Raw genomic sequence first — 56,335 nt, 5'->3', positions numbered from 1 at the left:
TTGATGATCCGCCCCGCCGCGAACGCGCCGACGAGTCGACTGACGCGGATCTGCCCGAGTTCAGGATCGACCTTCACTTCCGCAAACACAGCGCCGTGCGAGTGCGTTGCATAGTTGCCTTGTGCAACAGCGTCGGGTGCGGCATTGCCCTTTCCCTCGATATTTGTGCGTCCAGCACGCGCAAGAATGACCGAATAAGTCTCTCCCCGGCCTTCGTCGTCGGATCGCGAAAGACGCCCGTTGCGCGCGATTACACCCGCATTGCCCGCTCTGAACAGCGGCGACCGTTCGTCATTCGTCGCCATATCGATCAACTGTGCGACAACGTCTTTCCCTGCATGGTGAATTGCCGTGCCAGCGGTCGCCGTTCCCGCCGATCCGCCGGCCATTCCGCCGTCCGGCAGGTCGGATCTGCCGATCTGAAGTTCGACTTGCTCGAGATCTAGGCCGAGGCTGTCGGCGGCGATCTGAGCCAGGACTGTCCAGGCACCTTGACCCATGTCGTGCGCGCCGCACGCAACTGTCGCGTTGCCATCCTCGCGAAGTACCACTCGAGCCTCGGCCAGAAACATTTTGGCCGGAAAAGTCGCAGTACCCATGCCCCAGCCGACCAGCAGCCCGGATGCATCGATCATCTGCCGCGGCGCGCGTGGTCGGCCAGTCCAGCCGAACCGTTGCGCACCTTGTGCATAACATTCACGCAATGCTTTCGATGAGAATGGTTTGCCTGACATCGGTTCGATTTCAGCGTAATTCTTCAGGCGGAAATCCAGCGGGTCCATGTCGCACGCACGTGCCATTTCGTCGATCGCACACTCCAGTGCGAAGCTGCCTGGAGCTTTACCCGGTGCTCGCATGAACAGGGGTGTGCCGATGTCGAGACGGACGGCGTCGTGGGTTGTTGAGATCGTTTCAGTTGCATAAAGCGAGTGGGACAAGGTCCCGCTCGGCTCAAAAAAATCATCGAAGGTGCTCGATGCGGTCCGGGAATGGTGCGCAATTGCCGTCAGTGTGCCGTCTGCCTGCGCCCCGAGGCGCAATGTCTGACTTGTCGGCGCTCGATGCCCAACCGGCCCGAACGTCTGCTCGCGGCGAAGCACGAGCTTGACGGGACGACCGGTAAAGCGCGCCGCCATGATCCCCAGTATCTGGGGGCCGGAAATCAACGCCTTGTTGCCAAAGCCTCCGCCGAGATAGGGACTGCGGATCAGGACCGATTTTACATCGAGCCCGAACAGCCCGGCGATGCGCGCCCGGCCCAAACCCAGCGCCTGGCTCGGCGTGTCGATCGTGAGCTCGTCGCCATTCCATTGCGCGACGATGGCGTGCGGTTCCATCGCGTTGTGATATTGCGCAGGCGTTCGATAAGTCGCATTGATCCGAACAGCTGCCGACGAGAGCGCTGTCTCGACATCGCCCTTCGATTCGTTGGGAGGATACAATCCCCCTATCACATTGGGCGTGAAGGGCTCGCCGGCGTCGAATTGCACGCGAGCGACGTCGGATTCATACCGGGGTGCAAGCAGATATGCGCCTTCAGTCGCGGCCTCAAGCGTTTCTCCGATCACCACCGCGACAGGTTGATTCGCATACCTGACATTCTCGTCCTGCAGCACGTCGAGCCTAAAGGTGAACGGATTGCTGTCCTTCAGGTCAGGATGCCGGGCAAACTTCGGTGCATTCTCCGGTGTCATCACGCCGATAACACCGGGATGAGCGGACGCGTTGGCCACATCCAGACGCGTCACGCGTCCCCTCGCTATGCTGCTCGCGGCAATGACGGCGTAGAGCATGCCTTCGGGGTGGTGATCGGCAGCATAGCGCGCCTCACCGGTCACTTTGAGGACGGCCTCCCGGCGAGCGACAGGCTGGCCGACACTCGAGGGGCCAGCGTCATCCAGGAAAAGCGGCTTAAGCATGAGAAGGACTCCCCTGAGTCATGTCGAACACGGACCCTGGCAATGCAGGCGCCTGTGCGGGCGTACCCGCCACGGCGACTTGCAGGATGCGCTTCACGACGCGACGCGCCAGCTCGATTTTGAAAGCAGTACCGCCGATCGGCCTCGCTTCAGCGAGCGCGGTGTCGGCAACCCGCTGGAAAACATCGTCACTCGGTTCCTGGTCGTTCAGCATCTCTTCAGCCGCACGTGCACGCCAGGGTTTCGAGGCAACCCCGCCCAAAGCCAGCCGTCCTTCAACAATCCTGTTCCCTTCGATGCGAAGGCTCGCGGCAGCCGAGACCACTGCGAAAGCGTAAGACGTGCGATCACGTACCTTCAGGTAGCGCGAATGGCTTGCGAAACCTGCAGCGGCGGGCGGCAGGCGCACTGCAAGGATAAGTTCACCAGGTTCGAGCACCGTCTCGCGTTCCGGGGTGTCGCCGAGCGCACGATAGAAGGTTTCCAGCGGCACATCCCGCCGGCCAGAACGACCTTGGATTTCCACGACCGCATCTAGAGCCACCAGGGCAACACAGAAATCCGAAGGGTGAGTCGCTATGCAGTGCTCGCTCCATCCGAGCACCGCATGAGTCCGTGTCTCTGCCCCCTTGGCGTCGCATCCGGTACCGGGATCGCGCTTGTTGCAGGCGCTCGCAGTATCGTAGAAGTAGGGACATCGAGTGCGCTGCAATAAGTTACCGGCAGTCGTTGCGGCATTGCGCAGTTGGGCCGATGCCCCGGAAAGCAGTGCTTCCGACACCGCGGGGTATTTTTTTGCAAAGGAAGTGTCGTGCGCGAGGTCGCTGTTTCGAACCAGTGCGCCAATCCGCGTTCCGCCGTCCGGGAGCGGCTCGATTCGGCCGAGGTCCGGCACGCGCGTCAGGTCGACCACACGGGCGGGCCGCGTGACACCGCCCTTCATCAGGTCCAGAAGATTGGTTCCTCCCGCGAGGAACACTGCTCCGGGGTTGCTCGCTGCCGCTATCGCATCGAGGATCGTGTTGGGACGGACATATTCGAACCGGTTCACGCCGCCTCCCCGGTGCGCACTCTTTCGTGCATCCGAGCTAGCGAGTCAAGCACCGCGTCGGTGATTCCCGAGTACGCGCCACAGCGACAGAGGTTGCCGCTCATCGCTTCACGGACTCGTTCCGGATCGCAGCCGGTGCGCCCTTCATGGATCAGCCCTACAGCGCTCATGATCTGTCCCGGCGTGCAGAAGCCGCACTGAAATCCGTCATGTTCGATGAAAGCGGCTTGAACCGGATGAAGTTCTTCGCCACGCGAAATCCCTTCGATCGTCACGACATCGGCGCCGTCCGCGGAGATCGCGAGCGCTAGACAGGAATTTATTCGACGTTCGTCGACGAGCACTGTGCAGGCACCACATTGACCGCGGTCGCAGCCTTTCTTGGTTCCCGTGAGATGGAGGTGCTCACGCAAGAGGTCAACCAAGGTCACGCGTTCGTCTTCCAGTGCGATTTCGAGCCGCTTGCCATTGACACTCAGTGTGATCGGAAAGCTCATTCAATTGCCCTGTAAAGAGAATTGCCTTCTATAGAGCCACGGAATCGCGGGCACACGATAACCATATCAAGCAACCGGATGTCGTATAAGGCGGCAGCTCAGGTCAGTCTCTGCACATAGTTTGCCCACGGTTCTTGGACTTCTCGACCGGCAAGTTCGCAAATTTTCGCGCAACTGCCCGTAAACCGCACCCGTGTATCAGCATGCCGAACCGTCAGATCGCCTAACGCTACAGCCACCTCACAATGGCGATTACAATCGAACCATTTAATCATGAAGATTCCACTCGTCGATGTCAATGGCATTCGTCATCGTTTTAAGGAAAAACGGTTCATAGGTGTTTCAAGGCAGCAAGCCATTGAAAATCGGTGGTCGATCGTTGCCGCTGCAGAAAAACTCTTCCGCGAGCGCGGCGTAGATGCAGTGGGAGTGACCAGGCCTACTTAGACCGCAGGTTCCACCAGGGCGGCTTCTGCAATCATTTCGAGTCGTAGGATGCATTAGTGGCAGCAGTGATGTGCAATGCCGTGGAAACTGGCAAAAATTGACTTGTCGTAGCGATCGAAAAGTCCAAGGCGTTGGGCGCTCGCCTTTGGCATGGCCGTGCCGGAGAAGAAAGGCAGCCTGACAGTGACTGTCCTCACAAAGCAATTTACGTGTATCGGCGACAGCGGCAATGAGGTTAGAGGTGTGTTCTGTCCCGAGTCCCCCGTGCGCATCTATCGTGCCCTCAAGTCTGTGCCGGACATCCTTTCGATAAAATCAGACACACTCGACGACACAAGTGGGCTTCGACCAGTCCAGTTCATCTGGATGAAGAGCGCACGGGGTTGAGTTCCTGTTCTAGACGGCGTCAAAAAGTGCTTAAGGTACGGGCGCCAGACGCGTCCGAGGCTCGTCATTCGGCCCGAAATGCATGAAAGCTGATCTTACGGCCGTAGCCTGAATCTATTGCCAGACGCACCGCGAATATGCCCATCATCTCAGCATAAAGCGCCATCGCAAGTTTGCCGCCATTGACCGGTTCGAATCCCAGCTCATTCGCAAGACCCGATACCACGTCTTTCGCGTTATCTTCGTCCGAGCATACGAAAACGCTGGTCTTGCCCGATCTCCCCGGCTCTCGGATGACGTTAGACCAAATCGATGTAAATGCGCTGACGAGCGTTGCATCGGGAAGTAGCGCTGCCATGCGGGCCGCAGCGCTAGGCAGGCCATCCTGTCCGACACTGCCCGATACGGATACCGCCACTACGATGCCCCGGTAATTGTTCAATATTGCGGCTGCCTGCTCTATGGCCGCCGCCGGCACGACGACGAAGACGATATCGCTCGCAAGAAAATCCTGATCTGTCGCTTCCGCCACTCCAAGCTCATCAATCAACCTGCGCGCCGACGCGCTGCCCGGCTGCGAGCCGCGCACCCGCAGCAAGTGGCGCGTCCTTCGGCTGATGGCCGTAGCAATGGCGCCCCCCATGTCACCGGTTCCGAGTATGGATATATTCAGTGCTTTCATGACGTTTCCTCCGGCAGCCGGTCTCAGCTGCGCTCTTTCAATAACGAATACTTTCAGGTAAATAAAAACGTCTTATTCCCGAAAAGGCATCTGGATCAACCAGCGTACACTTCCATCATTTGTGCGTTGAAGGCGTTGACCAGGCCTCGTTCTTCCGGTCCCGGGTTGCCGCGGAACAGCTTTGCACCATCAACCAGGACCTCATCCGCCTCAGTTCCCAGGACAGCGATTGTTTCGTCAATAAACGCCTCGAACGGAATCGCCTGTTCGGCTTCACGGCTGTTCATGAGGTCCGTACGCACCCAGGGCGGTGCGATCTCGAGTACCCGAACCTGGGTAGCGCGCAGCATGAAGCGCTGTGAAAGGATGTACGAATGCAGCGCCGCCTTGGTCGAGGAGTACACGGCCGTCACGGCAATTGGCACGAAAGCCAGCACCGAGGTGGTGTAGGCGATCACAGCGTTTTTTTCGTCTTGAGATGCTCGATCAGCGCCGACGTCATGCGGATTGGGCCCATCAGGTTGGTCGTAATGGTAGACACCATCAATGCGTCGTCGATCTGGCCACCCGCACGATCCGGCTGCATGATGCCGGCGTTGTTGATCAGCATGTCGAGATGGCTGCGCCGACCACCACCGATGATGACCTTGTTGCCTCGCTGGTGCAGCGCCTCGGCCAGTCCGCGGCCAATGCCCGAACCGCCGCCCGTGATGAAGATTGTGTTCCCGGACAGTTTCACGATTATTTCCTTGTTAGTGTTTCGGGTGTGGATCTGCTCATCCCAGTCTCGATGAAGATTCAGTGAGTCGAATCACCTCGACGGGTGGACAACGTGCAGCTTAGATTTTGGCCATGCGGATAGCGGGATAGTCGGAATAGCCTTGCGGACCCGACGCATAAACGGTGGACCAGTCAATCACCGCGAGCGGCGCACCTGTAGCGAGTCGTTCAACCAGATCGGGGTTGGCAATGTAAGGCCGCCCGAACGCCACCATATCGGCGAACCCTTGTTCGACCAGGCTGTTACCGCGTTCGGCGTCCATCTCGACGTTGGCAATCAGCGTGCCGCGGAAGATTGGACGAAAATGGCGGAACATGGCGTCGCCCATCAGGTGTTCGATAGGCGTGCCAGTGAAGTCGGTTGTGTTGCCCATCAAAAGCAGGTGCGACAGGCCGTAGCCATTAAGCTCCCGTATCGCGTATTCCGCCATCGGCAGCGTATCTTCATTCGCGGCAAACGGGCCGCCCTCGTGCATCGGGCTGATTTTCACGCCCACCTTTGATGGCTCGACCACGTCGAGCACCGCCTCGATCACCTCGAACAGAATGCGTGCCCGATTTTCGATTCCACCTCCGTACCCGTCGGTGCGGCAATTGGTTGTGCGATTGAGGAACTGCGCGAGCAGGTAAAGATAGTTTGCGAGGATCTGCACTCCGTCGAAGCCCGCCTCCATGGCATTGCGAGCCGCGCGAGCGTAGTCGGCGACAGTCTGGCGAATCTCACCCTCGGTCATCGCCCGGGGTACGACGGTCGGCTTACGGCCACCAGGCGTCACCGAATCGTGAAGCACGTTGACGTTCGACGCCGACAGCGGTTGCGCGCCCCCGCGCAGGTCTGGGTGCGAGATTGCACCGGTATGCTAGAGTTGCGCGATGATGCGCCCGCCCCTGGCATGCACGGCATCCGTGACGCGGCGCCAGCCACGTATCTGCTGCGGGCTCCAAAGCCCTGGCGTATCAGCCCAGCCGAAGCCTTCGGGACTGATCGCGGTCGCTTCCGCAACGATCAACCCGGCAGAGGCACGCTGCGCGTAGTACTCCGCCTGGAGATCGGACGGCACGTAATCGCTCGATCCTGCGCGCATGCGGGTCAGCGGCGCCATCACGATGCGGTTGGGCAGATCGAGGTCGCCCATACGAACTGGCGTGAAAAGTGGTCGGGTGGACATGCTCTGGGTCTCGAATTGGTTGATCAAACCGTCACGACGACCTTACCGACTTGCTCGCCCGCTTCGATGAAACGGTGGGCGGCGGCGATCTCGTCGAAAACGAAAGTGCGGGCGATTGTGGGACGCAGCGTGCCGTCGGCGATGCCCTCGCCGACAAAACGTTTAAGTGCCGTCAGCTGCGCGTCGTCGCGCGTTCGGGCTGGAAGAGCGAGCCCACGGATAGTCAGGTCGCGCGCCAGGATGTCGAACGGCGGCACAACGGTGGGATCGGTGGCGAGCGCGCCGTAGAGAATCAGCGTGCCGCCGTTGGCGGTCGCCCGCGCGAGGTGAGCGAAGCCGGGGCCGCCCACCGGATCGAAGACGAGATCGGCACCTCGGCCGTCAGTCAGGCGCTTGACTTCGGCGACCACGTCCTGCTCGTCGGTAGATATGGCGGCTGCGGCGCCATGTCCTAGCAATTCGTCGATCTTGGCCCGCGACCGGGTCAATGCGACCGGACGCGCGCCGACGCGATTGGCGATTTGAATAGCAGCAAGGCCTACACTGCTCGATGCAGCTGAGATCAGCACCGTCTGTCCGGCAGCAAGATTGCCAATCGCAATCAATCCGGCCCAGGCGGTTCCAAAGGCCGCCCATGTTGCAGCCGCTTCGACGAAACTAACGCCATCCTGAACCGCGACCAGCGAGCGTGACGGTGCCAGCGACACCTCGCCGTAGAGCGCGTATTCCGCAGCGCCATACGCGGGCACCAGCGCCACGCGATCGCCAACGGCGAATCCGGAGACATCCGGCCCAAGCTCTTCGATCACACCCGCCGCTTCGAAGCCGAGACCGCTCGGCAGCGTCGGCTTGACAGGGCTGCGGCCCGAGCGCAGCGTCAGCTCGGTTCGATTCAGGCCAATGGCGTGAATGCGCAAACGCACCTCGCCTGCCCCGGGTTGAGCCGTCGCAACGCTTTCAATCTGCAGTACGTCGGCATTGCCAAACTCATGGATACGCACAGAACGGATCATCGTCTTTTCCCTTCACTTCGCGGGTTGCGTGGTGAAGCAAAAGATAACGATGATCCAGCGCGAGGGGTAGCCACGCGGTTCTGCTATCTCTTATGTATGGGATGCATAGGCAACGAGACGCTCGTGCCTGGAGCCTTGGCCACCAATGAAACGGCGCGACCCGAGTACTCGGTCAGACAGAAAAGCGCTCGTCGCGCTGAAAACCGGCGGTGAGGTGTTCTACGACCGCTCGGCCTGCGGCCCGCGTTGCAAGGCCCATGGGGAAGTAGGCGTGAACCGGGATGTCAACCGTTTTCCAGTCCACCAGCAGCCTGACGAGCGATCCATCTTTCAGTTCGCGGCGACACGCCCACTCGCTCGTCGTGGTAATGCCAAGGCCCGCTGCTGCTGCCGCCACGGAACCTTCGTTTTCGTCGGTCAGAAAGTGCGGTTCGAGATCAATGACGATCTCGTCGACCCCGCGCTTGAACTTCCACGCGGTGGGGACCACCGACGCGGGGCCGCCGACGATACGATGGTGCGTCAGTTCCTCGGGCGTGGCGGGCGCACCGTTGCGTTCGATGTAGGTGCGTGAGGCAACGATTACGCGCGCTATTTTGGTAATCATCGACGCCGTTGCACTCGAGTCGACCAGTCGTCCAAGCCGGATAGCCACGTCGACCGCGTCCTTGACGAGATCCTGTGGGCGATCGCCCAGCAAAACCTGCACTCGGAGCTCCGGGTGCAGGTCAACGAATGGGGCCAAGCGCGGGATGACTTCACGGATCGCCACGCTACTCGGCATGCTCATCCTCAGTATGCCGCGCAGCTCACCGCCTCCACGCGCGCTGTGTTCGGCCTCATCGAGCGAGATGAGGATAGGGTCGAGCCGGGAGAGAAATTCGACGCCGGCGTCCGTCATCACGACCGCGCGAGTTGAGCGCGTGAGCAGACGGGCCCCCAAATCGCTTTCGAGATCGGCGATGATCCGGGAAACCTGAGATTGCGAGAGCCCGTACTCCCGCGCCGCAGCCGAGAAGCTGCCAAGCCGCGCGACACGCGTGTACAGTTTCAGGGAGAGAATGTCCTTCACGAGGCCAACCTTTTGTCAGGGCGAACGAACCTAAGCAAGGCTATCGGATTGATGCGGATTCTGCAACGTGAGCAAGACTCAGCAAACGCATCTCCGAGAATCATCGTCCGAGCTTGTTTGGTCAGCGGGCGATGGCCGCTAGCGTGCAGAACAGGTCGATGACCGCGCTGACTTCCAGCGTATGGGCACGCTTGCGATCATTATGGAAGCGATGAAGAGTACGCCGACCACCAGAACGAAGCCTGACGAGAACGAATGCGTGAGGTCCTTTAACCGTCCAATAGTGATAGGCATCAACGCACCGCCAATGGAGCCCATCATACCGATCAGGCCCATCGCGCCTGGTGCGATATTCCGATGCAGGAACGACTGCGGGATTGTCCAGAAAATTGCCTGAGTGGCGTAAATGCCGATGTTAGCAATGCTGAATCCAATGATGATCCCAGCCAATGATGTGGACAGCGCCGTGACAAGGAACCCCGCCCCGGCGATTGCGAACGTTACCGATGCGTGAACGAACCGACTGCCACGACGATCGGACCATCTGCTGAGCAGCAGCATGCCGATGAGGCCTACCAGCGGTGGAATCGATGTGAGGATACCGATCTGCGTTGGCACCAGCCTGAATCCGTGGACAATCTGCGGGAGCCAATACGGCGGTGAGGTCAATCCGCAATAGAGGGCAGTGTTGCAAAGACCTAAAGCGAGTACTACCGGATTTCTCAATGTACGCAACAGACCTGAAGACTTGATTGCTATACCATCTCTTGAATCGCGCTCCAGTGCCTGCTCGAGTACCTCGCGCTCATCAATCGTCAGCCAGCCTGCCTCGGAAGGCCGATCCGTCAAATAGAAAAAACCAAATATGCCAAGCGCGATGGGCGGGAGGCCCTCCAGGATAAACAACCATTTCCAGCCCGCCAGACCGGCTACGCCGTCCATCATCAGGATCGCACCTGAGATAAGCGCCGACGCTATATATGAGATGGGAATGGCCAGGTTAAATGTCGCGTTATATCTCGCCCGATATTTCCTTGGGAACCAGTAACTAAGATAAAGCATGACACCAGGAAGAAAACCGGCTTCGGCTACTCCAAGTAGTGCACGAAGGGCATAGAAGCTCAATGGACCGGTCGCGCACGCCATTAGCATGGTTGCCAGTCCCCACAGGATCGCGATGCGCGTCAGCGTGGCACGTGCTCCGATTCGGGCAAGTAACAGGTTACTCGGCACTTCGAAGAGCGCGTAGGCGGCAAACATGATGCCCACCCCGAACCCGAACATCTGTGACGAGAGCCCAATGTCGCGATTCATCGATAGGGCCGCAAATGAGATGTTGCCGCGATCCATGATTGCACAGAAATATAGTGCTACGAGAAACCACATCAGTCGTCGTCCCACCTTGCGGGTAACGTTGGCTTCCTGCACAGCTTCAACATCAATATCAACTGCACTGTTCATCGGAAAATCCTGGGTTGACGACGTCATGGCATCGTTACTGGTCTGCATATCGTCTGCTTCTTGTATAAATTTCGATTACTTGCCGAAAAATGCTTTCGCCCCCGGCGACTAGTCTCCAACTCGCAACGTCGATCTGCGTATCGTGAATATCCAGACAATTTTGATCGACCCGACGATCAGCGGTGGCTACGCGAGCGCGTCGGGAATCCAGTTGGCCAGGTACTGTCAGGGGTCTGTAGCCCCATCGAGGCAAAGAATCTTCTGAAAGGTGGCACGCAGCCAATCTTCCGGGTCCGTGGTCGCTGCACGGCCGGTTGCCGGTAACTGGAGTCGGCGGGCCACGAAGCCGTCGGGACGGACGAGGATCGCGGTGCCGCGGTCGAGCGAATAGAGCCGGCTGAATTTTGGTTCGTCGACGGCGGTGTACTCGCCCTCAGGACCGATCGCGACCATTTTCACTGCTACCGAAAATGTCCCGGCAATGTCAGCGACGGCCTCGTTCCAATGCTGGACGTTGTGTTGCACCAGAAGCAGGAACGCCGCCCCCGCCAGGTCGACGGTCGACAGGACGTGACCTGCACGATCGCGCAACCACACGTGCGGTGCACGCACACCAGGCACTGTACTTTCCTCGTAGTGCGCGAGGGTGGCGCCTGGCGGGACTGCGCCGTCGCGAATGATGGCGCTGGACTCGTAGGTGGTGCCGAACTGGAAGCCGGTGTGGAGGACGCTATTGGCGCCGTGCCGTGCGGCGCCATCACGCAGAAACGCGAGGGCCTGTTCGCTTAGCTTGCCGGACCAACTCGCCTCCGGCTCTCCGATTAGCGTCGCAGCGACGAGTGCCTGAAAATTAAGCGAGTTGTAGGTGGCAGCCTTGACGGCAAGTTGTGCCTTCGGTTTCCGCTCGGCCTCGTAGGTATCCAGCAGTCTTGATGATGCACGCTCCCGTATAACGAGAGCGAGTTTCCAGGCAAGATTATTGGCGTCCTGGACGCCGATGTTTGCCCCGTACCCTCCCCAAGGCGAATGCCAGTGCGCTGCGTCGCCGGCAAAGAACACCCGGTTTTGCCTCCAGGTGCGCAGCAGTCCGGTGGTGTAGTCGAACCGATAGGTATTGACGACCCTGACTGCAAGATCCGGCATACCAAGCGCACCGCGGATTCGAGCAAGTACGTCGGCAGGATCCGGCAGAGTTTCTTCGTCGTGCCGAAAGCTGTAGCGCCAAAGTCCCGTAGAGGGATGCTGGCTGCCAAACCAGCCCGCGTAACGCTGATCGAGAACGAAGGAGTGGAAGAACCCGTCACGTCCTAGTGAGTCGTCCAGTTCAGCCTGGAACTCGGTCAAAATCTGGTTCCCGAAGGTTGGCCCATGGTCTTCCCCACGCCCGAGCCGACTGCGCACGAAGCTACGCGCGCCGTCGCAGGCAACCAGATACCGGGCCCCGATCGTATATTCCCGGCCTGACTCTTCGCGCACGGACAGACGGACGATGTCGTTGACCTCGCTGGCGTCCACGACTTCAGTGCCGAATCGAAGCGAAACGCAGGGCCAAGTCGCCGCCCTGCGGTATAGAGCGGCTTCGTAGTCGGATGCGGGAATCTTTCGCGGGTACGCGGGCGACAGCTCACTCCACTTCTCGGCGTACTCGTCCTCTGTGCCATGAGATTGACGTACCTCGGCGACCGGACCGAGCGCCACGCGCACGTAGAATCCCTGGCCGTTAGATTCGGCGACTGGCCAGCCTGTTCCTTCGAGCTGTTCCCAGACACCCCATTGACGGTACAGTTCGGCGGTCGACGCGTGGACGAACTGCCCTTTCGGCAAGTGCGTGGTATGCGAACGCTTCTCAAGCAGTACGACGCGAATACCTTCGCGGCCCAAGAGGTAGGCCAGAGCCAGTCCGACCGGACCGCCTCCGCAGATGGCGACCTCGTACGAAGTGTAGTCGCTGGAGGCACGGTACCGCAGGTCAGTGTTCATCCTGGCCCCGGTCTGCCGGCAGCAAACGAAGCTCCCGATGCTTGTTCCATTCGGACCATGAGCCAACGTACAAGCGAGGCGAAATACCCGCTTCGACAAGCGTTACGTATGACAGAGCAGACAGCACGCCGCCGCCGCAGTAGACAACGACTGTGCTGCCCTTAACTATTCCGGCCTCGGCATACTGGCTGGCGATGACCTGCTTCTGACGGAGCATGCCAGTCGGTGTCCACTGTGAGACAGCTGGCAGGTTACGCGCGCCGGGAATATGACCAGCCTGGTAGGCGGCTTCGTCGCGCGCGTCTAACAGGATCGTCCCTGACTCCAGCCGACTTACGGCAGCGATGTTGATGTCGGCGAGATTGCCGGGAGTAAGCGTTGGCGCTGGACCGCCAGATGCACGGGGCGGTGGCGCATCTCCGCGCGCTACGGCGCCGCCTGCGGCGACCCACGCCCTGAGGCCACCGTCGAGTAGCGAGACGCATTCGAAGCCGGCCCAACGCAACACCCACCAACCCCGTGCTGCCAGCGCCGGAGTAGAGCCATACAGCACGATCTCAGTTTCCGCGTCGACTCCCCAGGCGGCCAGCCTGCTCCGAAGCGAGTCGATGTCGGGCAACGGCAGGTTTCCACTTTGGGCTGTAGCCGGCGCGGCAAACACGTCGCGAATCTGCGCGTGAACGGCGCCAAGAATATGGCTGTCCCGGAAGCGCTCGAGCTCCACGTCGGGATCGCCCAGGCGGACGTCCACGAAGAGCCGGTTGGCCTTGGGCTGCGCAATCAGTGTATCCGCCCTTACGAACGGGCTTAGCTGCTGTGTGTTGGCAAATGGCATCGCGTTGACAAATCCAGGAGGTCCAGCCATTCTCCGACGCAGGCACGCCGGCCGGCTTACCCACGACTGCACGATGAGAATTAAATGCAGGCAATGAAGGCCATATTCGATTACCCGATATGGTTATCTTCCTCCTGCATATTGATGGCGCGACGTCGACAGGCGCAGAGCGCAGTCATATCGAAAGACGAAATCGGTCTAAGCGTTTTAGCTAGCCGCAATTCTCAGGTGAACGGGATTCATAGAAAATATCCCGCATCCCGGTGCGCAAATCCGGCGGCCTTCTTGAAAGTACCCTGTCATGCACAACAGCCCATCTCATTACGATTCTCCGCACCTGCGATATTACGGCGGTATCTTTGGCCGGATTTCACTGCTCGCACCCGATGCGGAGTTTGTCAATCATGCGAGGGACTGCGAGCAGGTGCTACTTAATGTCGATGTACGGCCGCTCGACGTCCACGTCGACGACCAGCCGTACCGGCTGCAGACCTTTGATGCAATCCTCATTCGTCCCAGACAGCTCTATGCCCTCCCCGCCCATGGCCGCTCGACAGTGAGTACAGATACCTCACCCGGTTCCATACTGATAAAAGCTTCTTGTGCGCTGCGCGCTGCGTCCGGTTTGGCAACGCTGCCTGGCAGATCTGATGCATCGCAAAATGCGATAATAGCGCTCGATTCGCACGCTCGCGATGGAGCCAAGTACCTGCTATCGGAGTTAATGGCAGCGGATCCTGGTGCAATCAATGTGAGAGAGGGTGTCCAGGCCGTGTTCGGGGCAATCGGTAATGCTGCGTTGAACTCCGCACCCGTGCGGGCCGTCGTTCCTGCATCTCACTCGAGAGAGGCGTTGGAGGCACGAATCCGTGAAGACGCCGACAACGTGGTCTTCGGCGACATGAATGTATTCCGTGCGGTCAGCGATATCGCGCATCGGTATGATATCTCTGAACGTCACTTTTTCACCTTCTTTCGCAAAGCTACGGGATTGACACCCCGCGCTTTCTACAACATGCGGCGCCTCGAAATGGCCTTCGCAATGCTTCTCGATGCGAATCGACAGATCGCCGATATCGCTTACGAACTGGGGTTCAGCGCGCCACCACATTTCACTCGCTTCATGCGCGCCAACACAGGGTGGACGCCAACGCGATACCGACAGGCGATCGATAGAACTCCAGCGCAGCTACGTCCAGGCATTGAGCATACGATGCCTTTCGAGCACTTCGCCGTCACGGAAATGCGTCGACTGCAATGAGTCCCAGTAGAGCTCTAATTCAAATGGTGGAAATAGTCGAGGAAGCAGGTTTTGACAGGATGGCTCATTGAGCCGAGAGGATCGCATTCCAAAGTGCAAGCGTAGTGTTATCTTCGAAGTGCAGTCCGGTATGGTCGAATTACCCCTTGCGAATGCGATCCATCAACTCAATGCCTGCTAAAGTGATCGCTGCGTTCCTGAAGCGCTCGAAGCCGAGCAAGATGTTTGTTCCAGACTTGACGTTGCGATCGTCCCGCTCGATGAGATTATTCAAATACTTCGAGGTTCTCTACGGAGGTCGCGCGATTTTCTGACTGGATATGTCTTTGGCCGTCCGCCAAACTCTGCTCGGTTCTGCGTTGCGATAAATCTTGCAGTGAGCTAAGCATCGCCGATCGACAGCAATTATCCCGCAGGAGGCGAGTTCGATTCATTGCGAAGAGATCGCGAAGGCCACACGAAATCTTTAAACGAAGCGCATCTTCGAAAGACCGAACTGGCCAAACTCAGTCGCGGTGGATGACGTGATGTCGTTCGCCCGCACCGATGCGAGGCGTCTAGCCTAAACTTTCACAAGTGATATTGTCGGGCCGATGGGTTGGACCAGGCCAAGTATATATAGTCTTGGTCGATGGTCGGGACCATGCGGCGCAGCAGTAGTTGAACTTGAGCAGTAGTGGCGATACTTCGAAAAGAATCTACAACTAATAATCATTCCGCAAACGGCCTCATGGCGCGTTTAAACTCATCTAGTTCGAGGCAAGTGGAATAGATACGATTGATGCGTGGAAATCCCACCATATCAAGCCCCATCTTGCGCGCGTTATATACCTGCGGGATCAGGAAACAATCGGCGATGGTCGGAAGGTGACCGTGGCAAAACGGCCCAGCTTGCCGGCTCCTGGCCAAAACTGCTTCAAATTGGCCGAAGCCCTGCTCGAGGTAGTGAAGCGCCCATTGCCGGGTCTGAATGTCGTCGAGTGAAAACTCATCGCTCAGTCGCGCCAGCGTCTTCCTACTGGATAACGGATGTACCTCGCATGCAATGTGCAGCACTAGACTGCGAACATGCGCCCGCTCATGCGATGAATCGGGTAGAAGCGAAGGCGATGGATACCGCTCCTCCAGAAATTCCAGTATCGCGAGCGACTGCGCGATGTGACGTCCGTCGGATTCGATAACCGGCACCAGGGCCTGGGGATTAATCGACAAAAACGCTGGTTGCCGATGTTCACCCCCCTCTTTCGTAAGGTCCACGAAGATCGACTCGTAAGAAATTCCCTTTAAGTTAAGCGCAATGCGCACGCGAAGCGACGACGAACTTGTCGGGTATTCGAAAAGCTTCATGTCTTCCCTCAGAGGCTGTTGAAAAATTAGTTGGCTGGGATTTTAAACGCCTGCAACAAATCAATGCGCAAGCTAAAGATAGGAATGCCTCATGGACATAAGCATAGCGTTCGTAGCGAATCTTCAAGCGTCGAAATGAGTGAAGGCAGGCAATAGATTACTCAACTGACCAACGCATTTTACCCAGTCCACTTCCGTGTGGCGAGCCGATTCTCGCAAGTACGGGTTTGATGCCGCGTTCGCGCAAGCGTTTTCTTACCTGTTGTGGCGCGCCGTCGATCAGTACGGTGCCGAGCTCGATATACTGCTACAGAAGCACCGCGACAAGGCTGTAGCGAAGCGATTTTTCAAGCGCGTGCTTGCCTCGTGTGCTGAGACACCGCGCAAGATCGTGACTGACCAACTGCGCAACTATCCGGCGGCGAAAGCCGAGATTTCCGAGCTCGCCCACGTCAAGCACGTCTTCGTCAAAGCCAGCGCGCGGCTCAACAACAGGGCCGAGAACAGTCATCAACCTACGCGCGAGCGTGAGCGACGCATGCGTGGTTTCCGCGATCCTGAACGCGCGCAGGCTTTCCTATCGACCTTCGGTCCGATCCAGCAACACTTCGCGCTCAAGCGACATCTACTGCGCGCCTCGCTCTTTCGCAAACAACTCGCTGCACGCTTTGACGCCTGGCATCGCTTCAATGAGATCACCCGAGATCCATTTGCTTTCTGAGCATATGCGCATCCTCTCCGCCAATGCGTCGCAAACGCTTTAACGTGACAGTGTCCAACTAAGGCATCCGGTTCGCCATCATGCAGATTCGCCCACGATTTAGAGTAACGATGGGCAATGCGACGCTGCGGTAACGGAAATGGGCTGAGTACTTCGTGACGGCAACCCATGGCATGGAGCGTTCTACTTTTGCGACAACCATTTACTCCAAATGCGTGCGACCTGATATGGCAGGGGCGCTCATAGTTCCCACTGATGCCAAAGTGGACATAGTGGCCTTTCAGCACCGACATTGAAACTTGTTCAGATTCATCAATGCAACTTTGCTCCAACCGCGTTTCAGGTAGTAGCGGGTGCCAATATTCAGCGGGCGCCGTCTGGCCAATTTCATAGGTCGAGCACCAGCTTCTCGCCCAAGCACCTTGAGACACATATCATTATCTTTTTATTTGCCAATTTTTCCTGAGCGGTCAGCACGTTATCGCGGTGATCAGGATTTCCTGCAATGACCTGTGTTTCACAGGATCCGCATACACCCGCTCGTCTTATCCTGACTGCTGCACCGGCTTACCTCGGAGGAAGACCCGCTATAGAACAGCCGGAACAGTTCACGCGCTTCGATACGATCGGTGCGCTGCGAGGTGGTCCTGAGCAGGTATGGACGCTGACCCGTGTGGACGCGCGACCTGCACGGATGTCCACGCGTCCTCGCCTGCTGTGCTCAGACGTAACGACTCAGTACCAGGCCGCCCTGGGAGGTGCAGGCGTAGCGCTATTGCCCCTCCGCGTCGCTCTGCTGAGTCTGCAAGAAGGGGCGCTAGTGCACGTCGCCAAGGATTGGAGCATGCCAGGATTGAACATCCATTTGACCTACGCCACGCGGCGAGGCATGTTGCCCTCGGTCCGAACGCTGATCGATCATCTTGCTCAGCATATTCCCGCCACCCTCGCACAATGGCCACCCGGTGGCTGAGGGCTGACGTTGCCAGAATCAATCGAAGCTCGGGAGAATTTTAGACTAGACGATCCGATGCTAAGGCGACAATTCAGCGGGAGATTGGACCGCCGGGTGAATGCGGCGCGCCGCAACACGGGTAGCACGCGGCATGCTGATCAGTTGGCGCGCGAAGCGAGCTGAAAGATACCCACCGTTGACGCAAACAATGCCGACTGCTCGCTGAGCGACTGCCCGGCGGCGGCGGCCTGTTCGACCAGTGCAGCGTTCTGTTGCAAATCAACATCCATCGCTGCAACTGCAGCGCTTATGCGCTGTAAGCTTTGACTCTGACTCGCCGATGCTGCAGACATTTCCGCCATCAATTGGTCAACACGTCGCGCCGAATCCGAAATCGACCGTGTGCTCTCTCCGGCCTCTTCGACGCGCCTCTCGCCCTGTTCCACTTGCTCGACCGAAAGAGCGACAAGCGCCGCTATATCCCCGGCTGCCGACGCTGCCCTCTGAGATAACACGCGGACCTCGGCTGCGACCACAGCGAAACCCCGACCCTGCTGTCCTGCACGCGCTGCTTCTATCGCCGCGTTGATCGCAAGAATATTGGTCTGGGCAGCTATGCCATCAATCATGCCCGTTATCTCCGCGATCTTCCTTGAGCTCTCAGCGGCCGTTCTGATCGCATCAACGGCGTATGTCATGCGTTGACCCCCTTCACGTGCCAGTTCCGCCGTGCTGGTAGCAATCCGCGCAACTTCGCCGGCATGCTCGGCGTTTTGATTAACCGCCTGCGTCAACTCCTGCATTTCGATCGCCGCCGCCTGCAACGCAACTGCAGCACGCTCGGTCCGACGTGACAAGTCGGCATTTCCGGACGCAACCTGGTCAGTTGCAGCAGCTAGCTCACCCGCTCCGCGTCCGATGGTATCGACGATCAGGCTCAAGCTCGCACGCGTAAGGTTTAACGCCCGTGCGAGCTGCACATACACGCCACGGCCGCTGAGTGCAACGTCGCTGGATAGGTCACCCGAGGCGAACTGATGCAGGTAATCAACAGTACGTCCCAGCGGAGCGATCACGTCCCGTACCGTTGCCCGTGAGAACCATATTGTTAAAAACACGGCGCCTGCGAACGATCCCCATGCGAGCGCAACCGCGTACGACAATGCCATGCGACGAGGTGCATCATCGCCGGCATTAGACAAGACAATTAATGCTAGAGCGAAAAGAAGTAGCACGCCAATCGGTGCCGCAAATTCCCTCAATGTCCCGACCCCGGAAGCGACCTTTCCGAGCCATCGAGCTACAAGACCGACACGAATCAACTGCCCCTGTTTCACTGTATAACGAACGCGGTCGGGACCGCTCAGCACCTGATAGATTCTCTCGGTCTCTGCGATCATCTGTGCATCTGCGTATGTGCGCAGCGAGGTGAACCCCGTCAGGCGTCCCTCGTGCCAACAAGGGGTAACGCTGGTCACGGTCCACAACCGGCTTCCGTCGCCACACAGATTTACGGTCACACCCTCCCAGCGTCGACCTGCTTCGATCGTTTCTCTGACGTCGACAAAAGCGGCCTTCGGCATATCTGGGGGCACCAGCCGCGCGTATGGCTGACCAACGATTTGTTCGATCTTGTAGCCAAGCGCCCGTGCGTACGCCTCGTTTGCATAGGTTAAGTTCCCCTCCAGGTCAGTCCGCAAGATGAACAGGTCGTTCCGGTCGATTGCCTGCTCTGCCGAGATGTGTCTCATATACCGCCTTCCCGTGTTCGATTTGTACTCAACCAGGTTGGTAACGAACGCCGACCATCCACGACGGCGTGATGTCCCGCAGGTTGCCGAGTTTATGCACGGAAATCGACAGCAGACGTGCTGCGATCGCGCAGGCGCCCATCAGACTCTTTTCAATGAATCGCTGCCGTGACGCACTCAGTTGGCTACCTTACGCGCTGAAGGGGCATCGCCTCCGGCACTCCCGGTCGTCATCCTTGGAGCCTTGTCAGGAATCGCGAGGATGCAGATGGACGCGAGCAGTGCCGCGCTCGCAAAAATCATGAAGGTCCAGAACACGCCGATATCAAGACTTGCCACCAAGCCTCCGACTAGCGGCCCCGCCATCGCGCCTAAGCGGCCGAATCCGACGGCCCACCCAGTCGCCGTTGTACTGGCGTGCAGCGGATAGAGGGACGGAATGAAGCCCAAGAAGATCAAGCCCGCGGAGACGGTACCGAACCCGGCTAGCGCTACCAGTACATAGTTCACCACAAGGGAGTTCTTCATCGACAAACCTGCAATTGCAAGCGCACCGACAAGAAACCACACACCTATCGTTTTTTGTGCACCAAAGCGGTCCGATATCCTGCCTAAGAAAAGGCCGCCGATCGCCGAAGCTAGACTGAACACGATCAGAAACAACAAACTTGAGCCCAGGTCATAGCCCGATTTCCGCATGATCTGCGGAAGCCATATCCCCAAGCCGTAGATCACGAGGATCGCCATGAATTCGGTGATCCACACAAGCACGGTGGTGCTAGCCATCTTGCGATTGAATAGTGCGATGACTACATCCCGTGCACCCACTTTGTGATCAACCATACGCCGATTGTTCACCGCCCATTCCAACGACACGCCAAGACGGTTCGCCAACGCACCTGCTTCCTCCATACGCCTTTTCGCCACCAGAAAATCCAGGGATTCTGGAAGCCAGAGCATCATGAACGGAACAAATACGATCGGCAAAAAGCCAACCGCAACGATTGTCCGCCAGCCGTATGCCTGCATGAATGCAATCCCGACCAGCGCGGAAACGAGCGCGCCAAGCGAATAACCCGAATACATCAACGCGAAGTTGATGTTCTTGCTCTTTGCGGGTGAATATTCCACCGTCAACGTCGCCGCCGCAGAAATCACGCCGCCCAATCCTAGCCCACCGATCAAACGAATGACCGAGAAGATCGACGGTGTGGGCGCCCCCGCTGCGGCAAGCATAGAAAGGGAGAAAACGATGACGCAAGCAATCATCACGCGTTTGCGTCCCATCAAGTCACTTAGCATGCCAAAAAAATAAGCGCCGAACAGTGTCCCGAGCAATGCTGCGCTGCCCATCGTTCCAATTGCAAGTGGCGAAAGATGCCATACCGGGTCTTTCAGTAGCGCGGGAATGATCGTTCCCATGACGCCAAGGTCATAACCTTCGGATAATATCGCCAGCCAGCAAAGGAATAGGACAAGATAGGTCGTTCTGGCGGGCACGTGCGCTTCTTGCGGTATGAGGGTAGTCACGTTACACCTTCAAAGTGTCGATGATCGATTGCCGGGGATTTGCCGGGCTCGCTGCGAGCCGGAGAGATTCGACGGACGCGATTAAAATTCATGGACAAGCGCGAGCCTCGCGAGCGCCTGGGTATTACTGCGCGACGGCGTGAAACTCGCGCCAATCACCGGGTCCACGTTCGCAGAGGCGCGAAGGTAATCGCCCGTTAGGTAGACAAAGGTGCGCTTGGACAAGGTGTAATCGATTGCAACCGCAACCTCGTTCCAGGCGTTTGATTCAAGTTTGCTATGTTGATAGCTTGCGCCCACCATCCATGATGGCGTGATTTGCCATAGGCTGCCTAGTTCATAAACGAGCAGCGAAGCCGAAGCCCCCTCGGTTGCCCCGATGCCCTTGAGCCGTGTATCGGTGAAATTGCCGATCACCGAAACCGGACCAAACTTGTACTGCGCTCCAACCCCCAGTGTTCCGAGCGATGTCAGGCCGAAAGAATCGTCACCATACGGATCCGTGGCCTGCCCGTTCGCGATCGTGACGGTGCTCTGTCCCATGAGCGTATGCACGCCAAGGAGCGCGTAGGGGTCTATGGTCGTCTTGGCAAGATACGTGTACGTCACCGCGGCACTGAATGGCCCATTTCCGTACTTGCCGCCGACGCTCCAGCCGCTACCGTCGTGGAAGTCACCCGCTGTATTGCTGAACGAATACATCCCGCCGAACTTGAAGCCCTTCAGGTCTGGGCTTTCGTACTTCACCGAGTTGCTGAACCGGCCGAAAACTTCGCGGTCGAGATCGCCCTGATGGACGCCATAGCCGGACAACCACCATCCGTCGGTGCCGTACGGCGACATGTAGTCACGCGAAAAGTCATACTGACGCCCCATGGTCAGTTTGCCCCAGTGGCTATCAAGACCGACGTACGCCTGGCGGCCAAACTGCGTACCGTAGGTTGCCCCGTTATTGACGGAAAAGCCGTTTTCCAACTGGAAGATCGCCGCCAGACCACCGCCAAGATCTTCCTTTCCCTTCAGTCCCCAGCGGTCGCCGAGTAAAGTGCTGTCGTCCATTTTGATCTGCGACTTGCCTCCTGCATTGGATATATATGTGATGCCGTTGTCTATCGCGCCATAAAGCGTCACGCTCGACTGGGCCAAAGCAAACATGGGCGCCGTCGCGGCCGCAAGCGCGACACCAAATACCGTGGATTTGATTTGAGTCATGTCTCGGTTTCCTAGAGGAATTTAAATAATTCGGATACCTAATTACTTGTTACATTTTTATCGATCGCTAACGCTCAGGCGTCCCTGAGCTTGTGCGGTTGACGAACATCTGCGAATCGTCGAATAATGAATGACATTCTTGTTTCGACAAATTTTCGTGTCAAGCGCTAAACGGAAAATTTGTCGAAAGTGTGCGAATCAAGGAGCTCCACTCGGAAATATTTTCGGATCGTAGCGAAGCAACCGGACGAGTTCCGGCCTCGGCATCGCGCCGATGATCCACACTTCACGCTCGCTTATCCGCGTCTTGGTAACCTAGACGACGCCCATTGCGCGAAGTATTTTTTCGGGCGTGATCGGGTGCGAAGTCACGCTCTTTCCCAGGGGCGACAACGCGTCGTTGATTGCATTCATGATAGCCGCCGGCGCCCCGGCGGTCCCGGCTTCGCCGGTGCCCTTGGCTCCAAGTGTCGAGGTCTGCGTAGGTGTCTCCACATGCGCGATAACAATGTCCGGCAACTCGGCCGCCATCGGTACGAGATAATCCGCCATGCTGCCGTTTCTTAGTAAGCCGCTGTCGTCGTACAGGCACTCTTCGAACAATGCGCCGCCAATACCCTGGACAATGCCGCCGCGCATCTGTTCGTCGACGAGCATGGGGTTGAGAACCCGGCCGCAGTCTCCCACCGCCCAGTGTTTGAGCAGCGTTACCGTACCCGTCTCCACATCAACTTCCACGTACGACGCCTGCACGCCGTTTGTAAACAGAAACGGCTGGCCGTTTTGCGAATACTGGCGGGTGACCATGAGGTCTGGCAGCGCGCCAAGCGGCAAGGTGTCGGGTCTGAAATAAGCAATGTGCGCAAGTGCCGCCAGAGTGCTAAGCACTTCGTGACTCTCTTTGTCGATGATCGAGCCATCACTGATGTCGAGCGATGCGACCTCGCGATCAAGTATCTGCGCCGCGAACCTCCGGATGTTGCCGCGCAGCGCTAGTCCCGCCTGCAATACGGCTTCCCCGCCAATACCCGCGCCCCGCGACGCCCACGTCCCGGCGCCATATGGTGTGACCGCGGTATCTCCAGTGATAATGCGCACGCTGTCCATCGGGGCGCCCACCGCATCCGCCAGGATCTGGGCGAAGATCGTTTCTGTGCCCTGCCCTTGCTCCCCGACACCGACCATACAGGTGAGCGATCCGCTCGAATCAAGCCTTACAGTCGCGCCGTCCTGACCTGAAATACGCGCGCCGCCCGTGCCGTAGAAAATCGCGCCCGGATTGGTCATTTCGATCAATACGGCAAGCCCGATGCCGCGACAAATTCCCTGGCTGCGCAACGCCGTCTGCTCTTCGCGCAGTCCCGCGTAGTCCATCAGCTTTTCGAGTTTCGCAATGCATTGTTGATGCGACAGACCTTCCATGCGAATACCCGCCGCGCCGACGAACGGATAAGCGTCGTCGGGCACGACATTGCGCCGGCGAATCTCGAGTGGGTCTATTCCGAGGCGCCGCGCGCCCTCGTCTATCAAACCTTCGGTCACCGCACAGGCCACGGGCAAACCAACGCCACGGTACTGACTCGTGGGCACCTTGTTCTGGAACACAACCCGCAAACGCGCGCGATACGATTCGTGCGTGTACGGTCCGCCAATCACGGTAATGACTTGATTCCCTTCGGTCACACTCGTACGCGGGTAGACAGAGAACGGCCCAATACCGGTCAGGTCGTCGATATCGAACGCAAGAATCTTTCCCGCCTCGGACATGGCAATGCGACCCTTGACAACATGCTCGCGTGCATGAATGTCGCTCACGAACGACTCAAGTCGATCCGCGACGTACTTCACTGGCCGCTTGAGCAAAATAGAGAGCGCGACCGTGGCGAAGTCGTCGGGATAGGTATGCAGCTTGATGCCGAATGATCCGCCTACATCCTTGCAGATGACTCTCACGGCGTTTTCTGCGAAGCCGAAATGGTGGGCGTAAAGATCCTGTAGATTGTGCGGCGCCTGGTGAGACTGATAAACCGTCAGCCGATGATCCGCCGGGTCATAGTCAGCGAGGATGGCTCGCGTTTCCAGCGGCACGCCAGTGTGCCGACCGAAACGGAACGTTTGTTCGACAGTAACGACCGCTTGCGCGAAAGCATCGTCCACCGCGCCGTTATCGATCGTGCGCGTAAAGCAGAGATTGTCGCCCAGCTCGGAGTGGATGACGGGGGTTTCGGGATCGAGCGCCGTTTCCATGTTCGTGACGGGCCGAAGCTCTTGCCAGTCGACCACGATCGCCTGCAGCGCATCTTCCGCTTCCTGACGGCTCTCAGCCACTACCGCGAGCACTGGCTCCCCTTGCCAGCGCACGACATCGAGGGCGAGGGGATATTGCGGAGATGACTTCATGCCGACCAGCGTCTTCAACGTTCCCACCCAGGGAGTACACAGTTCGGCGACCTGCCGGCCGTCGATAATCGCCAGCACGCCCGGCATGCGACGGGCAGCCTCCGCGTCGATAGCGCCGATCCTGGCGTGGGCCATCGGACTACGCAGATACACTGCGTGCGCGAGGCGCGGCACCACGACGTCGTCGAGGTACGTACCGCGTCCCTGCAACAGACGCCGTGCAGTAGGTCGCGTGACCGGGGCGCCGATATAGCGCTGCTCGGTGCCATCGACGTGACCGCCAGCGGGCTTGAGCGCAATGTCAGGTCGGTCCATTGACAGTCTCCTCGATAGGGGTCGCCAACGAAGACGCAGCCGCGCGCCGTGCCTCCAGCACCTCGCAGATCGCATCGACAATCGCGTGATAACCCGTACAGCGGCAATAGTTGCCGGACATGTACTCGCGGACCTGCGCACGGGTCGCGTCGGGCTGTTCTTCCAGAAGAGCAGATGCGGTAAATAACATGCCCGAGGTGCAGAAGCCGCATTGCAGCGCGTTGTGAGCGTGAAACGCCTGCTGCAATTCGCTCAGGTCACCCCGGTCGCTCGCAGCGTCGATGGTTTCCACCTCGCTCCCATCGGCCTGGACCGCCAGAACGAGACAGCCACGCACGATATCGCCATCGAGCCGCACCGTGCAGGCGCCACAGACACCGTGTTCGCAACCGACTCGCGCGGTGCGCATCCCGAGGCCATCGCGCAGAAAATCGATCAGATGCGTGCGCGGCACGACCTGCTTGCGTTGTTCAGTGCCATTGACCGTGATCGTCACCCATCGCGTGTCCGTGCTTGTGTCCGTGCTTGGGGCAGTTTGATTCATGGCAGTTTCATTCATGACAGACTCCTTCGGCGGACCGGCACAGATCGGTGACGGCGCGACGCAACAGGACGCACGCAAGATGCTGTTTGGTTGGCGCTGTGTTGTAAAGGTCGGCTATCGGCTGCAGTTCCTCACGGAGTCGCTGCGTCGCCTGCCCAAGCGCTTCATTCAAATCATTCAGCGACGCCCCCTCCAGCGATGCCGCCGTTGCTGTCGCAAGCATGGGTACGGTACCGGTCCCCATGAACGCCAGTCTTGGGTGCCGGATGACGCCTTCCGCAATGTCGACGCGAGCGGCTACACCAACGATTGCGTAATCGCCATGGCGTCGAACCAGTTCGTTGAAATGCACGCGGACCGTGGACGAAGACAGCGGAAATTCGCACGCAGTCAGGACCTCTCCAGGACGCAGGGCGGTCGTGTATAGATCAAGAAAGAAGTCGGAAGCCTTCACGCGACGTTCGCCACCAGCACCCTTAAGAAGGATCGTGGCATCGAGTGCAAGTGCGCACGCTGGCCATTCCGCAGCGGGGTCCGCGTAGGCTAGCGAACCGCCCAGCGTGCCGCGATTGCGGATGGCGCGGTGCGCGACATGGGGAGCCGCACGCGCGAGAAGCGGGACATGGCGCGCGACAAGCGCGGAATCTTCGATCTCGCTATGGCGCGTCAACGCTCCAATCCGCACATGGCCGCGCTGTAACGAGATGCCGCGCAACCCGCGAATATCCTTCAGATCGACCAAAACCCGGGGTTCCGATAGCCGCATGTTGAGCGTGGCAAGCAGCGTCTGGCCACCTGCGATGATGCGGGCATCGTCACCGTGACGCGCAAGCAGCGCGAATGCCTCGTCGAATGTTGTGGGGCGAGCGTAGTCGAAAGCAGGTGCCTTCATGGCGGCCCTTAACGGGAAAGGTGCGTGACAAGCAACGTGACCGCGACGCCGAGGCAAAACCAGAACGCACGGGACATCTCCCCGGCAATGCCATTCGAGAAGCTCGCGCCCTGACCAACCGGCGGCGAGGCAGAGGTGCGCGGCACGAACAAGGGTGCTTGCGCGGCGTCTTCTCTATCCGGGTGGAGCGGCGCGACTCTTGCACCCTCGGCCGCAACCTCGCGATCGTCGAGTGCGCTGTCAAGCGCGGTGAAGAATTCATCGGCGACTTTTCTGGCCGATGCATCGATCAATCGACCGCCGATCTGGCCCAGCTTTCCACCCACTGACGCCGACACCGTGTAGCGCAAACGCGTTCGCGGCCCCTCGTCGATCAACGTGACTTCAGACTGCCCCTTGGCGAAACCAGCCGCGCCTCCCGCGCCCTCGAAGCTGATGCGACATTCCGACGGCGCGACGATATCCGACATCAGAATGCGTCCGCTGAAACGCGCCCTGACCGGTCCGACCTTCAGCATCACGCGGGCGTTGCTTTCCGTGGGCGACACCTGCGAGACTTCCTCGCAGCCGGGAATACATCGCGAGAGGATCTCCGGGTCATTGATCGCCGCCCAAACGCGCGGCCGCGCTGCATTGATGATTTGCTCGCCGACAAGTTCCATGCTGTTCCTTGATTCGATGTTTGCTCACGCCGCACGCCGCACGCCGCACGCATCATTCTGAATCGCCAATATCCATTGCGAATGACGGTGCGTCAGGTGTCGAGAATGATGCGTTGCAATTGTTCCGGCCCCGGGGTTGTGGTCATCGCAAGCATCAGCAAAATGCGCAATTTCTGCGGACTCAGGGTGCCGCCAGCCAAGATGCCATCGCGCGTGAGAAATTCCTGCACGGGCACGCAGCCGCGCGCAGCCCGCGTCGCCTGCGCGATCACGACGCCGCTCGCTCGTGCCGCCGCAAACGCGGCAATCTCACCGGCCGCCGGTCGTCCGGGAGCAAGCCCCGCGCTCACAATCGCCTTGGCTCCGGCGGCGACGAACGCGCCTATCGCCGCGCCATCCGCGCCGGCATACGACAAGACAATATCGACTCGTGGTAATGCCGCTACGTCGCCAATGGGAAAACGAGCGCCTCTGGGCTTGTCAGCCTGTCCGGTATTTTTTCCGCAAGGGCGCGCTGGCCAATCGACACGGGCGTCGGCCTCGACCCGGGCTAGCGGACCTGCTCCGGGCGCTTCAAACGCGCCCAATTCGAAGCTGGCCGCCTTGGTCACGTCGCGGGCGCTGAAGACGAGGCTGTCCATCACAACGAGCGTGCCGAGCCCGCGGGCCCCTTCCGATACCGACACCGCGAGCGCGGCGCGCAGATTCGCCGCGGCGTCGCTACCCTCCGTGTTAAACGGTCTCTGCGCGCCCGTCATGACGACAGGAATATCGGGAGAAACAGCCAGGTCCAGAAACCAGGCGGTTTCCTCAAGCGTCGCCGTTCCGTGGGTGATGACAAAGGCATCGATGTCTGCGCGAGCAGCAGTCGATTCGATCAAACGCGCAAGCTCCAGCCAGTCCGTTGGTGTAATGGAGGTACTACCGAGCGTTCTGAACGACACCGGCACCGTGTCGATGTCCGGCGCGAGCCGCTCCATACGCTCCATCAGGTCGCCAATGGGATGCACGACACCGCTTTCCGAATACTCGATCCAGTCGAACGAATGACGCGCGTGCATGGCAAACGTGCCGCCCGTACCAATCACGGCCACCCGTGGACGCTTGGAGACGTGAAATCCACTCACAGTTTCCCCTCGATTCTCACATATACCTGATCATCTTCAATTCGCACATGATGAGCCGTCACGTCGCGGGTCAGCGGCGCACATAGCGCGCGCCCGTTGCGAATATCGAAGACTCCCGCGTGTAGCGGACACTCGATCTCGAACGCTTCCAGTCCGCCGTCGCTCAATCTTGCGTTCCCGTGCGTACAAATGTCGTCGATTGCGTATACGGCGCCTTGAACCAGGAAGAAGCCTAATCGACGTCCTTCTATATCGACCCCATAGCAACTTCCTGCGGAGAACATGACCGCAAGCTCCCCTACGCGATGCCATTCCTCGTTCAATCGACCCGATAACCCGTCCTGAAGCGCAGTGCTCATAGCGACGCCCTCCACTCCATTGAAACCGGTTCGTGCGATTGCATCGCACCAATGAGGTCGCGCACCCGTGAGATGCCGCGACGCACGCAAAAACCGTCGATTTCGTCGATCATCCGCGGCATCACGCCCGGGTGAAGAAAGTTTTCGGTTCCAACCTGAACAGCGGTACATCCCGCAAGCAAATACTCGATCGCGTCCGACGCCGTTGCAATACCCCCGCAGCCGATAACGGGGATGCTCACGCCTTGCGCACATTGATAAGCCATACGAATCAAAATCGGTTTCGTCGCGCGACCGGTCAGCCCACCCATCAGGTTGGCGACGCGAGGCATGAAGGTTTCCGTATCGATAGCCATGGCAAGCATTGCGTTGCCCATAACGATCGCTTCTGCGCCCGCCGCTTCCGCGGCTTGGGCTATTTGCACCACATTTCCCGCGTTGGGTGTCATCTTGGCCCAGACGGGCAAACCGCTTCTCTCAATCATGGCGCGAACGACCTGATAAGTCGCTTGAGCGTCCATTCCAAAAGCCTGACCGTCCTTCTTCAGATTCGGACAGGACACGTTTGCCTCGATCGCCGAGATTCCCGCAATGGCAATCTTCTCGGCAAGCATCCCGAATTCTTCGACGCTATTGGCTGAGATGCTGGCGATCAAAGGGGGCGTGTACTCCCGGTAGAACGGCACGGTTTTCTGCAAGAAGTAATCGCTACCCTTACTGGGGATGCCGATAGAAAACAGGGTCGCGTCCCGGAACTCAGCCACACGTGGTGGCGGATTGCCTTCGCGAACATCCTCCGTAATGGTCTTCGTGACGATCGCGCCGAGTCTATTAAGGTCGAAAACCTGAGCAAGCCCTTCGCTAAAGGTTCCTGAGCCCGGCATAACCGGATTGGCAAGCGATACGCTGCCGATCTTGACACTGAGGTCTACCATGAGACGGTCTCCTGCAAATCAAAAACAGGGCCTTCCCAGCACACTCGCCGGTATGTCAGCTGATCAGAACCCGCCTGTTTCCGAAACGGCCGCACGCATGCGTAGCAAGCACCAAGCGCGCATCCCATGTGCTGCTCCAGCGCGATCTGACCCGCGATTTCAAGCTCCGCCGCCAGCCGCTGAAGCAAGGTAAGCAGGCGGTTCGAGCCACAGGTGGTGACGAGATCGAACGGACTCGCCGCATGACAACCGCGCAGCAATCGCTCAACGCTGACAACGTCACTGGTCTGCTCCTCGTCGGTGACAATCTGGACCTCGGCGCCCACTTCACGCAAGTAGTCGGCCGACATGACGACGTTTCGCGAGCGGGCGCTGAGCACCGCGGTCACCTTGGCGCCGCCCGCAGCGGCATATTCCGCAAGCGGAGCAAGCGTGGCGAGGCCTACTCCTCGCGCAAGTAGAAGGACGTGACGCGCGTTTTCTGGCAGCGTAAAGCCTCGCCCGACGGGACCCAGTGCATCGAGCATCCCGTTGGCTTCCAGTCGCGCGAGTCCACGCGTGCCTGCTCCCTGGACCTTGTACAAAAATTCGATATGCCCCGCAGTTCTAGATACCCGATACAGGCTCATCGGTCGACGCAAGAATGCCGTCTCGTCTTCGATCGCCTCGCATGCGAGATGAAAGAATTGGCCCGGACGCGCGTTCAAAGCGGTCGCAGGCGCATCGAGCACAAGATGCTTGTATTCCCGGTTGACCCATTCGTTGCTCACCACGCGACACGCGTTCTCGGCGACGGCGAAAGCAGGACACGCGTGCCACATCGGGCCCGCATCGGCATTTGCCTCTTGGACATCGGCGATACATGCCATCGTGACTTTCGATAACACCTGCTTCATCTACACTCCCTGTTTAAGTTAGCGGCCCGGATCGCATCGAGGCCGACCAGAGTGGCCGCGAGAGGCAGCGGTCCACTTCCGCATTCCAGCATGTCTAATTGGTCGAAACGCATCGTGCTGATGCGCCAAACGCCGTCGTAGTCCCGCTCATAGGTCTCGGTCGTAGTCGCTGCGAGCAGGACAGCATGGGCATCGTCGTCGCGCAGTGCGAGTTGCCACAGGCGCCAGGTCGCTCCAGCCTTTCGTTCATCGACCATGGTGATGTGCTCCCCGGTATAGAAATGCTCCGCATAACGCCAAGGAGACTTTCGGAACCAGTTCTCGAGCGCGTCCCTACCGACAAGGTCATCTCCGAATCCCGCCCCTCCGGCCCAGACCGCGTCTACGGTAAAGCATTCTGCTTGCTGTCTTGCGATGCGGATCATGACTTCGTCAGGTTGGCGCTGATAGGTCGACATATATTTTTGATCTGCCAGCGCAGCGTATCGAGCTTTCAAGCTACGGATCGCTTCCAGCGCCTCCAGTCGCGCAACGCGTGCCGCGAGATAAACTGAGTAGTCCATCACGCTATCTCCTTGAGTGCGATCGACGTATCCGCCATTCGCCGCGCGTTCACTGTTACCCGCTCGCCGATCAAGCGTTCAAGCACGCGTCTTTCGCGCCCTTGATTGATCATCACTGCACCGCTTATGCGGCCTTCCCGAATCGATACGAGCGTTGTGGGGCCAGCGCCTAAAACTCCGCGAGTGACGGTGCAGTCGTCGACGCCGGGGTGCCCGACGACCTGGATGTTGAAGCCATATTGATCTGTCCACATCCATGGCAACTCGTTAAACGGTTCAGTACGACCGCTGATAAATTCAGCCACCGCCCGCGCCTGATTCTCCGCGTTGCGCCATGTTTCCTGGCGCAAGGTTTGCCCATAGAAAGCATTCGCCGTGGCGGCGACATCACCAGCTGCATAGCACCACGGCGCGACCGGGCTACGGCAGAAAGCATCGACCAGAATCCCGTCCGGACCGGCAATCGACGTCTCATTGAGGAAATCAACTGCACACTGGATGCCGGCCGCCAGCAGCACCACGTCCGCTTGAACGCTGTCAGCGCCTTCGCCGTAATAGACCCGCCATGATGAGGGCGCTTCGTGTTCGATGCGCCGCACGCGAACGCCAGCCTCAATCGTCACACCGTTTTCGCGGTGCACACCCGCCAGCCATTCGCTCGCGGCTTGGGGCAACACGCGGCTCATGATCCTGTCGGCCGCTTCAAAGACAGTCGCCTTCACTCCAAGTTTAGATGCGGCCGCCGCTACCTCCATGCCGATAACCCCGCCACCCACAATCGCGATGGTCCGGCAATGCGCAAGAGCTTCTCGCAAAGCAAGACAATCATCGATCGTGCGAAGTGTATGTATTCGTCGATCGTCCGCGCCTTCGATGCCGGGAATCCTCGCGGTTCCGCCCGTAGCGATCACCAACTGATCGAACAAAATCCTGGTGCTATTCTCATCGTCCAGAATCAACTCGGTTCGGTCAGTCAGAACACGCCGCGCTCGCGCAAAGTGCCGGTCGATCCGCAGGTCCGGGTGCGTCTCGCTCCAGAATCCGACGGGGGCCAGCGTCAGGTCCGCCACCGTCTTTTCGCCCAGCAACAGCTCCTTGGATAGCGCCGGCCGCTCGTAGGGCGCGTGCTTCTCATCGCCGATCAACGCAATGGGGCCACGATGTCCTAGCGCGCGCAGATGTTGCGCCACACGCCCTCCCGCATGACCGGCTCCCACGATAGCGACTCGCGACTGATTGGCAGGCAAGGTCATTCGCTATGCTCCGCATATTTATTGACGACAACCCGATAGAGGACACCTCGTGCAGATAGGCCTTCATACCGGCGCGGCTCTCCCGACGGAATGACGATCACTTGTCCAGCAGACAGCCTGTAGTGCTCGCCGGCGGCATCCACATCGAATTCGCCTTCGAGTACGGCGCCCACTTCCTCCCCCAGTTCATCGGCGGCGAAAAACAAGGAAATGCCGAGCGCAAGCGGATGCGTCGAAACGCTAAGCGTCGCCCCGCGCATTGCCCCATCGCCCGTGGTGGCAGTCATGCGATCGAAACCTGCAAGGTCTGACGTCATGGCTTTGCCCCACCACCCTTCATGGCCTGATCGGCCAGCGGATAGAAAGGCTTTTTATCACCTGTCTGGTACTCGCGGCGGGGCGGGCTGACAACGTTCAACCGTATGCTGAGACCTTCAATGCCGAAGCGGTTCACGCCAAAATGGCTGAGGCCCGCAGGAATGACGACCGCGTCTCCCGCGTTCATGACCACTTCGCGATCGGCCAACGTCGCGTCTTCCGCGAAGATGCTGCACCCGCCTGCGAGCTGAAGCGAAACCTCCTCTCCGTGGCTATGCGCTTTCGCCGGCAACCCAACCCCGGCCGTTTCAACGAACTTGACCACCGCCACGCTTAGCGAATTGCCGAGCAAAGTCTTCATATACAGGCCATCCGCCACGACTTCCGTCAACGCTTGATCGACTGTAAAAACCTGGCACTTGGACATGATCGATTCCTTTTCAGATGATGCGATCAAAGCGCAGGCCGCATAACGAACGTCTCGTTGGCGACAAAACGGCGTGGCTCATAGCCATCGATCACATAGGGTTGCTTGTAAAACTCGATGGCCGGCCCAACTTCCGCAAGCGAGAGCAGCAGTTGCATCAGGACCGTTCCTTCTGGCGGCAAGTTATCGATCGGATACTGATTCAAGAAAGCGACGATTTCTTCCACGCGCGGCAACAACGCATTGCCGAAGTCCGAGATGGCTGCCATTCCAACTGCGTGTCGTTGCTGGTTTCGCTCGGTTTCGGTGGCGAGCGCCCAGATTGGCACGAATGCTTGCAGCGCTGAGAATGCTTCCGGCAGCAAAATCTCCGAACGAATCGGCTGCGGTAGCGTTACCTTGATCACATGTTCCTGCATGGCTTTCTCCTGTCTAGATCGTGCTGCTTGCGTTGACGAGACGGTCAACCACATGAAAATTGTGTCGCACGAGTACTTCGTTATCCTGCAAGATCATGTGTGTCTTGGCGCCTGTTTCCACTGCGCGTTGCGTGCGCTCAAGTGTACTCAGGTCTTCCAGCAGCACGTCGCGCAAGGCGACTTTCATGTATTCGAGAAAGAACCGGCCACCCGCCCCCGTCATTTCAGGGTAGTAGACACGCGCTTCGAGCAGGGTTTTGTTGTGCGCAATCGGACGGAAGTTATAGGCCTGACAGTAGTTTGGCCGCAGCGACAGATAAAAGTCGGGGAACACCACGTTGATGTCGAACAGCCAGTTGGCACCCTGGGTCCAGTTGACGCCCGCCGGCAACGCGTCTAGGGGGAAAGCGTGTTTGGTATTGCCCATGCCGGCGCGTAGCGCAGCAGCAGCGATTGGCCGGCTCGAAGCGCCCTCGAGCGCCTCTTTGGCGACCTCGCCGCCCGACGTCAGCGCCTTGGGGTTTCCATAGACGGATTTCTGGTTGCCGCCCAGCGAGAGACAGCGGTGAAACTCTCCGCAAAGAGCATCCAGCGGCGGCATGCTCCCACCGTCCGCCTTGTCGATAGCATCCGCTATCGAATGTCCATGAACGTAGGCTACGTGATAAGCCTCCTGAAAAGCATCGAGCGCGATCTTCCAGTTGCAATCGACTGTGGTGCTCCATTCGAAGCCGACGGTCATCTTGTCAAACGGATAACCTTCGATGCCGCCGAACATCGGTTTCATGAAATCTTCAAGTGACAACGCGGGCTGCGGATCCATGTTGACGAAAATGAACCCTTGCCAGACATCGCACGCCACCCGAGTCAGACCATGGTCCGCCTTGTCGAGATCGAAGAAACAATCTTCGTCAGGCACGCCTGTAAGCTTGCCGTCAAGATCGTACGCCCAGCCATGAAACTTGCAGAAGAACTTCCTTGTGTGTCCGCACCGGTCATAGGCAATCTGATTCATCCGGTGCGAACAAACGTTATGCATCGCGCGGATTTCACCTTGCTTGTTCCGCACCACGATGATCGATGTGTCGCAGGCGGCGAGGTCTTTGACGAAGTAATCGCCCGCGTTGGGTATCTCTTCCACACGCCCTACCTGCAGCCACATCTTCTTGAAGATCTGCGCTTTCTCCCGCGCGTAATAGACGGGCGAGATATAGGGTTCCACCGGGACCGGTCCAGTTCCCAACTCTGGATAACGAGATGTGAGCCCGCCTCCAACAGTGCGTTTGACGTCCATGTTTCGATTCTCCCGTTCGATCGTGCCGGGCCGGTGCCGCGCTTTCAGCCGCGTAGCCGACATCATCTCAAATAACGAACATCATTCTTTTTTAAAAGAATTGTCGTGTCAACCCTTTTTGGAGATGGATAACGAGAAAGATGCAGCCCAGTCCGTCAGTTGCGCGTCGGAAGAGGTAAATCACTTTCATTGTTGGAATTTTGGTCTTCACCTAAATACACGGTATCATCTCGACAGACCCTAATAACGAGCAGTGTTTATTTAAGACGACCGTGCCTCAAGTAAAAAAACCCGAAATGCGCAGCGCCATCGTCGCAGGCGCCTTTGACCTTTTCTGCCGCAAGGGCTATACGACCACGACCATGACGGAGATCGCACGTAGCGCGAGTACGACCGTCGCAAATCTGTACGTGTACTTCGATTCGAAGCTCCTGATACTCTATGAGATCTACGAGCCTTGGCTCAGGCGCGAACTTGACGCTCTGCGCGAAACAGCAGCGAAGGCACGTTCGCCCCGGACGCGTTTGCGGCGGATCTTCATTGGTTTATGGAATGACATACCGGCCGCGGACCATTCTTTTGCGAATGCGCTGATCGAGGCCCTGGCCAGCGCACCGGAGAAAATGGGAAAACCCAATACCCTTCTGATCTCCGTCGAACGGTTCCTTACCGACATACTCCGTGAGAATGTGCCGGCTGAGCGTCAGCATCTTCTAAATGATGATCTGTTGTCGCACGTGATCTGGATGGCGTTCGACGGCTTCGTGATCAATCACCGCATTGGGGATTTGAGAAACGTCGAAGCAATCGCGGATCTAATGGTCGAACTGGTTGTCGGGAAGGCCAAAAGTGGCGGAGCGATTTAGTCTCGCCGGAGCTTGTATGCGAAGGTATCGTCAACTTCGACCGAGCAAACTGTGAGCTGCGACAACAAGCTTGTTCGACATGGCGTCCGACATCGGAACATAGGTTACGCTTTGCCCCGCCACGATACCCTGGGTATGTGCCCCCCGCTTTTGCCTTGTGTCGGGGTGGTAACGGCAATGCAGAAATGGTCAGCAGCGGTGAGTCTGGTGAAAAAACACGGTCCAATCGATTACCGCTTCCGGCCGGGCGAATTTGAGAGCTGACGATCAGTAAGTTTAAGAGACTGGGAGAAAGGTGGCCTCCACTGTCCAAGTTATTTTCCGCATCTTGACGGGACGCCAGAGACGCACCCACATCGCCTCATCCGGGCCGGGGCGGCATGATTGCGACTCCGGCCGGCCTCACAGCCAGAGTGAACAATTGATAGGGCCTGTTGATCGTGGCGGCGCGTGGGGAAGTCAGCGATGGACCGCGCTCAATCGGCGCTCACCAGTTTGTCCATGTCGGTGACAACCAACTCGTGGATTTTCCAGCCAGACGGACCCTTGTGCAGGAGATAGGTGAACCCGCCTCGTGGCATCTCCGACCCATCGGTTTTATAGCGAATCGCCACGGTGCTATAAATTGCCGTCGTCTCGCTCAGCATTTTGATGCGCGAATCGCTCAACTTCGCGTACGAAAAACCAAGCGGTTTGAACCCGCTCAGAAGCTTGGTCAGGAAAGCTTCCACGTCCGCTCTTTTATTCAGTGGCAAGACCTCAGCCGGTAGCACAATTATGACCGGCTCGCCGTAAAACGAGGCGGCTTCATTCGGATCGCGGCTGAGGGCGTCGTAGTAGCCACTGAGGACCTGTTGAATAGCCTCTTTTTCGCTTTTGGCGTGCGCCGGCTGCGAAAGCAAGACCCCGCTGCTCAGAAACAGACCCAACCCAGCACTACGTAGGGCCGAGTGTAGAAATTGGCGGATCGGATCATTCATAGGTGCGCTCCTGTCGAATGCAAACACCACGCAATCACGAGATTGTCATTGCATGAGGTAGTGGTTGATACGGTCCTCCCAGCCTCGCCTGAAGACGATAGTACGCATTCGTACTTGTGCCCTATCGCCATCGATCGGGGAGTTAATATCAGTAACGACGAGGGTAAGGTCTACGCACCGGGCATGTAAACGTGCGCGATGGTTGGAACACTTCGGACATAGAGTCAGTAATCGGCATCGAGCGAGATCCCAAGTGCTGGATGGGTGATGACTTACCACCGTTCACGCAGCGGATTTTTGGTGAGCGTGTGATTGAATGCCTGGTCCGCCGCCACTCGGATTTTCATTTCGTTCTGAATCGCCTCCAAGAAATCTCGGAGCGCGTTATGGCCATTCTTCGTGCCGATCACCGGCGTTTTCAACCGGTACAGAATGTAGCAGTGGGAGTTTTTCACGGATGACCGTGACGATCGTAGGCGGCGGTAAGTTGCCATCACATCACGCCCGGTCGGTGCGCTCGCACTGAAGTCTTGGTTCAGTATCTTCAGTGCCATTCGCAGGTTGTGTGTCGAATTTGTCGTCGTCTTGCACTTGCTCTTTTTGCTTGCAGCGAAAGCCGAGCTTTGTCCTCGAACGCTTGATGCGGTGAACACCGATCTGGACACCGCGATCAGCCAAGTCCTTCTGTAGCCCTTCCGGACCAAAGGTTTTTCGGGTACGCTCGTGAGAAGTACGTTCCTGCGCTTCGAGTCAGGCTCTTGCTGAGCACGCAAGCAACCGCTTGAGCCACGCGGAGTAACCGCTGGTGGACACACCTATGAACCAGCACATCCGCGGCAATGGATGGTGTTGTAGCATCTGTTCAATCACGCGGTACCCCACAGCGACTCTTTCGCGAAGTACGTCGCGAATTTTTAAAAAACCGCGCTCCATCTTCATTCCGGTCGATTCTCGCTTGACCCGGCTCAACTCCGCCTAGACCTCTGTCAGGGGCTTCCCATACTGCCCAACTCTCTCCAGCATGCCGGCTTTTGCGGCACGCACCCAGTTCGCCAAAGTCTTCATAGAAATCGACAGTCGACGCGTAGCTTCGGACACGCCGACGCCCTCGGTCATTGCCGGCCTTACTGCTTCTTTACGAGACTCATTTGTGTACACGGCCTTGGGGATTCGGTTTATCAATGCCAACATTTCTTTAGTTTCACGGAATGTTGGCGTCCACTTCTTTCAGCCGGCTTCAGTAAGGCTCTACGACTCCTTAAAGACAGCTCCGCGGATATTTCAGCCCTCCTTGGGTTCCGACTCAAGCTCGGCCAGCACGCTGGATTTAGGGAAAAGATTTTCAGCCAGGAAGTCGACAAAGACGCGAACCTTTGGAGCGACGAAGCGATTGGAGGGCCATACCGCACGGAAAGTACCAACATGTTTCGTGAATTCATCCAAGACGACAATCAGCCTCCCGTCCGTGATTTGTTGGCGAATGGCAAAATCGGGAACACAGGCCAACCCGTTACCTTTCTCCGCCAAAGTAATTAACGGTTCGACTGCGGTCGATATCGCAGCGATGGGAAGGACGAGATCCGGTGCATCCGGCGCAGTTTCCAGCGGCCAGCGCCCAAGACGACCCGACGTCGGGTATCGGTGATGCAAACACGCATGGCGTGTCAGGTCCTGGGGAACGGCCGGCACGCCGGCCCGTTCGAGATAAGCCGGAGAGCCGACCACCTGCAGACGAAAGGTCCCCAACCATCGCGCAATGAGTCCGGAGTCCGCGGCCTCTCCAGTACGGACGACAACATCGTAGCCATCATCGACGACGTCCACGAGATGATCGGTGAAACCCAGATCAAGCTCGATATCAGGATACGCTGACATAAAGTTACTGATTGTCGGCATTATCAGCATTCCTACCATGGGCAAACTCACCTTGAGCTTGCCAACGGGGGCCTTCTTAGAAGTGGCGAGCTCGGCGTGAACCGACTCGATTTCCGAGAAGATTCGGCGGCAGCTTTCCAGAAACAGTGCCCCCTCCTGCGTCAGGGACAGGCTGCGTGTATTTCGGTGAAACAGTCTGACGCCAAGCCGCTCTTCCAGACGTGAGACGGCCTTGGTGACCGCCGAAGGAGACAAGCTCATCTGGCGTCCCGCGTCGGTAAAGCTTCCAGTTTCCGCTACCCGCATGAACGCGTTGAACGCGCTTAGGCTGTCCACATCACGCTCCCTATCGGCCCGGACATCAATGTCCTAGAAATGCAGATTATAGACATCTTGACGATCGCCGCTTAATGGATGACCGACCCAACAACCTATCAATGCCGCCGTGTTGCCGGCCTTTGATTTCGAGTAGATAGTCGATGAACAACTCCTCGCCAGCCGTGACGTCGGTGAGCGCCCGGATAAACACACGACGCCCTTCTTGCGCTATCTCACAGTTCGGCTCACGGCAATGGTTAAGCCAACGTGCCGAATTGCCCCGAATTTCTCAGCACGTAAAGTGGTTGCATTCGGAAAATAACCGAATATATTATTAATATTCGGTTGAAGGCAGGCATCTCTTTACTTGCATCTGCGATGACCACCCACGACAAAGGGGACACCCGCAGATTAAGGAGGAAACAATGCTGATTCTGAAACTCGTGATCGTCACGAGTGCTCTTGTCGGTATCCTGAAGGGCTTCAATTGGTTTAACAACCACTGCTATCGGAAATTCGGTCACGCGTTTTTTACGAGGCAGGCCTTCTGGCGCGCCGCCGTCGGCTTCAACCTCATGATGTTCGGTGCCTACTGGTACGACGCGGCTGCACGTCAGCACGGCGACACGCTCAATGGACTCGTCCTGATTGCGGTAGGCTTCGCGATCGCGATCTGGCTCGTATACCTCAATTTCCGGAATACCAATCTGCTCTATGGTATCGGTGGCTCTGCGATTCAGATGTGGCTATTTTGGTCGCTGGCATGGATAGGAATTCCAGTGCTTATTGTCTTCATGTTCTGCCAATTCATGATGCTGATGGATACCCGCCCCGTGTACATCGTCAACCATTAGCCTTGCGCCATCAGCAATGATGGTCAGACACCCGGACCATTGCGCTCCGCATCAGTGCTGTTCCGCAGAGAGTCTCTCCGGATCGATCTGACGGCCGCAGCTATAGATGATCGGGTCGGAACGCGCAGACAGGTTTTCCGGTCCGCCCACGGTGTACTGGCGGTCCGCCCGCTCCCTCAATGTTGGTGAAGAGAATTCGGAATTCGGAAGATCGTTCAATGTCACAATCTCCTGCCCTTCAGCGCCTTCACCGCTCCGGCCATTAGCTCATACCGCTCGAATTCGAACAGCGCACAAATTCTTCCAGATGATGCTGTGCCCCGCGATGGCGATCTATGAGATTGTCGTTCACGCTGTTCATCGCTTCTGCACCGGCCAGCGTCCGTATAGAAAAATCGCAGCCGCTTCAGCGAACACCTCGCCGTAACAGCCGTTCAGCGGAAACCGCGGAATCAGGATGTCCACGAGGCGCCACTTGCCGCCACTCCATGGAACGATCGGTGTAGCCATGAGAACCTTCCTTGCGCGTCAGCGCTCCAGGGGAGGGTCCGACTCCTCGGACTCCGGACCATGATCGGGCGCTGACCGGTCTGGAGGCTCGCGCGATGCCGTGTGCGGACGTCCCGGGTCGGGTCTGTCCCGCTGAACGGGCATTGCCCACACGAAATTCGCGGCCTCAATCGCCATCTTCCGGTCCTCAAGCGAGCGCGAGGTCGCCATCGCCTGCGCTACCTCGCGCCACGCTGCAAACACGCCGCCCTGAGCTTGCCACCCAGTACGCCGCCGGGTGTCGTCGGCGACGGCCCGCCAGTAGCGGGGTGCCTCCCCACGCGCGGCCATATGCACGACCGCCTGCTTAGCGTACCGCTGGGTCGTCCCCCGTGTAAGCCGCGATGTCGCGTTCGCCTCCACGCCGTGCGCGCGCAACTCTTCGGCAAACTGCTTCCGCCAGCGCTGCAGATCGCGCTTGCGCGGGTTCAACCGCCGGCCATCCGGCCCTCTGACCTGCACGCTCAAATGCACGTGCGGGTGTGCCTCGTCATCATGTGCGGCAAACACGTATGCACGGCCATCGCCAAACTCCAGGGATGCAAAATCCCTCGCCGCTTCACGCACGGCCCTACGGTCCGTACCCGGTGGCATTGACAGCAGAATATTGAACACCTCGCGCCGCGCACTCTTTTCGGGGACGCCCCAACCGCCCAGTTGCCACGCATCGGCGAGATCACGCAATGCATCCGCGCCGACGATGGCCTGCCCGTCTTGATCCTCAAGCTCAACCCTGCCGTTGCGCGAGATGTAGCGCAAGTGCCGGCGGACCGCGCCCATACCCTGCGCGCTCGACGCCTTGTTGGTGATCTTGACCATTACTTCTGGCGTGCGCTTGAGCGTCCGTGCGAGCTGCGCACGCATACGCGCTGCCTCATCAGCAAGCCGCGCGCGAGACAATCGGGGCGCGCCAACGTGTTTCAGCGGCTCACTAAAGAGTCGATCACCCCAGTTAAGAAGCATCGCATCGATGTAGATTTTCGGATACGGCACGCTATCGGCTCCAGCGATCGAGGTTGGCACGCACAAGCACGGCCACCGCACGTAGATGGGCATCAAGCTCTTTCTTCACTCCTGCGAGTTGCTGCCGGTCGACGACGTCGGTGTTTTCAGCCATCCGCGCACCGTCCCGGGCGATGTCACCCAGCAGCCTGCCAATCGACGCAAGTTGCTGGTTCGATGTCGCGAGCAGCATCATTTCTCGTTCGCCGAACTGTGGCTCGCCTATGATATGCGCACGAATCAGCGCAACGATCCATCGATTCCCGCTGAATCCCGACGCGGCGGCACGCTGCTCCACTGCCATCAGTTCGGTCGTGGTCAACCGGATTTCGACGCGCTCCCGATGTTCCCCAACGAGCGTCCAACGCACGGAAGATTCTGCCGCCGCGTCGTCCAAAGCGGCATCACCCAGCATGGCGTCAAGAATCAGTTGTCGCACGCCCTCCGCAGGCGTCACACCGTGCTGCGCGCACCATCGGTCCCAGCGGGGCCTCGCCTCTCCCAACTCAATGCAAAGACGCGCGCGAGCTCTCACGGCTTACCCTCATAGCGGCGGCGCAGACGGTTCAGACGGTGCGCACTCGATCTCACGGTTTGCGGCGCGATCCGGTGCGCTCCTGATATGGCGGGCTCGTGCGGACGGAGCCTTCGGATCAAAAACCTTCGGCGTTGGGACCCGAACGCCTTCGGCCTGAAATGCATCGATCATCCGGCTGGCGTGCTCCTCCACACGGGAAATCGACCGTTCGCTAAATCCCTGCGCACGCATCGCGGCAACGACCACCGCCAGTTGAATCGCGCGCTGCGCGTCCACCGACTCCTCGCTGCGGCTGTGCCGCGGTGCGCGCGTCGGCGCGCGGGGCACCCCTGACGCGATGCCCTCCTGTGCTCTGTCGGCAGCCCCGTCGCGGGTCGTCGATTGCACCGATCGTGACCGCTCTAGACGCTCGACATCGATCTGCCAGGTGTTGCGGTAAACCTCCTTTTCGTCCTGACCGATCACTTGGCCTGTGGCGTCTACCACTGGTATCTCAACGGTCACCCAGCGCTTGCCGAGGTTCTCCAGCGTGACGCGCTCTCCGAGCCTGGCTCCGGACTCCGCGACCGCGCGCTCAAGATCCACGCCCCATATCACGTGGTCCGCGCCGACATGATCCCGATACACGACATAGTAGGATTCGCTTCGTGCCGGATTGTGCTGGTACGGCGCACCACCGTGCTCGACCAACTCGCCGCTGTACCGTGGAGAGTCGGCTATATCATCGGGCGCGTTGCCTCTATCGTTGGCTTCGCGCGGCGATGCTGTTGTCGCCGCCGCAATCGCCGCGACGGGCAGTTCTGCGCGCACGCGGCCGGAATCACCTACCTGCGGTGCAGGCGGCACGGGCGGCGCGTGCGATGAGGACTGCTGGGGCACGGCCGCGCCATCCGCCCGGCCACCGGTACCGGCATCCGGCAACTCCCCACTGCCTTCGATACGGTTGTTCAGATGTTCGCGACGCCCCTCGCTGAGTCGGGCGAGGTCTGCTGTCTTCGGTTCATAGCCGCTCACCCGGATGCCGAGGAGCGTCGCCTGCAACCACGTCTCGCGGCGAAACGCTTCATGACCCGACACGCGGATGCGCTGCCACGATTTCGCCTGCACCATGTCGACCATCGACTCCACCACGTCGGACCGGTTGTGCTCGGTGACGAGGTAGGGACCGAGATCCTCGAACGCGAGCTGGTACGGTGCATCCTTCAGAAAGTACTGGTTGCCCGCGCGCAGGTAGCGCTTGCGCACCCGCTCCGGTGCGTCACCGAGGGGTGCCCATGCAGCATCCCCTGCGCGCACATAGTCAGCCGATGTCGCCTGCGGGCCGCCGCGCTGCGGCTGTCCTGGATCATCGCTCATGGCCTGCTCGCGCAGCCGGGCGCGCGCTGCATCGAACTCACGTCGTCGGCGAGCCGCCACGGCATCCCGTGCCGCCTGGTCAAGATTGCCGGCGCGCCCGTGGTCGCCCGCTTCGGCGCCTGCGGCGTCGAGTATCGGCGGATCTTGCTCGATCACGTTGATCACCGGATCCTGCTGCGCAGCATTTCCGGAAGAGGTGGAAGCGTTGTCAGTCATGGTAAGGCCTCGTACTCGTTTAGCCCCGGCCAATTGTCTCGTTGCCCGCCGCAGAGTCCTTATCGGTCAGGCTCATTCTTCGGTTCGCGGAGAGCCCGTTCCTTCAACTGCGCGAGCGCCGCGGCACGCACCTCCCGGATCCGTGTCCATGAACTTGCCTGCAACTGGTCGAGGGTGCCGTCGAGGTCCGCGCCAAAACCGACCTCGCGCGCCGATTTCTTCAGCGACGCCACGGTGCGTTCGAGCTGGTCACGCACGCGGTCCCACGGATACACCTTCGGACGATCACCGTCGTATCCGATCTGCACCTCCGCGCCGTTCAACCTCTGGTTCTCGTCCATCCATTTCAGCCGGTCCGAAACGAATTCCATCCGGTCCTTTACATGAAATACGACACTGCGTGTCGCCACCTCCTGAATCAGATAGCGCTCCGTGTTGATGACCTCGCCGCGGTACGGTCCGCCGTTTTCACGTGGCGTCGCCATGCGGATCTGCACGCCGAACCGCTGCTGCGCGAGCGTCTTTATCTCCTGCGGGACGCCATCAAGCCCGTATAGCGCTTTGCCAATCTCCCGGCGAGTCCCCGCCGCCTTCGGTGGATCCGTCGGGGGGCTCCCCTCAGATGCCTCTGGGACTTGTCCGCCCTGCGAGACTGGCGTCGCCAGGGACACCTCCGCTACTTCCTGCGCGACCTTCGTCGGCGCCGCCTTACGACGTCTCATGCTGCCGGCGTCGTCCACCATTTCCTCTTTCACTCGGCCCATTTCACCTCCCTCCTTTTGTTCATCCGCCTTCGCTTCGGCGGAAGGGATCGGGTCTGGTTCGGGAGTCACGTCCGCGGTCACGACCTCGCGAAACGCCACGTCCCGCAACAGACGACGTACGGCGTCCGTGCCCGACAGCACTGCCATGTCGTTGAAGTCAGTCGGCCGGGAACCTTCGATCAGCGCCTGCGGTGCAAACACAGGAAGGGCAAGCTGCGCTGCAACGTGCCTGGCTGCTTGGCGCGCAGATTCCTCACCATGGCCGAGATCGCCGATGACGATCAGCTCGGCATCAGGAAACCGTTCGCGCAGGATGCCGGCAACCTCGCTGAGATTGCCGCTCGATAGTGCTGCCGCCGCGAACCATCCGGTTGCCCGGTGCGCAGACAGCACCGTCGCCATCCCTTCTCCGATCAGCATTGGAGAAGCTGTTTCGCCGGTTACCGGTTCAGGCCGCGTCATCCAGTACCCGCCCTTCTTCACGCCTCCGGCGAGCGACGATTTACGCCCGTGTTCATCGATAAGCTCAAGCGTCGACAGGATGGCGCCCCTCCATACGGGTACAATCAGCACTCGGCCCGTGAGGATCTCTTCCTCGCTCGACGCCTCATAGCCGAGGAGTGTCCGCAGTTCGATTGCTTCCAGTTCTCGCAACATCTCTGTCGATTTGAGCTGCTTGCGCGTCAGATACGGATGCTCTGGTCCGACGGGTCGCGCCCATAGCCAGATTGACGCCGCCTCATGGGCCACTACGGCGTGGCGAGCACGCACCTTCCGTTCGTCGCGGTCAGCTTCCTGCGCACGACGCTCCAGCGTCTCCCGGTCGGGACCCATCAGGCCATTCGCAACAGCACCCGGCACTCTCGTCCCTTTCAGATCGAAGCCGTGCTGCTCCGCCAGCCAGAAAAGCGACGCAAGCGTCTTGCCTCCCGATGCGCTGGCCGAGCGCCACGTCACACGTGCAGCGCGCTCGCTGTAGTTGTGCGCCCTGCGGCTCCACTCATCCCAGATGTCATAGCCCGCATCACCGAATCCCTGCTTGAGCGCGAACGCCATATCAACCCACGTTGTGTAGTTTTCCGAAGGAATCACAGCAAGCGCGGCGCGCGCACGAGCGGCCTCGTCAACGGACCGCGTGGTCATCGATGCTCTCCGCGTAACGGTGCAACGTTTGAGTTCCCGAACGGGTCAACCGGGCGAATGGCGCGGCGACTCCCTCCGGGGCGTACGTTCCCGCCCGCTGCCTTGCTGATTGCCCAGTGGTTTCTTGACCTGGAAGGCGACCTGAGTTCCGTCACGTCCAGATCCTCCACAGACAGCCTTCGCCTTGCCTGCCTGATCCGGTCAACCGGAACGCCAAGCAGCATGAAGTGCCGCTCAACGTACGCGCTCACCTCGTCCTCGCTGATGTCGGCAAGCCGCGAAGGCAGATCTCGCGGATCCCATGCCTGCAACACCTCCAGATACTCGACCGGCACATGGATCAGTCCTGACGCATCCGCTTCGATTTCGTCCGCTCTGAGTTCGCGCACGCGCCGCTCGACCTGAGCACCGAAGCGTACGAGGTCCATCGCTGAGACCCGGGGCGCTACGGCAAGCCGTGACGTGAAGACGGGGTCGCGCCAGTAGCAGATCTTGTCGGCCAGGATCGGCTTGGTGTTCTCGAGCAGGATGATCTCCTTCTCCCGGCCAAGCTCCTTCAGTTCCTGCGGCAGCAGCAACGGTCGACGTTGCTCGGAGACGCTCTCGCTCGAACCACTGCGACCGCCGAGGATGGCGTTGGAGCGACTCACGCTGCGCGCCTTGTCGGTGAAGGTGCCCAACATCTCGGAATACTCGTTGGCGTCCTTCTGCTCACGCGGCGCGTACAGAATCTGCATCGCGTGGTTGGTGACGAACGTGCGGGCATCGGCACGGCCATAGACCGACTCCAGTTGCGAGACCGACTGCACGATTGAGAGCATGCGAAGGTTGTAGCCGGCCATATACGCGACTGCGCGCGCGATGATGTGAATTTTGCCGATCGCGGTGAATTCGTCCATGAGCAGCAGGCACTGGAATTTCAGCGCCGGGTTGTCCTGCGGCAACTGCTTGGTGTTGAGATTGACGAGCTGGGAGAACACCAGATTGACGAGCAGCGACGACTCCGTCAAATGGTCCGGCGTGATGCCGATATAGACTGTCATGCGCCGTTTGCGGACGTCCCGTAGGTCGAAATCGTTTGTGCTCGTCGCAGCATCAACGATCGGGTTGGCCCAGATCGTGAGCGGCGCATTGAAGGTTGCGAGGATGCTCGCCAGTACTTTGTCGTCATTCGCGAGAAACCGGTTCAGCGCATCGACGCATGGACCCGTGAGGAGATAGCGATGCTGCAGCAGCGCCTTTTGCAGATACGCCTTCACGGGCATGCCGTTGCCTGATGACTGCCTCAGGACCTCTCCCATGGTGACGGGATAGTCTGGGATCTCTGACTTACCGGCACGCCGCGCGTCCTGCCATTCGCACAGCAGCAGCACGATGCCCAGAAAAAGATTGCGCGCCTGGTCCTTCCAGAAATCGTCATGGCCGCCAACCGGATAGAGGGCGTAGCCGATCGCGAGAACGTCACCCACGCGAAACGCCCCGTCCGAAATGGCCGACAACGGGTTGTAGCGGTGCGTTCGCCCATCCTCGGCGAAAGGATTGAAGAGGTAGATCGCGTGGCCGTGGGCACGCCTGAAGCCAGCCGTGATGGTGTAGTTCTCCTGCTTGATGTCGAGCACCACTGCCGAATCCGGATAGCTCAGCAGGTTCGGAATCACGATACCGACACCCTTTCCCGAACGCGCCGGAGCCGCGAGCAGCACGAACTGCTGGCCCACAAAACGCAGGTACCGTCCGCGCCACACGCCCACGACGATGGCCGGTCCGGGATTGGCTGTGATGACAGCGCTCATAGCAGCCCCGCCGCACGGATTTCCGCGTCGCTCGCGAACCGCGCGCTGCCGTAGAGACGGCGATGACCAGAGCGGTTCCACAATGCGGACAACCCAAGTCCCGGTCCACCGAAGGCGACCAGCAACCCGAAAATTGCCGAGCCGGCAAGCCGCCTGCCTTCTTTCGGCAACCCGCCGTCATGCCACGCACGGGCCGCATCCGGCCAGCCCCATATCCCCGAATGCAGCGGATCGACACGCAGACTCGCGTAGAGGAAGAATGACGCGAGCCAGAGCGCGGCCAGAAGCGCCGCGCCCAGGACTACGAGAATCGCCAGCGTCTTCGCCGCCATATAGACGTAATGCCAACCGCGATTTTGCATGGTCTGCTCCATCCTTCTGCAGAGGTTCACGCGAGCGTTCACTCAAACTCGGTCCGGCACTTGCGTACCGGATCGAACCAGACTTCCGACATGGACCAGCGTTTGCCAGTCTGGACGCCCGCATCGTCGAACACCGGTTGCGCCTCCATATGGGCGACCACGTCAATGGTCAGAAATAACAGGCGCTTGAGCGCCGCATCGTCATACGCGGCCGCCTCTGGATGCTCCTTCGCCATTAGGGCAAAGCGCTCGATCGCCACCGCCGCATTCGATGCGTGATAGCTCGTAATCGAACCGGAGTGCCCTGTGGTCAGTAACTTCAGGAAGTCGTACGCTTCCGCGCCGCGCAGCTCCGCCAGCAGCACGCGATCGGGACGCATGCGCATCGTGCAGGCGATCAGGTCCGCAGGCGTGATGCGAGCCTGCCCGTGACCGCCCTTGCTGTAGATGAGATGGACACAGTTCTCAATGTGGCGGATGAACAGCTCCCGCACATCCTCGATCGTCACGACACGCTCGCTTGCCGGGATATGCTGGCAGAGCGTTTTCATGAAGCTCGTCTTGCCAGAACCCGTGTTGCCGACGATGACGATATTCAGTCGGGCAAGCACCGCAAGCTCAAAGAAGGCCGCGAAGTCGTGCTCATCCAGCCGGCGCACGAGATGCTGGTCCGGTGGTCGCAACACCTTGGTGGCATCGTCGAGACCCGCCGGCCGATGCCACGAAGTGTGGTTAAAGAGTCCCTCAGCACGGTAGATACCGAGCGTCTTCTCCCGCGACGATGGGCGACGAATCGTGACTGACACTGTGCGTGGCGGAACGACCGGGGGCACCACAATCTGGATGCGAGCATCGCCGGGCAGCAGCGCCGAGAGCACCGGATTTTCGGCAGAGACTTCCTGGTTCGTGAGCGTGGCGATGGCCACCGCGAACGACATCAGGCGCTCGAAATCGAGGTCGCGATAGTCGAAGGCGTGCCAGCCAAGATGCGTTTCGGTGAGCACACGCTGCGGCCGGTTGATCACGAGCTCAGTGACGTCTCCATTGTCGAGCAGCGATGCGAACGGGCGCATCAGCTCACGCACGGACGCGTCGTCCGGCAACCTCGCGAGCAGGGTCTCGTCAGCCCAACTGGCAGTCAGCGCAGGCCCATTCATTGGGTGGCCTCCGGCTGCAATGCATAGACGGAGCTGAAATCGAGATCGCGCGCGACAACGATCGTGAACTCAGCACCCTGATTCTGCGTAAGCGTCGGAGGGATGTTGATCGTGCTGTCGAGCACGCGAGCAGCCATGTCGTTGCCGGTCTGCTGCGTGTTCTCGAAGACCGTGGAACTGTTGTTGTTGCCACCGCGCGTCGCTAGGTAGCCGATCGCGTCCTGCGTGATACTCAGCAGGAACGCCGCGCCCACGCGCTCGCCCCAGTGGTTGTTCACATATCCGCCGATGCCCATGCGTCCGAGCGCATCAGCCGCAGGCGAATCGATCTCAACTGTCACGCCGTTCGGTGTCTTGATCCGCGCCGACAGGATGAATACGCGCCTCTGCCCGGGCGATAGATTCGAGCGGTACTGGCTGTTGATCTGCGAGCCGCGTTCGATCAGGACCACCCGTCCATTGTCGGAATAGACGTTTTTCGTCACAGTGCAGGTGGACAGGCCCGCTTCACTGGAGTCGAACGCGGTATCTCCCGCGCAGTCGATCTTGGCACCCTGCGCGAGGATGAGGCTCCGGTTGCCTAGACGACCGGCGCTCACGCGCGGCGTCAGTGTCGGCGTCAGCACCTGCCCCAGTGGGCTGTCGACCTGGCCTCGCTCCGCCGCTAGTGCGCGCCCACCGGCATTGGGCGCCGAGGCCCCAGCGGAAGCCATCGCTCCATCGTCGAGCGGGCCTGTTGAACTGCCCGCAGCACTGGCAACGCCACCCGCCAGGAGCGGAGCGTCGTAATAACTGCGGCCAGACGTAGCGTGCGCGGTGCCGACAGGCGGCCGGCTTGCAACCACTGTTGGCACCGACGGCGAATGCGGGGTTACCGCACTGGCAGCGCTCGTTGCCGACGCAGGTGCGCCAACTAATGCCTCACCACCAAACACGCGCCCCTGCGAGGGCTGATCGAGCGCCGCATCCCGACGCGCCTTAGCGGCCGCGTCATGACGCGCGAGAAACCCGTGCACTGTCCACACCGCGCCAACGGCGACCACGACCACAATTGCGAGCGGTGTCAACCACCATGCCCGCGGACGACCTCGCTGTTGCCCCAGATCGGGCATGCCGCGCTCAGCCACCGGTGGCGTGCGCGCATCGCGAGCATTACGGTTGTCGCCGTCACCTCCATCGCGAGGCGTGCCATCCTGCTCGATTGTGTTGCCAGTGGTATCGTTACTCATGGCCGCTGCTCCGCAGGACGCGTTTCACCCCGCTGACCGTCGTGCCATCTTTCGGCGGCACGCCGTCCATGTCGTACGCGTCGTTCCACAGCCCCACTACTGCATCGCCAAGGCGCAACACAAAACGCTTCGCGACCTCGTGAATGACCACCAGGTCGCCGTCCATGTGCCTGTCAACCACGCTTTCGGTATCGTCTTCCGCGACCTGGAAGATCGCGGGAATTCGCCGGTTATTCGGGATGCGGATATAGGTAAAGCGCCCGTCATCCCATGCTGCGGTCGGCGCAATATCGTCCGAATGCGGCATCACCTGCATCGAATACCGGGCGTTGCGCAGGACTGGCGGCTGCGAAAGGCGCGCCTGTACCAACGCCTGCTCCGCATCGACTTGGGTTTTAGTCCGCATCTCGTCGGGATACGTGAATGTGACGCGGTACATCTCCTCGTCATTGCCAAATCTCACCCTCAGCGGCAGCACGACCAAATCGAAGCTGTAACTGCGCCGGTCGGTACGAATCTCGAGGTTCGAGTCATGCGCCGCGAGCTGCGGCTTCAGATAGACGTCGTGATCACCCTTGCTCGCCACAACCTGCCAGCCGTCCCTATCGCCAGGTGCTACCACGAGAATTTGTTCGTGCGGGTCGAGCGCAATGTGTGTGGCGAACCCACGCTGTGCATCAATGCGCACGACTTCGTCAGGCCGGTACGACACGTGCCGCACGCGCGGGTCACTCGACCAGTCTGGCAGGTCATAGGCGTTCGCAGCCCCGGAACCCAGCACGAGCATCACTGCTACAAGGAGAGTCGGTTTCATCGCACGCCTCCTACAACGGGCGATGACGCAGGCGGCGCGGGTGGTGTGTACTCAGAATCGCGACTGTAGGCGGTCACCTTGAAGCCGAACGGGTTTTCGACAGCCACGTTCTCCCGCGTGAACACAGGCGGCCGGTACATGAAGGCCAGCGTTACGACGAAGCGCTGCGGTGGTTCGGCGTTGTCGACCCCGTTCTTGCGCGTCGTCCGCTCGATATGCACCACCGCGCGCCCGGGTTCATCCGGCGGCAACGTCGTCGAAAGAATGCGGATACCCTTCTCGGTGCCGGGACCGAGCTGCCTGTCAAGCGCATCGGGACCGCCATAGATCTGGCGGTAATCCCGCGCGACTGTGTCGTCGCTCATGTTGAGCACGCGGTCGTAGTCCATCTGCAGCAGCCCCCAGTCGTAGCGCTCGCGCGAGCGTACGTAAACCTCGACCCAGTGCTTGTCCTGGATTTCCTTTGGGTGAACGTGCTTCGCGTCGAGCACGTCGATCATCTGAGCCTCTCCTGTGAGCCGGTCCACCTCGATGGGCAACGGCACCACCCGGTAGAAGGGAACCATCACGGCGAGCGCAGTCGAACAAAGCAAGGCAAGGCCCACGGCCGCGTACGCGATGTGCCACGCACGTCGCTCCGAACGCTCCTGCATGTCGGACAGGGACGCCTCGATGTCGAGCACCCGCCGATAATCGTGGCCAGTTTTCATGGTCCGGCTCCATCAGTCGATGATGCCGCCGGTGATGCATGCGATGCCCCAGATGGAGGGAGAACACGGTTCACCGGAACGCGGTGTGACCCGTCCGGTAGAACCGGTTTTGGTGGATTACCGCTGCATGATGTAATTAGTATTACTAATTCAAAAATCAGTATGATCAAGGAAATGTCTTTCACGGTTGTGCTCCGTCAGTTCCCGAATGTGGCGGGGACCATCTGGTCCTGCAGCCGCGTCGTGTTACCTGCCCGGCTCAACACCAGTTCGCTCTGCTGTTCGGCGATCAGCTTGTCTTCGGTGTCGGCGAGCATTTTGAAAAGCTGCAGCTTCGTCATCTCGTTGCCGACCGTCGTGCTCTCGGATTGAATGCGTGCCTGTAATTCCGCGACGCCCTTCGGGTCCTGCGTCACATCGATCTGCTGCATCAGGCTCTGAATCTGGTTCAGTTCCTGCAACTCCGTCTGATACGCCTGCATCCCGAACGCCTTGTCCTGAAACGGCTTGTTGAGCGCACGCTGGCAGACCTGCTCGTCGACGCCACTCTGGTCCTGGCAGTTGTAGATCTCGCTTGCCGAGCGCAACGCCTGTGCGTTGCCCGTCAGTCCTGAGTAGCCGCCGTTCTGGACCGAGGTGTAGACGCTCATCCAGTTCGACGGCAGCGAGTTGGCAAGAACCGGGGCGCCGAGCAGTTGACCGAACCCTCGGGTGCCGTTCATCGACTGGTAAAGCTGGATTTCCTGCTGCACCTGCTGCTCGAGTCGCGCCACCGTGGCGATCGCCTGTGCGACGTTCTGCGCGTCGAACACCGGAATGCCCTGCGCGTGGACAGATGGCACAACGACCGCGCCCATTGCCACGAGCAGCGCCGCAAAGCCGGAGAGTCTGAAGGGTCTCGTCATGGCGATCACCTGTGATTCACTCGTCCTGCTGCCCGAGGTGTTCCCGGGCAGCCCGCTGATAGGCCGGCATCGACCGGTCCCCGGACGGGCTCCCGCCGGAACCCGCCTGGTTATGGATCGTTCCGCCGGGCCGCGGCCCGCCGCCCCCGCCGGCAAGTGCGCGGCCGAGCGCGCTGGCGAGCCGTCGGGATGTCACGCCGGCGACGAACGCGCCGAAACCGGACAGGGTTGCGCCTCCGGCAAGCCCGGACGCGACGGCCGGCAACTGCCAGGCGATCATCGCCAAAAACACGCCGGTAACGAAGAGGCCGATCGCCGCCACGTCAGCCGCTGATCCCTCCAGCGCATTGGTCACGCCCGACATCAGCGACGCAGCATTCGATGTGGGGGAGGCGCCGGTAACATGCAGTGGCGCGAGATAGGCGGAAAAAGCGGTCAGCGCCATGCCGAGAAAGGCAGCGACCAGCACCTGCAGTAGCGCGTAATTGGCGACCTTTGCAGTCCACGCCTCGAAGAACCGCGCCGTCGGCCCGAATGCGGCGCATGCGATGAAAATCGGGCCAAGCCCGAGGACGAGATCGAGCAGCATCCTCGCCATCACCACCTCGAACGCGAGCACGATTAGGAAGATCACCCCGCCCATCGCCGCGATCAGTCCACACGCGAAATCGGCAATAGCTGCCGCTACCATGCTGAAACCGAGTCCTTCGTGCGCGGCCTTGTCGAAATAGGCGTCCATCACGAGATCGATCTGCTGGTCGTAACAGTCGAGCGTTTGGTAGATGCTGGTGGCGCTCGCGCCGATCACGCTGCTGCCGTTGACCGAGCCACACCCCGGATTGCCGGCGCCAGTCACGGCGGCCGCGTTCTGGATCGTCTGGGCGAGCCCCGCCGTCGCGCCGTTGATCGCCGTGACCACCTGCCCTTGGTACAAGCCGGTACTGAGCGCAAACGCGAGCGTGATGGCGATCTTCAGTGCGCGCCACGTAAAAGCGGGCACGGATTCATGCGCCTCGCCACGCACCACTGCAAGTCCGTAGGTAACGATCCAGATCGTGACGGCGGTGGTCACGACCGGCGTCAGTGCGCTGGAGAGCGCCGCCGACACGTTCGTCACGTAGGTAGCCGTGCCATTTTCCAGGGTCCCGCCGATTGCCGTGAAGAGGCCGCTCATTGCGCACCTCCCCTCACCTGCACCGTCGCCTGCTGCGCCATCACCTGCTGAGCCGCGCGCGTGCCTGCTTCCTTCACCCGGCGTTTCGCAAGCTCCTCGTGGAAGACGGGCAACCAGTCTTCGGGGGCGTCACCCACCCGTGCGCGAATCCTGTCGAGCAGCTCAACGTTGTCCGTCGTTCCCGACAGCACGTCGAGCACGTCACCGAGACCTGCCAGGTCCAGCCGGCCGATCGCCGAGCGGTGCCCCTGCTTGACGAGAAAGAGCCGGCTGTTCTCGCCGAGAGTGCGCACAATGTTGAATTCGGCCTCGGTCAGCTTGAAGCCATGCACGTAATCGTCGTAGTCCGCGCGCGGGTTCGGCAGAAAGAAGAAGGTTGCGGTCTGCTCGATAAGCGCGCGTGCGATACCGCTTCTGAGCACATCGGCTGGCGACTGCGTATCGAAGATGCCAAGTCCGTTCTGCTTGCGAATCGTCTTCTGCTTGTTGTTCGCGAAATCCGTGAAGACGGGATCCCCGAGCCGCTTCCAGAATTCCGTCATCACATAGACGAAGCGCCGCCCGTCAATGAGGCTTTCAGTCAGATGCAGCAAGTACATCGTGACCGGCGTCGACACTTCCGCATCGTCCAGAAGCTCGGTATCGTCGAATCCAAAGAGACGCGCCCGGGTGAAATCGAGCCGGTCGGTGGGATTATCGAGTACCCATCCCAGTCGGCCGCCAGCGCACCACTTGGCAAGCCGCGCGTACAGGCTGTTCTCACCCACGTTCGGAAGCAACTGGCGCACCATCGACAAGCGCCGTAGGGGCCTCGCCATCCGGGCCACTTCCCGCACTGCGCGCGAGACATCCATCTCGTCCTTGGAAGACAGAGGCGAACTGCTGTCGACCAGCTTGCGGACCAGTCGCTCCCAGAAGTCGAGTACGGTTTCGCTCGGCTCGATCTGGAACGGATTTAGCCCCGTCGGTTCACCACGACGGAACACCGTATAAACGCCACCCATCGCGCGGATCGCGATCTCGGTGCCGCGGTCCTTGTCATAGAGCACGGCAGTGACGCCGTACTTCATCGCCATCGCGAGCAGAAACAGTTCGAGCACCGTTTTGCCCGCACCCGCCTGGCCGATGATCTGCGTGTTGGCGAGAGCCTTCTCGTCAGCGGAGTCCTTTTTCTCGGGCGTCGCGTGGAAGTTCAAATAGAGCGGCTGGCCACTCGGCGTCTTGACGATCGTGATCGCCTCGCCCCACGGGTTACCGTCGCGCTTTCCGGTCGCGAAGTTATGCAGGCTCCCAAGTCCGCAGAAATTGCGCGAGGTCAGCTTCGCCTCACGTGGCCGGTAGCCCCAGTTGCCAGGCAGCTGCGCGAACCACGCCGCATCGGACACAAGGTCGATCAGCGCGGTCTGAAATCCAACATCGGCCAGTTGCGTACGTGCCTTCGCAACGTGCTTTGCCACCTCCTCGCCCGCGTCGCCTAGCACCGCGAGCGAATAGTGGTATTCGCCGAGAACGAAGTCGCCGTTGATCAGGTCGTTGAGGGCCTGATCCATCGACGCGACCTGCGACACCGCTACGTCCTCGCCGGCAATCAGTTGGTTGCGCTGCCGCTCGAGCGCTTCCTTGGCGCTCGGTCGATCGAGAATGGCGAAGCTCTGCGTCTCGATGTACTCGAAGTCACCGTAGAGCAGTCCGTTGAGCATCCCCGGCTCCGTCTCCTCCGGGTAGTCCTTCAGATCGATCAGTGCGGCGTAACGAGTGGCCGCCGGCATCCGGATCTCGACCTTCTCCGCGCCGAAAAAAAGACGTGAAGTCGGCAACGCCTCACGGATCCGCCCCGCGGGCACCGGCACCGGCTCCCATACGGCGTTGACGAGGTAACCGAGGAATTCGAGCGACGACGAAAATCTACACGGGCGCCGCGTGTACTGGATCTGCTTCGTATAGACACCGAGCGCCACAGGATCGTAGGGCCTCAAGCTCGATTCGACCTGAGCGGCGAGTTCTGCCATCGCCTTCAGGGCATGATGCTGATCCCGGCGGATATCGTCGAGCGTGCGACGCGCCACCTGACTGAAGATCCTTCCTAGCCTTGTTCGGTTGGGGCGGTAGACGAGCGTCAGGTACAGCTCGTTGGCCATCATCCGGTAGCCCGCGAAGCTCGCGTAATACCGCGTCGCGAGTTCCTGGCAGAATCGGTCGCCGTAGGGTGTAGCGAAGTGATCCGACACGCGCCGGCGCAAGCGGTGCGACCACAGCGCCACGTGACCGCCGGTCAATCCCCGGACGAGCTGGTTGAATCCCTCGTGCCGCACCAGGATATCTGCGGGGTCCGCCGCCTCGAACGCGATGCCCGCGATCCGCCAGATGCGCAGATAATCGCCTTCGCGCGTCTTGATCACGTGATCGGTCAAATGCGTCGAATAGGGAATGAAGTCTGCAAGCGGCACTTCCCGGTACGCCACCGCTGCAAGTTTCGGTTCGGCGCGCATCTCAGGCCCTCCTCTTCAGGCGGACCGGCACGTAAGCGTGTGCGCCCCAGAACCCGCAGTTGCGCTGCCGGAACTTCATCCGCACACGCAACGCGCATTGCGCGAGGCGCTGATCGTCGTGACGCGTCATCGCGCGCATCGTGATGAATACCGGGATGATCAGAAAGAGCAGGGCGACACCGACCGGAGGGCTCGCCAGGAGCGCCCAGATGGCCGGGATCAGCATGCCGCCGCCGATCATCAGGAAAGGTACGAGCGGCACGCCCCACAACATCGCGGGCCTGGTACAGCCCTTGAACACGGGATCTTTTAACGGGTTCATGATTCGCTTCCGTCTCGCCTGGATTACGTTGTCGGAATCAGCATCGCGGCGATGACCGTCGCGCAGCCAACGAAAAGCCCACCGATGAACACGTTCGCGATATCGCCAAACCGTGCGTGCTGAAACATCATCTTGAAACCAGCCCAGATGATCGAGATCGAGCACACGACGCCTCCGATGCCAAGCAACGTTGTCTGGATAGTCGTGAGCAGCGTGTTGACTTGGGAGAGCTGTGCATACGCCGGCGAAGCCAGGAGCAGCAACGGGGTGATGCCGACCATCGATCTAGCAGCAGAAAAACACCGCCTCCATCGCGTGGCACGTTTTTTTAAAAACATTAGTAATACTGATTTCATGAATAACTCCTGTACGTCCATTGACCAATCCCATCGAATCAATCTGTCTCTAGAACACTACTGCGCTGCTATCTGGCTTCTCCTCGTGC

General features: G+C 59.6%; 54 protein-coding genes and 8 pseudogenes (2 of these 62 running past the window's edge). 7 read left to right on the top strand and 55 right to left on the bottom strand.

Translation table 11 applies throughout. The features are described from left to right. The 3 genes in view from M0D69_RS14785 to M0D69_RS14775 are tightly spaced (each overlapping or abutting the next) and all read right to left on the bottom strand, a layout consistent with a single transcriptional unit that may run on beyond the window. Positions 1-1,919, bottom strand: the 5' portion of a protein-coding gene (locus M0D69_RS14785; protein WP_301782715.1) for a xanthine dehydrogenase family protein molybdopterin-binding subunit. 382 nt of this gene lie to the left of the window's left edge; 1,919 of the gene's 2,301 nt are visible here — the first part of the coding sequence; the start codon lies at positions 1,917-1,919; the stop codon falls past the left edge of the window. Continuing rightward, positions 1,912-2,970, bottom strand: coding sequence for a xanthine dehydrogenase family protein subunit M (locus M0D69_RS14780; protein WP_301782714.1), 1,059 nt, complete (start codon positions 2,968-2,970; stop codon positions 1,912-1,914). The genes M0D69_RS14785 and M0D69_RS14780 overlap by 8 nt, the downstream gene beginning before the upstream one ends. Continuing rightward, positions 2,967-3,467 carry a (2Fe-2S)-binding protein gene (locus tag M0D69_RS14775; protein ID WP_301782713.1) on the bottom strand — a complete coding sequence of 167 codons (501 nt, stop codon included), beginning with the start codon at positions 3,465-3,467 and terminating at the stop codon, positions 2,967-2,969. The genes M0D69_RS14780 and M0D69_RS14775 overlap by 4 nt, the downstream gene beginning before the upstream one ends. 333 nt (positions 3,468-3,800) lie before the next feature. Between M0D69_RS14775 and M0D69_RS14770 the strand changes: the two are divergent. Further along, a pseudogene (locus M0D69_RS14770) lies at positions 3,801-3,958 on the top strand (TetR/AcrR family transcriptional regulator); the annotation flags it as partial. 106 nt (positions 3,959-4,064) lie between these two features. Next, positions 4,065-4,301: a GFA family protein gene (locus M0D69_RS43755; RefSeq protein WP_367619714.1), complete on the top strand. Its 237-nt coding sequence runs from the start codon at positions 4,065-4,067 to the stop codon at positions 4,299-4,301. Positions 4,302-4,365: 64 nt separating this feature from the next. Here M0D69_RS43755 and M0D69_RS14765 read toward each other — a convergent pair whose 3' ends face one another. The 8 genes and pseudogenes from M0D69_RS14765 to M0D69_RS14730 form a co-directional block, all read right to left on the bottom strand. After that, complete coding sequence (locus tag M0D69_RS14765) at positions 4,366-4,983, bottom strand: NADPH-dependent F420 reductase (RefSeq protein ID WP_301782712.1); 618 nt, start codon at positions 4,981-4,983, stop codon at positions 4,366-4,368. A 95-nt stretch (positions 4,984-5,078) separates the two neighbouring features. After that, positions 5,079-5,722 (bottom strand): annotated as a pseudogene (locus M0D69_RS14760) (SDR family NAD(P)-dependent oxidoreductase). Between the two features lie 100 nt (positions 5,723-5,822). After that, a pseudogene (locus M0D69_RS14755) lies at positions 5,823-6,932 on the bottom strand (alkene reductase). A gap of 23 nt (positions 6,933-6,955) precedes the next feature. After that, positions 6,956-7,945, bottom strand: a complete 990-nt coding sequence (locus M0D69_RS14750) for a zinc-dependent alcohol dehydrogenase family protein (RefSeq protein WP_301782711.1) — start codon at positions 7,943-7,945, stop codon at positions 6,956-6,958. Positions 7,946-8,117: 172 nt separating this feature from the next. Continuing rightward, positions 8,118-9,017 carry a LysR family transcriptional regulator gene (locus M0D69_RS14745; RefSeq protein ID WP_301782710.1) on the bottom strand — a complete coding sequence of 300 codons (900 nt, stop codon included), beginning with the start codon at positions 9,015-9,017 and terminating at the stop codon, positions 8,118-8,120. A gap of 138 nt (positions 9,018-9,155) precedes the next feature. Continuing rightward, entirely contained in the window at positions 9,156-10,526 is a 1,371-nt protein-coding gene (locus M0D69_RS14740; protein WP_301782709.1) for an MFS transporter, read from the bottom strand. A 177-nt stretch (positions 10,527-10,703) separates the two neighbouring features. Further along, positions 10,704-12,458, bottom strand: coding sequence for an FAD-dependent oxidoreductase (locus M0D69_RS14735; RefSeq protein WP_301782708.1), 1,755 nt, complete (start codon positions 12,456-12,458; stop codon positions 10,704-10,706). Next, complete coding sequence (locus tag M0D69_RS14730) at positions 12,448-13,293, bottom strand: sulfurtransferase (RefSeq protein WP_301782707.1); 846 nt, start codon at positions 13,291-13,293, stop codon at positions 12,448-12,450. Before M0D69_RS14730 ends, M0D69_RS14735 begins: the two co-directional genes overlap by 11 nt. Before the next feature lie 301 nt (positions 13,294-13,594). Here M0D69_RS14730 and M0D69_RS14725 point away from each other — a divergent pair, with 301 nt between their 5' ends. Continuing rightward, positions 13,595-14,554 carry an AraC family transcriptional regulator gene (locus tag M0D69_RS14725; RefSeq protein ID WP_301782706.1) on the top strand — a complete coding sequence of 320 codons (960 nt, stop codon included), beginning with the start codon at positions 13,595-13,597 and terminating at the stop codon, positions 14,552-14,554. A 139-nt stretch (positions 14,555-14,693) separates the two neighbouring features. On the opposite strand, the gene M0D69_RS14720 is transcribed toward M0D69_RS14725, so the two are convergent. The 3 genes and pseudogenes from M0D69_RS14720 to M0D69_RS14710 form a co-directional block, all read right to left on the bottom strand. Further along, positions 14,694-14,828, bottom strand: a complete 135-nt coding sequence (locus tag M0D69_RS14720; protein WP_301782705.1) for a hypothetical protein — start codon at positions 14,826-14,828, stop codon at positions 14,694-14,696. 437 nt (positions 14,829-15,265) lie between these two features. Continuing rightward, complete coding sequence (maiA, locus tag M0D69_RS14715; protein WP_301782704.1) at positions 15,266-15,901, bottom strand: maleylacetoacetate isomerase; 636 nt, start codon at positions 15,899-15,901, stop codon at positions 15,266-15,268. A 55-nt stretch (positions 15,902-15,956) separates the two neighbouring features. Continuing rightward, positions 15,957-16,157 (bottom strand): annotated as a pseudogene (locus M0D69_RS14710) (transposase); the annotation flags it as partial. On the opposite strand from M0D69_RS14710, the pseudogene M0D69_RS14705 reads away from it, so the two are divergent. Further along, positions 16,158-16,622: pseudogene (locus M0D69_RS14705) on the top strand (DDE-type integrase/transposase/recombinase); the annotation flags it as partial. It abuts the pseudogene before it with no gap. A gap of 387 nt (positions 16,623-17,009) precedes the next feature. Here the strand turns inward: M0D69_RS14705 and M0D69_RS14700 are convergent. After that, a pseudogene (locus tag M0D69_RS14700) lies at positions 17,010-17,165 on the bottom strand (2Fe-2S iron-sulfur cluster-binding protein); the annotation flags it as partial. Here M0D69_RS14700 and M0D69_RS14695 point away from each other — a divergent pair. Next, complete coding sequence (locus M0D69_RS14695) at positions 17,128-17,595, top strand: LysR substrate-binding domain-containing protein (RefSeq protein ID WP_301782703.1); 468 nt, start codon at positions 17,128-17,130, stop codon at positions 17,593-17,595. The pseudogene M0D69_RS14700 and the gene M0D69_RS14695 overlap by 38 nt on opposite strands. A 140-nt stretch (positions 17,596-17,735) precedes the next feature. Here M0D69_RS14695 and M0D69_RS14690 read toward each other — a convergent pair whose 3' ends face one another. The 17 genes from M0D69_RS14690 to M0D69_RS14610 form a co-directional block, all read right to left on the bottom strand. Next, positions 17,736-19,328 carry a methyl-accepting chemotaxis protein gene (locus M0D69_RS14690; protein ID WP_301782702.1) on the bottom strand — a complete coding sequence of 531 codons (1,593 nt, stop codon included), beginning with the start codon at positions 19,326-19,328 and terminating at the stop codon, positions 17,736-17,738. A gap of 177 nt (positions 19,329-19,505) precedes the next feature. Further along, positions 19,506-20,828 carry an MFS transporter gene (locus tag M0D69_RS14685; RefSeq protein ID WP_301782701.1) on the bottom strand — a complete coding sequence of 441 codons (1,323 nt, stop codon included), beginning with the start codon at positions 20,826-20,828 and terminating at the stop codon, positions 19,506-19,508. Positions 20,829-20,939: 111 nt separating this feature from the next. Continuing rightward, positions 20,940-22,070 carry a porin gene (locus M0D69_RS14680; RefSeq protein WP_301782700.1) on the bottom strand — a complete coding sequence of 377 codons (1,131 nt, stop codon included), beginning with the start codon at positions 22,068-22,070 and terminating at the stop codon, positions 20,940-20,942. 315 nt (positions 22,071-22,385) lie between these two features. Next, positions 22,386-24,785, bottom strand: a complete 2,400-nt coding sequence (locus M0D69_RS14675) for a xanthine dehydrogenase family protein molybdopterin-binding subunit (RefSeq protein ID WP_301782699.1) — start codon at positions 24,783-24,785, stop codon at positions 22,386-22,388. After that, the gene (locus M0D69_RS14670; protein ID WP_301782728.1) at positions 24,772-25,329 is read right to left on the bottom strand and encodes a (2Fe-2S)-binding protein; all 558 of its coding nucleotides are present in this window, start codon (positions 25,327-25,329) and stop codon (positions 24,772-24,774) included. Before M0D69_RS14670 ends, M0D69_RS14675 begins: the two co-directional genes overlap by 14 nt. A 7-nt stretch (positions 25,330-25,336) precedes the next feature. After that, the gene (locus M0D69_RS14665) at positions 25,337-26,221 is read right to left on the bottom strand and encodes a xanthine dehydrogenase family protein subunit M (protein ID WP_301782698.1); all 885 of its coding nucleotides are present in this window, start codon (positions 26,219-26,221) and stop codon (positions 25,337-25,339) included. 8 nt (positions 26,222-26,229) lie between these two features. Next, positions 26,230-26,883 carry a CoxG family protein gene (locus M0D69_RS14660; RefSeq protein WP_301782697.1) on the bottom strand — a complete coding sequence of 218 codons (654 nt, stop codon included), beginning with the start codon at positions 26,881-26,883 and terminating at the stop codon, positions 26,230-26,232. A gap of 92 nt (positions 26,884-26,975) precedes the next feature. After that, the gene (locus M0D69_RS14655; protein WP_301782696.1) at positions 26,976-28,010 is read right to left on the bottom strand and encodes an asparaginase; all 1,035 of its coding nucleotides are present in this window, start codon (positions 28,008-28,010) and stop codon (positions 26,976-26,978) included. Continuing rightward, positions 28,007-28,369, bottom strand: a complete 363-nt coding sequence (locus tag M0D69_RS14650; protein WP_301782695.1) for a non-heme iron oxygenase ferredoxin subunit — start codon at positions 28,367-28,369, stop codon at positions 28,007-28,009. Before M0D69_RS14650 ends, M0D69_RS14655 begins: the two co-directional genes overlap by 4 nt. Further along, positions 28,366-29,304: a dihydroorotate dehydrogenase gene (locus M0D69_RS14645; protein WP_301782694.1), complete on the bottom strand. Its 939-nt coding sequence runs from the start codon at positions 29,302-29,304 to the stop codon at positions 28,366-28,368. Before M0D69_RS14645 ends, M0D69_RS14650 begins: the two co-directional genes overlap by 4 nt. After that, on the bottom strand, positions 29,298-30,200 hold the full coding sequence (locus tag M0D69_RS14640; protein WP_301782693.1) for a dihydroorotate dehydrogenase electron transfer subunit: 903 nt from the start codon (positions 30,198-30,200) through the stop codon (positions 29,298-29,300). The genes M0D69_RS14645 and M0D69_RS14640 overlap by 7 nt, the downstream gene beginning before the upstream one ends. Continuing rightward, positions 30,197-30,763, bottom strand: a complete 567-nt coding sequence (locus M0D69_RS14635) for a nuclear transport factor 2 family protein (protein WP_301782692.1) — start codon at positions 30,761-30,763, stop codon at positions 30,197-30,199. Before M0D69_RS14635 ends, M0D69_RS14640 begins: the two co-directional genes overlap by 4 nt. Beyond that, positions 30,763-32,016: an NAD(P)/FAD-dependent oxidoreductase gene (locus M0D69_RS14630; protein WP_301782691.1), complete on the bottom strand. Its 1,254-nt coding sequence runs from the start codon at positions 32,014-32,016 to the stop codon at positions 30,763-30,765. Before M0D69_RS14630 ends, M0D69_RS14635 begins: the two co-directional genes overlap by 1 nt. Next, positions 32,013-32,333: a cupin domain-containing protein gene (locus M0D69_RS14625; protein WP_301782690.1), complete on the bottom strand. Its 321-nt coding sequence runs from the start codon at positions 32,331-32,333 to the stop codon at positions 32,013-32,015. The genes M0D69_RS14630 and M0D69_RS14625 overlap by 4 nt, the downstream gene beginning before the upstream one ends. Continuing rightward, positions 32,330-32,761, bottom strand: coding sequence for a cupin (locus tag M0D69_RS14620; RefSeq protein ID WP_301782689.1), 432 nt, complete (start codon positions 32,759-32,761; stop codon positions 32,330-32,332). The genes M0D69_RS14625 and M0D69_RS14620 overlap by 4 nt, the downstream gene beginning before the upstream one ends. Positions 32,762-32,787: 26 nt before the next feature. Next, a complete protein-coding gene (locus M0D69_RS14615) occupies positions 32,788-33,180 on the bottom strand; it encodes a hypothetical protein (RefSeq protein WP_301782688.1) in 393 nt (130 codons plus the stop codon). Positions 33,181-33,193: 13 nt separating this feature from the next. After that, on the bottom strand, positions 33,194-34,474 hold the full coding sequence (locus M0D69_RS14610; RefSeq protein WP_301782687.1) for an aromatic ring-hydroxylating dioxygenase subunit alpha: 1,281 nt from the start codon (positions 34,472-34,474) through the stop codon (positions 33,194-33,196). Between the two features lie 296 nt (positions 34,475-34,770). Here M0D69_RS14610 and M0D69_RS14605 point away from each other — a divergent pair, with 296 nt between their 5' ends. Further along, on the top strand, positions 34,771-35,340 hold the full coding sequence (locus tag M0D69_RS14605; RefSeq protein WP_301782686.1) for a TetR/AcrR family transcriptional regulator: 570 nt from the start codon (positions 34,771-34,773) through the stop codon (positions 35,338-35,340). Positions 35,341-35,816: 476 nt separating this feature from the next. On the opposite strand, the gene M0D69_RS14600 is transcribed toward M0D69_RS14605, so the two are convergent. From M0D69_RS14600 to M0D69_RS14580, 5 genes and pseudogenes are all read right to left on the bottom strand, one after another. Further along, positions 35,817-36,320 (bottom strand): hypothetical protein, encoded by a 504-nt coding sequence (locus M0D69_RS14600; RefSeq protein WP_301782685.1) that lies wholly within the window; start codon positions 36,318-36,320, stop codon positions 35,817-35,819. Positions 36,321-36,592: 272 nt separating this feature from the next. Next, positions 36,593-36,814 carry a replication initiation protein gene (locus M0D69_RS14595; RefSeq protein ID WP_301782727.1) on the bottom strand — a complete coding sequence of 74 codons (222 nt, stop codon included), beginning with the start codon at positions 36,812-36,814 and terminating at the stop codon, positions 36,593-36,595. Positions 36,815-36,829: 15 nt separating this feature from the next. Further along, positions 36,830-37,499, bottom strand: a pseudogene (locus M0D69_RS14590) (transposase); the annotation flags it as partial. A 102-nt stretch (positions 37,500-37,601) separates the two neighbouring features. Beyond that, positions 37,602-38,531 (bottom strand): LysR family transcriptional regulator, encoded by a 930-nt coding sequence (locus tag M0D69_RS14585; protein ID WP_301782684.1) that lies wholly within the window; start codon positions 38,529-38,531, stop codon positions 37,602-37,604. A gap of 112 nt (positions 38,532-38,643) precedes the next feature. Continuing rightward, positions 38,644-38,793: pseudogene (locus M0D69_RS14580) on the bottom strand (SET domain-containing protein-lysine N-methyltransferase); the annotation flags it as partial. Positions 38,794-38,938: 145 nt separating this feature from the next. Here M0D69_RS14580 and M0D69_RS14575 point away from each other — a divergent pair. Then, the gene (locus M0D69_RS14575) at positions 38,939-39,367 is read left to right on the top strand and encodes a hypothetical protein (RefSeq protein ID WP_301782683.1); all 429 of its coding nucleotides are present in this window, start codon (positions 38,939-38,941) and stop codon (positions 39,365-39,367) included. A gap of 51 nt (positions 39,368-39,418) precedes the next feature. Here the strand turns inward: M0D69_RS14575 and M0D69_RS14570 are convergent, their stop codons facing one another. The 18 genes from M0D69_RS14570 to M0D69_RS14485 form a co-directional block, all read right to left on the bottom strand. Continuing rightward, on the bottom strand, positions 39,419-39,586 hold the full coding sequence (locus M0D69_RS14570) for a hypothetical protein (RefSeq protein WP_301782682.1): 168 nt from the start codon (positions 39,584-39,586) through the stop codon (positions 39,419-39,421). A 138-nt stretch (positions 39,587-39,724) separates the two neighbouring features. Beyond that, the gene (locus M0D69_RS14565) at positions 39,725-39,877 is read right to left on the bottom strand and encodes a hypothetical protein (protein WP_301782681.1); all 153 of its coding nucleotides are present in this window, start codon (positions 39,875-39,877) and stop codon (positions 39,725-39,727) included. Positions 39,878-39,895: 18 nt separating this feature from the next. Next, on the bottom strand, positions 39,896-40,909 hold the full coding sequence (locus M0D69_RS14560) for a relaxase/mobilization nuclease domain-containing protein (RefSeq protein ID WP_301782680.1): 1,014 nt from the start codon (positions 40,907-40,909) through the stop codon (positions 39,896-39,898). A gap of 1 nt (position 40,910) precedes the next feature. Then, positions 40,911-41,357: a plasmid stabilization protein gene (locus tag M0D69_RS14555; RefSeq protein WP_367619713.1), complete on the bottom strand. Its 447-nt coding sequence runs from the start codon at positions 41,355-41,357 to the stop codon at positions 40,911-40,913. Positions 41,358-41,462: 105 nt separating this feature from the next. Beyond that, entirely contained in the window at positions 41,463-43,028 is a 1,566-nt protein-coding gene (locus M0D69_RS14550; protein WP_301782678.1) for an LPD7 domain-containing protein, read from the bottom strand. Between the two features lie 59 nt (positions 43,029-43,087). Then, positions 43,088-44,935, bottom strand: a complete 1,848-nt coding sequence (locus M0D69_RS14545; RefSeq protein WP_301782677.1) for a PriCT-2 domain-containing protein — start codon at positions 44,933-44,935, stop codon at positions 43,088-43,090. Beyond that, positions 44,932-46,728 (bottom strand): type IV secretory system conjugative DNA transfer family protein, encoded by a 1,797-nt coding sequence (locus M0D69_RS14540; RefSeq protein WP_301782676.1) that lies wholly within the window; start codon positions 46,726-46,728, stop codon positions 44,932-44,934. The genes M0D69_RS14545 and M0D69_RS14540 overlap by 4 nt, the downstream gene beginning before the upstream one ends. After that, entirely contained in the window at positions 46,725-47,090 is a 366-nt protein-coding gene (locus M0D69_RS14535; protein ID WP_301782675.1) for a hypothetical protein, read from the bottom strand. The genes M0D69_RS14540 and M0D69_RS14535 overlap by 4 nt, the downstream gene beginning before the upstream one ends. A 38-nt stretch (positions 47,091-47,128) precedes the next feature. After that, positions 47,129-48,247 (bottom strand): P-type DNA transfer ATPase VirB11, encoded by a 1,119-nt coding sequence (virB11, locus tag M0D69_RS14530; protein WP_301782674.1) that lies wholly within the window; start codon positions 48,245-48,247, stop codon positions 47,129-47,131. After that, entirely contained in the window at positions 48,244-49,476 is a 1,233-nt protein-coding gene (gene virB10 / locus M0D69_RS14525; protein ID WP_301782673.1) for a type IV secretion system protein VirB10, read from the bottom strand. The genes virB11 and virB10 overlap by 4 nt, the downstream gene beginning before the upstream one ends. Then, positions 49,469-50,290 (bottom strand): TrbG/VirB9 family P-type conjugative transfer protein, encoded by an 822-nt coding sequence (locus M0D69_RS14520; protein ID WP_301782672.1) that lies wholly within the window; start codon positions 50,288-50,290, stop codon positions 49,469-49,471. The genes virB10 and M0D69_RS14520 overlap by 8 nt, the downstream gene beginning before the upstream one ends. Beyond that, the gene (locus M0D69_RS14515) at positions 50,287-51,000 is read right to left on the bottom strand and encodes a virB8 family protein (protein WP_301782671.1); all 714 of its coding nucleotides are present in this window, start codon (positions 50,998-51,000) and stop codon (positions 50,287-50,289) included. The genes M0D69_RS14520 and M0D69_RS14515 overlap by 4 nt, the downstream gene beginning before the upstream one ends. A gap of 197 nt (positions 51,001-51,197) precedes the next feature. After that, positions 51,198-51,857 (bottom strand): P-type DNA transfer protein VirB5, encoded by a 660-nt coding sequence (virB5, locus tag M0D69_RS14510; RefSeq protein ID WP_301782726.1) that lies wholly within the window; start codon positions 51,855-51,857, stop codon positions 51,198-51,200. A 64-nt stretch (positions 51,858-51,921) separates the two neighbouring features. Then, entirely contained in the window at positions 51,922-53,079 is a 1,158-nt protein-coding gene (locus M0D69_RS14505) for a type IV secretion system protein (protein ID WP_301782670.1), read from the bottom strand. Then, the gene (locus M0D69_RS14500) at positions 53,076-55,568 is read right to left on the bottom strand and encodes a VirB4 family type IV secretion/conjugal transfer ATPase (protein WP_301782669.1); all 2,493 of its coding nucleotides are present in this window, start codon (positions 55,566-55,568) and stop codon (positions 53,076-53,078) included. Before M0D69_RS14500 ends, M0D69_RS14505 begins: the two co-directional genes overlap by 4 nt. 1 nt (position 55,569) lies before the next feature. After that, the gene (locus M0D69_RS14495) at positions 55,570-55,890 is read right to left on the bottom strand and encodes a type IV secretion system protein VirB3 (RefSeq protein ID WP_301782668.1); all 321 of its coding nucleotides are present in this window, start codon (positions 55,888-55,890) and stop codon (positions 55,570-55,572) included. A 23-nt stretch (positions 55,891-55,913) separates the two neighbouring features. After that, positions 55,914-56,246 (bottom strand): TrbC/VirB2 family protein, encoded by a 333-nt coding sequence (locus M0D69_RS14490; RefSeq protein ID WP_301782667.1) that lies wholly within the window; start codon positions 56,244-56,246, stop codon positions 55,914-55,916. Positions 56,247-56,295: 49 nt separating this feature from the next. Beyond that, on the bottom strand, positions 56,296-56,335 hold the end of the coding sequence (locus tag M0D69_RS14485) for a lytic transglycosylase domain-containing protein (RefSeq protein WP_301782666.1). Its footprint extends 602 nt past the window's final position; 40 of the gene's 642 nt are visible here — the last part of the coding sequence; the start codon falls outside the window, past its right edge — the gene reads right to left on this strand; the stop codon is at positions 56,296-56,298.

Source organism: Caballeronia sp. SEWSISQ10-4 2, assembly GCF_030464885.1.
GTDB lineage: Bacteria > Pseudomonadota > Gammaproteobacteria > Burkholderiales > Burkholderiaceae > Caballeronia.
Note: the sequence above shows the minus strand (reverse complement) of the source record. Positions and strands in the feature narration are given on the sequence as shown.

What these genes read in the sequence shown, in the direction of transcription:
- M0D69_RS14775 (WP_301782713.1), bottom strand. Translation starts at nt 3,467, where the DNA reads ATGAGCTTTCCGATCACACTGAGTGTCAATGGCAAGCGGCTCGAAATC.
- M0D69_RS43755 (WP_367619714.1), top strand. Translation starts at nt 4,065, where the DNA reads ATGGCCGTGCCGGAGAAGAAAGGCAGCCTGACAGTGACTGTCCTCACA.
- M0D69_RS14765 (WP_301782712.1), bottom strand. Translation starts at nt 4,983, where the DNA reads ATGAAAGCACTGAATATATCCATACTCGGAACCGGTGACATGGGGGGC.
- M0D69_RS14750 (WP_301782711.1), bottom strand. Translation starts at nt 7,945, where the DNA reads ATGATCCGTTCTGTGCGTATCCATGAGTTTGGCAATGCCGACGTACTG.
- M0D69_RS14740 (WP_301782709.1), bottom strand. Translation starts at nt 10,526, where the DNA reads ATGCAGACCAGTAACGATGCCATGACGTCGTCAACCCAGGATTTTCCG.
- M0D69_RS14735 (WP_301782708.1), bottom strand. Translation starts at nt 12,458, where the DNA reads ATGAACACTGACCTGCGGTACCGTGCCTCCAGCGACTACACTTCGTAC.
- M0D69_RS14730 (WP_301782707.1), bottom strand. Translation starts at nt 13,293, where the DNA reads ATGCCATTTGCCAACACACAGCAGCTAAGCCCGTTCGTAAGGGCGGAT.
- M0D69_RS14725 (WP_301782706.1), top strand. Translation starts at nt 13,595, where the DNA reads ATGCACAACAGCCCATCTCATTACGATTCTCCGCACCTGCGATATTAC.
- maiA (WP_301782704.1), bottom strand. Translation starts at nt 15,901, where the DNA reads ATGAAGCTTTTCGAATACCCGACAAGTTCGTCGTCGCTTCGCGTGCGC.
- M0D69_RS14695 (WP_301782703.1), top strand. Translation starts at nt 17,128, where the DNA reads ATGACCTGTGTTTCACAGGATCCGCATACACCCGCTCGTCTTATCCTG.
- M0D69_RS14690 (WP_301782702.1), bottom strand. Translation starts at nt 19,328, where the DNA reads ATGAGACACATCTCGGCAGAGCAGGCAATCGACCGGAACGACCTGTTC.
- M0D69_RS14680 (WP_301782700.1), bottom strand. Translation starts at nt 22,070, where the DNA reads ATGACTCAAATCAAATCCACGGTATTTGGTGTCGCGCTTGCGGCCGCG.
- M0D69_RS14675 (WP_301782699.1), bottom strand. Translation starts at nt 24,785, where the DNA reads ATGGACCGACCTGACATTGCGCTCAAGCCCGCTGGCGGTCACGTCGAT.
- M0D69_RS14670 (WP_301782728.1), bottom strand. Translation starts at nt 25,329, where the DNA reads ATGAATCAAACTGCCCCAAGCACGGACACAAGCACGGACACGCGATGG.
- M0D69_RS14665 (WP_301782698.1), bottom strand. Translation starts at nt 26,221, where the DNA reads ATGAAGGCACCTGCTTTCGACTACGCTCGCCCCACAACATTCGACGAG.
- M0D69_RS14660 (WP_301782697.1), bottom strand. Translation starts at nt 26,883, where the DNA reads ATGGAACTTGTCGGCGAGCAAATCATCAATGCAGCGCGGCCGCGCGTT.
- M0D69_RS14650 (WP_301782695.1), bottom strand. Translation starts at nt 28,369, where the DNA reads ATGAGCACTGCGCTTCAGGACGGGTTATCGGGTCGATTGAACGAGGAA.
- M0D69_RS14645 (WP_301782694.1), bottom strand. Translation starts at nt 29,304, where the DNA reads ATGGTAGACCTCAGTGTCAAGATCGGCAGCGTATCGCTTGCCAATCCG.
- M0D69_RS14640 (WP_301782693.1), bottom strand. Translation starts at nt 30,200, where the DNA reads ATGAAGCAGGTGTTATCGAAAGTCACGATGGCATGTATCGCCGATGTC.
- M0D69_RS14635 (WP_301782692.1), bottom strand. Translation starts at nt 30,763, where the DNA reads ATGGACTACTCAGTTTATCTCGCGGCACGCGTTGCGCGACTGGAGGCG.
- M0D69_RS14630 (WP_301782691.1), bottom strand. Translation starts at nt 32,016, where the DNA reads ATGACCTTGCCTGCCAATCAGTCGCGAGTCGCTATCGTGGGAGCCGGT.
- M0D69_RS14625 (WP_301782690.1), bottom strand. Translation starts at nt 32,333, where the DNA reads ATGACGTCAGACCTTGCAGGTTTCGATCGCATGACTGCCACCACGGGC.
- M0D69_RS14620 (WP_301782689.1), bottom strand. Translation starts at nt 32,761, where the DNA reads ATGTCCAAGTGCCAGGTTTTTACAGTCGATCAAGCGTTGACGGAAGTC.
- M0D69_RS14615 (WP_301782688.1), bottom strand. Translation starts at nt 33,180, where the DNA reads ATGCAGGAACATGTGATCAAGGTAACGCTACCGCAGCCGATTCGTTCG.
- M0D69_RS14610 (WP_301782687.1), bottom strand. Translation starts at nt 34,474, where the DNA reads ATGGACGTCAAACGCACTGTTGGAGGCGGGCTCACATCTCGTTATCCA.
- M0D69_RS14605 (WP_301782686.1), top strand. Translation starts at nt 34,771, where the DNA reads ATGCGCAGCGCCATCGTCGCAGGCGCCTTTGACCTTTTCTGCCGCAAG.
- M0D69_RS14600 (WP_301782685.1), bottom strand. Translation starts at nt 36,320, where the DNA reads ATGAATGATCCGATCCGCCAATTTCTACACTCGGCCCTACGTAGTGCT.
- M0D69_RS14595 (WP_301782727.1), bottom strand. Translation starts at nt 36,814, where the DNA reads ATGGCAACTTACCGCCGCCTACGATCGTCACGGTCATCCGTGAAAAAC.
- M0D69_RS14575 (WP_301782683.1), top strand. Translation starts at nt 38,939, where the DNA reads ATGCTGATTCTGAAACTCGTGATCGTCACGAGTGCTCTTGTCGGTATC.
- M0D69_RS14565 (WP_301782681.1), bottom strand. Translation starts at nt 39,877, where the DNA reads ATGGCTACACCGATCGTTCCATGGAGTGGCGGCAAGTGGCGCCTCGTG.
- M0D69_RS14550 (WP_301782678.1), bottom strand. Translation starts at nt 43,028, where the DNA reads ATGACTGACAACGCTTCCACCTCTTCCGGAAATGCTGCGCAGCAGGAT.
- M0D69_RS14545 (WP_301782677.1), bottom strand. Translation starts at nt 44,935, where the DNA reads ATGACCACGCGGTCCGTTGACGAGGCCGCTCGTGCGCGCGCCGCGCTT.
- M0D69_RS14540 (WP_301782676.1), bottom strand. Translation starts at nt 46,728, where the DNA reads ATGAGCGCTGTCATCACAGCCAATCCCGGACCGGCCATCGTCGTGGGC.
- M0D69_RS14535 (WP_301782675.1), bottom strand. Translation starts at nt 47,090, where the DNA reads ATGCAAAATCGCGGTTGGCATTACGTCTATATGGCGGCGAAGACGCTG.
- virB11 (WP_301782674.1), bottom strand. Translation starts at nt 48,247, where the DNA reads ATGAATGGGCCTGCGCTGACTGCCAGTTGGGCTGACGAGACCCTGCTC.
- virB10 (WP_301782673.1), bottom strand. Translation starts at nt 49,476, where the DNA reads ATGAGTAACGATACCACTGGCAACACAATCGAGCAGGATGGCACGCCT.
- M0D69_RS14520 (WP_301782672.1), bottom strand. Translation starts at nt 50,290, where the DNA reads ATGAAACCGACTCTCCTTGTAGCAGTGATGCTCGTGCTGGGTTCCGGG.
- M0D69_RS14515 (WP_301782671.1), bottom strand. Translation starts at nt 51,000, where the DNA reads ATGAAAACTGGCCACGATTATCGGCGGGTGCTCGACATCGAGGCGTCC.
- virB5 (WP_301782726.1), bottom strand. Translation starts at nt 51,857, where the DNA reads ATGGGCGCGGTCGTTGTGCCATCTGTCCACGCGCAGGGCATTCCGGTG.
- M0D69_RS14505 (WP_301782670.1), bottom strand. Translation starts at nt 53,079, where the DNA reads ATGAGCGGCCTCTTCACGGCAATCGGCGGGACCCTGGAAAATGGCACG.
- M0D69_RS14500 (WP_301782669.1), bottom strand. Translation starts at nt 55,568, where the DNA reads ATGCGCGCCGAACCGAAACTTGCAGCGGTGGCGTACCGGGAAGTGCCG.
- M0D69_RS14495 (WP_301782668.1), bottom strand. Translation starts at nt 55,890, where the DNA reads ATGAACCCGTTAAAAGATCCCGTGTTCAAGGGCTGTACCAGGCCCGCG.
- M0D69_RS14490 (WP_301782667.1), bottom strand. Translation starts at nt 56,246, where the DNA reads ATGAAATCAGTATTACTAATGTTTTTAAAAAAACGTGCCACGCGATGG.